This is a genomic window from Burkholderia sp. HI2714, assembly GCF_002223085.1.
Classification (GTDB): domain Bacteria; phylum Pseudomonadota; class Gammaproteobacteria; order Burkholderiales; family Burkholderiaceae; genus Burkholderia; species Burkholderia lata_D.
In genome coordinates this window covers 1-54,058 of the sequence record NZ_NKFM01000022.1, presented here as the reverse complement: position 1 = coordinate 54,058, position 54,058 = coordinate 1, and the positions used below count along the sequence as shown (strand labels likewise).

Genomic DNA, 54,058 nt, shown 5'->3' with positions numbered 1-54,058 from the left:
CGTGCTGCTCGAATCGGGCACGATGGGCCGCGCGGCGGTGCCGTCGGGCGCGTCCACCGGCTCGCGTGAAGCGATCGAACTGCGCGACGGCGAAGCCGGCCGCTACAACGGCAAGGGCGTGCTGAAGGCAGTCGAGCATATCAACACCGAAATCTCCGAAGCCATCATGGGCCTCGACGCGTCGGAACAGGCGTTCCTCGACAAGACGCTGCTCGAGCTGGACGGCACCGACAACAAGTCGCGCCTCGGCGCGAACGCGATGCTGGCCGTGTCGATGGCCGTCGCGAAGGCAGCCGCCGAAGAGGCCGGCCTGCCGCTGTACCGCTATTTCGGCGGTTCGGGTGCGATGCAGCTGCCGGTGCCGATGATGAACATCGTCAACGGCGGCGCGCACGCGAACAACAGCCTCGATATCCAGGAATTCATGATCGTCCCGGTGAGCCAGCCGACGTTCCGTGAAGCCCTGCGTTGCGGCGCGGAAGTGTTCCACGCACTGAAGAAGATCCTGAGCGATCGCGGCATGAGCACGGCAGTCGGCGACGAAGGCGGCTTCGCGCCGAACTTCGGCAGCAACGACGAGTGCCTGTCGACGATCCTGCAGGCGATCGAGAAGGCCGGCTACCGTGCCGGTGAAGACGTGCTGCTCGCGCTCGACTGCGCGGCATCCGAGTTCTACCATGACGGCAAGTACCAGCTCGCGGGCGAAGGCCTGCAACTGTCGTCGGCCGAATTCACCGACTACCTCGCGACGCTCGCCGACAAGTTCCCGATCGTGTCGATCGAGGACGGCATGCACGAAAGCGACTGGGAAGGCTGGAAGCTGCTGACCGACCGTCTCGGCAAGAAGGTGCAGCTGGTTGGCGACGACCTGTTCGTCACGAACACGCGCATCCTGAAGGAAGGCATCGAGAAGGGCATCGCGAACTCGATCCTCATCAAGATCAACCAGATCGGTACGCTGACCGAAACGTTCGCGGCAATCGAAATGGCGAAGCGTGCGGGCTACACGGCCGTGATCTCGCACCGCTCGGGCGAAACGGAAGATTCGACGATCGCGGACATCGCGGTCGGCCTGAACGCCGGTCAGATCAAGACGGGTTCGCTGTCGCGCAGCGACCGTATCTCGAAGTACAACCAGCTGCTGCGCATCGAGGAAGATCTCGGCGACATCGCAAGCTACCCGGGTAAATCGGCTTTCTATAACCTGCGCTAACGCGCTACTATCGGGTTCGTCATATCGACGCCGCTCTGTGCATGTGCGCGGAGCGGCGCTTCTTATATCTGCGGTTCTTACATGCGGCTTGTCACTGTCGTCCTGATTGCCTTGCTGGCGCTCATTCAGTACCCCCTGTGGTGGGGACACGGCGGCTGGCTGCGGGTGCATGAATTGCGTCAGCAGCTCGACGACCAGCTCCAGAAGAACGCGGACGAGAAGCTGCGCAACGAGCGCACCGCAGGTGAAGTGCAGGATCTGCAGGGCGGCACGGCGGCCATCGAGGAGCGCGCGCGTTACGAGATGGGCATGGTGAAGGACGGCGAGGTATTCGTGCAGTTCGTGTCGCCGAATGCGCCTGCTGTACCGCTGAACAACACGCCGTCGAATACGTCGACGCGCGGCGCCGTGTCCGCGGCACCGGTGCGTGTCGTGCCGAATCCGCAGTCGATCGCGAAGCCGTCGCGGCATCATGGCGGCGACAAGGGCAAGGCCGCGCATCACTGAGCACGGTAGCTCGAACCCATTGAAAAAGCGCGGGAAATGCCGCGCTTTTTTATTTCCTGCCGGTAGTCAATCGGCTGAGCGATGCATGCTCACCACCACCATCCCGGGTAGCCGTAGCTGATGCCCGAGCCCCAGCGATTGCCCCATCCGCCGTAATACCCGCCGTAGACCGTCACCGGCGGCGGCGAGTAATAGGCCCAGGCGCGCGCGGCGGCCTCGGCTGCCATCGCGCTGTTCTGTTCGCGCAGCACCTGCTGGTCGATCTCGTCATAGCGCTTGCGTTCGGCGCTCGACAGCACGGGCGGCTGGCCGCCCGATGCGCCGGGTTCGGGCAGGCGGCTCAGGATCGTGGAAGTCGGCGGCGGCATCGCGCAGCCGGCCAGCGCGAGCGTGCCGGCGGCAACGCTCGTCAGGACGATGATGCGGAACGGACGATGAAGCGGGCGATTCATGTGTTTCTCCTGCAGCGCGCCGACGACGGGATGCGGCTTGCGCCGAAGTGCGTGACTTCGGCGCGGGAGCCTTGCGTGCGACGCTCGTGCGTCCATTATGCGCCCGTGCCCGCACGGCGGCATCGGGCCACTGATCAGTGACGCTGCTCGGTCGCGGGCGCGATGCCCGTCTCGACGCCGGGTGCCGCGAACAGCTGCGCGACATCGACCGGATCGAATTCATAGCGCTGGTTGCAGAACTCGCAATGAATCTCGACATGGCCGCGCTCGACGATCACGCTGTCGACTTCTTCACGGCCGAGCATGCGCAGCATCGCGCCGACCTTCTCGCGCGAGCACGAGCACTGGAAACGCGTGCCGGCCGGTTCGAAGTGCTGCACGTTTTCCTGCCAGAACAGCCGGCGGAACACGACTTCCGGTTCGACTTCGAGCAGTTCCTGTGCGGACAGCGTGCCGCCGAGCGTGCAGACGCGCTCCCACGTATCGGTATCGGTTTCGGCGTTACGCGGCACGATGCCGCCGTCGCCCGGCAGCTTCTGCAGCAGCATGCCGACCGCGCGGTCGCGATCGGCCGCGAGCCACATCCGCGTGTCGAGCTGCTCCGAGTGATGCATGTAATGCTCGAGTACCTGCGAGACGGATTCGAGCGGGCCGTCGACGCCGTTCAACGGCACGATGCCCTGGTACGGCTGCTGGCCCGGCAGCTTGTCGGCCGGGTCGAGCGTGATCACGCAACGGCCGTGGCCGCTCGCATTGACGAGCGACGCGAAGCTGGTGTCGTCGCCGATCGTCTGGGCTGAGTCGCCGGCGAACTTCGCGGTGGCCCGCATCGACAGATCCGAACCGCACTGGACGACCAGCATCTGGACCGGCCCGTCGCCGAAGATCTGCATGATCAGGGTGCCGTTGAATTTCAGGTTCGCGGACAGCAGCGCGCACGCGGCCATCATCTCGCCGAGCACCGTGCGCACCGGGGCAGGGTAGTCGCGGCGGGAGAGCACTTCCTGCCACGTATTGCGCAGCGAAACGATCTCGCCGCGCACGGGCGCCGCATTGAACATGAATTTCTGTAACTGGTCGCTCACTCTTCTTCCTTGAAATCCGTGCGAATCACCCGATCCGCACGAGTTGCTCCTTGAAATGCGCACGCCGCTCGACGTACGTCTTCGCGTTCGTGCGCAGCAGCGCAATGTCTTCCGCCGACAGCTCGCGCACGACTTTCGCCGGTGCGCCGAGAATCAGCGAGTTGTCCGGGAACGTCTTGCCTTCCGTCACGACCGCGCCGGCACCAACCAGACAGTTGCGGCCGATGACCGCTCCATTCAAGACCACCGCCTGGATACCGATCAGTGAACCCTCACCGATCGTGCAGCCGTGCAGCATGGCCTGATGCCCGATCGTCACGTTTTCGGCAATCATCAGCGGAAAGCCGGGGTCCGTGTGCAAAACCGCGCCTTCCTGGACGTTGCTGCCTGCACCGACGGTGATCGTCTCGTTGTCGCCGCGAATCGTCGCGCCGAACCAGACGCTCGCGTTCTCCTCGAGCACGACCTTGCCGATGATGGCCGCCGTATCGGCGACGAATACGCTTTCGTGGATCGTCGGGGCCGTATCGCCCAGCTTGTAGATCGTCACGGAGTCTCCTTGTCTCTTCGATGAAGGGCGCCGGTAGAATGGCGCGTCTGGTTTGCCCGGCGCATGCGCCGCGGAACAATCGCCTATTGTAAACCGTCGCGTGCGTGCGCTCCCGCGATGCGCACGCAGGGTGTCCCCGTTTATGAGCATGGAGTCTTCTTCTTTCGGCAATGCGTCCGCCTGCGTGCGCCGCACCGCGCTTGCCGCGCTGCGTGACGCCGAACCCGCGGCCAAGGCCGCCCGGGTGCGCGCGCTCTACGACGCACTGCGGGCCGGGCAGGCGGCGATCGCGCCGTCGCTCGAATTGCCCGAACCGGCCGATCTGCCCGGCCGGCCGGCGCGTCCGCCGCTCGTCGAGCCGCGCCAGCTCGAGCGACGCAGCATGCGTTCGCCCGAAGGGCGCGCCGTGCTGCTGCACGCGCTTGCCCATATCGAGTTCAATGCGATCAACCTGGCGCTCGACGCGGTCTGGCGCTTCACGGGCCTGCCGGCCCCGTTCTACGCGGACTGGCTGAAGGTGGCGGCCGAGGAGGCCTATCACTTCACGCTGCTGTCCGACCGCCTGGCGGCTTTCGGGCATGCGTACGGCGATTTTCCCGCACACAACGGTCTGTGGGAGATGTGCGAGCGAACCAAGGGCGATGTGCTGGCGCGCATGGCGCTCGTACCTCGCACACTCGAGGCTCGCGGGCTCGATGCATCACCGCCGATCCGCGCGCGGCTCGTGCAGGCGGGCGACGATGCGTCGGCTGCGATCCTCGATGTGATCCTGCGTGACGAAATTGGCCATGTCGCGATCGGCAACCGCTGGTTCCGGCATCTGTGCGACGAAGCCGGCCGCGATCCGGTGCCGACCTACCGGCAGCTTGCCGAGCAATACCACGCGCCGCGGCTGCGCGGCCCGTTCAATTTCGATGCGCGCCGCGATGCCGGATTCGAGCAGGCCGAACTCGACGAACTGGCCGCGCAGGACGTGGCGGACAGCAACGCGCCACGCTAGCCGGCTCGCGTTCGGCCGCGCGTCGACTGCCGCCAGCCGACCCGGGTGCCCGGGACGGGGCGCGTCCCGGCGGCCGCTGGCTTATGCGCGCCGCTAGAGCGGCGCCTCGATTGCCGGACGCCGGAAAGAGGGCGTCGCCGCTATAATCGAACGATCATTCTTTTTTCTGGCGGCTGCAATGAGTGCCTCGAGTTCTGTTTCCGATTTCGTCACGGTGCGCGGCGTCCAGCTGCATGTCCGGCGCTGGGGCCGGCCCGATGCGCCCACGCTGTTCATGCTGCACGGCTGGATGGACGTCGCGGCGTCGTTCCAGTTCGTTGTCGATGCGCTCGCGGGCGACTGGCAGGTGATCGCGCCCGATGCGCGCGGTTTCGGGCTGTCCGACTGGCCGGTCGCGCGGCAGGGCGGCGGCCACTACTGGTTCCACGAGTATCTGGGCGACCTCGATGCACTCGTCGACCACTATGCGCCGACCGGCGAAGTCAACCTGGTCGGGCACAGCATGGGCGCGAACGTCGTGTGCCTGTATGCCGGCGCGCGGCCGGAGCGCGTGCGGCGCGTGGTCGATCTCGAGGGTTTCGGGCTGGCGCCCGCGCGGGCCGAACAGGCGCCGCGCCGGTTGCGCGGCTGGCTGGACGAGTTGCGTGAACCGCCCGTGCTGCGCCCTTACGCGTCCCTCGACCACGTGGCGGCGCGCCTGACCAAGACCAATCCGCGGCTCGACCCGCGCCGTGCGGCGTTCCTTGCCGCGCACTGGTCGAAGCGCGGCGACGACGGCCAATACCACCTGCTGGCCGACCCGGCGCACAAGATGCCGGGCCCGCTGCTGTACCGGCTCGACGAAGTGATGGCCACCTGGGCGCAGGTGCGCGCGAAGGTGCTGCACGTCGAAGCCGTCAATTCGCCGACGCTGTCCCACATCGCGGGCGACATCCCGCTGCCGGAATTCAAGGCGCGTTTCAACGCGTTCCCCGACTGGCGCGAAAAGCTCGTCGAGGATGCCGGCCACATGGTGCATCACGACCAGCCCGAGCAGATCGCGGCGCTGATCGAGGCGTTCTGCGCGTAAGCGCGCGGCGGCAGCGGCGGGGCACGCGGGCGGCGCATTGCCGCGTTGCAGTAGAATGAAGCCTTACCTGCCATGCCGACAATGAACGCCGATCTCCACTGCCATTCAAATGTTTCCGACGGGTTGCTGCCGCCTGCCGACGTCGCGCGCCGCGCCCATGCCGGCGGCGTGACCCTGTGGGCGCTGACCGACCACGACGAGATCGGCGGCCAGGCAGCGGCGCGCAGCGAAGCGGAAGCACTCGGCATGCGCTACCTGAGCGGCGTCGAGATTTCGGTCACGTGGGCGTCGCGCACCGTGCACATCGTCGGTCTGAATGTCGATCCCGCGAATCCGGTGCTGGTCGACGGCCTGTACCGCACGCGCCACGGCCGCGCGGCGCGCGCGGTGGCGATCGGCGAGCAGCTTGCCACGCTCGGCATTCCCGGTGCGTACGAAGGTGCGTTGAAGTATGTGTCGAATCCCGACCTGATCTCGCGCACGCACTTTGCCCGCTTCCTCGTTGAAAACGGCCACGCGACGTCGACGTCCGACGTGTTCGATCGGCTGCTCGGCGACGGCAAGCCCGGGTTCGTCCCGCACCGCTGGGCGACGCTGCCCGATGCCGTCGCGTGGATTCGGGCGGCCGGCGGCGAAGCCGTGGTCGCGCATCCGGGTCGTTACCGCTATACGCCCGTCGAATTCGACGCGTTCTTCGGCGAGTTCATCGATCTGGGCGGTCGCGCGATCGAGGTCGTCACGGGCAGCCACGCACCCGACCAGTACCGCGAATATGCGGACGTCGCACGCCGCTTCGGCTTCGAAGCGTCGCGAGGCTCGGATTTCCATGCGCCAGGCGAGGGCCGTGTCGAGCTCGGCAGCCTGCCGCCGCTGCCGCCGGACCTGACACCGGTCTGGGAACGCTGGCTCTGACACCGGGCGGCGGCCTGCCACCTGCGTTGCTGCCGGCCGCGCGCACCCGACTTCTCCCCCTTTACCACCCCCCATGTCCCAGTTCTTCAGGATTCACCCGGATAATCCGCAGCCGCGCCTGATCAAGCAGGCCGTGGAAATCGTCAGCAAGGGCGGCGTGATCGCGATGCCGACCGATTCGAGCTATGCGCTCGCGTGCCATCTCGACGACAAGGACGCGGTCGAGCGCGTGCGCCGGATTCGCGGCCTCGACGAGAAGCAGCACCTGTCGCTGCTCGTGCGCGACCTGTCGGAGCTCGCCAACTTCGCGATGGTCGACAACCGCCAGTACCGGCAGATCAAGTCGGTGACGCCGGGCCCGTACGTCTTCATCCTGCAGGCGACGAAGGAAGTGCCGCGCCGGCTGTCGCACCCGTCGCGCAAGACGATCGGGCTGCGCGTGCCTGATCATGCGATCACGCTCGCGTTGCTCGAATCGCTCGGCCAGCCGCTGCTCGGCACGACGCTGATCCTGCCGCCGGACGACGAGCCGCTCAACGATCCCGAAGAAATCCGCGAGCGGCTCGAGAAGCAGGTCGACCTCGTGATCGACGGCGGCGCATGCCCGCGCGAGCCGTCGACGGTGATCGACCTGACCGGCGACGAGCCCGAACTCGTGCGCGCGGGGCGCGGGGCGCTCGAACCATTCGGACTCTCGGCCGCGTAAGCGCGCCGTTCCAATTTTTGCGCGAGTGCGCTTGTTACAATAACGCGATATGGATGCTTCCCTGATACAGACCATCGCCGTCTATGCGCTGCCCGTGATCTTCGCGATCACGTTGCACGAGGCCGCGCATGGCTACGCCGCCCGCCTGCTCGGCGACAATACCGCCTACATGATGGGGCGCGTGTCGTTCAACCCGATGCGTCACATCGATCCGCTCGGCACGATCGCGATCCCGCTCGCGATGTATTTCCTGACGGGCGGCGCATTCCTGTTCGGCTATGCGAAGCCGGTGCCGGTGTCGTTCGGCAACCTGCGCGATCCGCGCTGGGGCAGCCTGTGGGTATCGCTCGCGGGCCCGGCCTGCAACTTCGTGCAGGCGCTGATCTGGGGTGTGCTGACCCTCGTGCTGCCCGCCGTCGGTGTCGACGAGCCATTCTTCACGCGGATGGCGTTTGCCGGCGTCAGCGCGAACCTCGTGCTCGGCGTGCTGAACCTGTTTCCGTTGCCGCCGCTCGACGGCGGCCGCATCCTGGCGGCGCTGCTGCCGACGAAGCAATCGATCGCGCTGTCGCGCATCGAGCCGTACGGTTTCATCATCGTCCTCGTGCTGGTCGCGACGGGCGTGCTGACGAACTTCTGGCTGCGCCCGCTTGTCAACGTCGGCTACGCCGTCCTGAGCGCCATCCTGTCCCCATTCGCCTCGCTTCTCTAACGACAATCATGTTCCCTGAACGTATTTTCTCCGGCATGCGACCCACCGGGTCGCTGCACCTCGGTCACTACCACGGCGTGCTGAAAAACTGGGTGAAGCTGCAGTCCGAGTACCCGTGCTTCTTCTGCGTCGTCGACTGGCATGCGCTGACGACGCACTACGAGACTCCCGAGGTCATCGAGAAGAACGTGTGGGACGTGCTGATCGACTGGCTCGCATCCGGCATCGATCCGGCGCAGGCCACGCTGTTCATTCAGAGCAAGGTGCCCGAGCACGCCGAACTCGCGCTGCTGCTCGGCATGAGCACGCCGCTCGGCTGGCTCGAACGCGTGCCGACCTACAAGGAGCAGATGGAGAAGCTGAAGGACAAGGACCTGTCGACCTACGGCTTCCTCGGCTACCCGGTGCTGATGGCGGCCGACATCCTGCTGTATCGCGGCTCGCTCGTGCCGGTCGGTGAAGACCAGGTGCCGCACGTCGAGATGACGCGCGAGATCGCGCGCCGCTTCAACTACCTGTACGGCCGCGAGCCGGGCTTCGAGGAGAAGGCGCTCGATGCCGCGAAGAAACTCGGCGGCAAGCGCGCGAAGCTCTATCACGAGCTGCGCAACGCCTATCAGCAGGAGGGCGACGACGAGGCGCTCGAACAGGCGCGCGCGATGCTGCAGGAATCGCAGAGCCTGTCGATGAGCGACCGCGAGCGCCTGTTCGGCTATCTCGAAGGCGCGCGCAAGATCATCCTCGTCGAACCGCAGGCGCTGCTGACCGAAGCGTCGCGGATGCCGGGCCTCGACGGGCAGAAGATGTCCAAGTCGTACGGCAACACGATCGGCCTGCGGGAAGACGCCGACACGATCACGAAGAAGGTCCGCACGATGCCGACCGATCCCGCGCGCGTGCGCCGCACCGATCCGGGCGACCCCGACAAGTGCCCGGTGTGGCAGCTGCATCAGGTCTATACCGACGAAGCGACGCACGACTGGGTGCAGAAGGGCTGCCGCTCGGCGGGCATCGGCTGCCTCGACTGCAAGCAGCCGGTCGTCGAAGGCATCCTGCGCGAACAGCAGCCGATGCTCGAGCGCGCGCAGAAGTACATGGACGACCCGTCGCTGCTGCGCGCGATCGTCGCGGACGGTTGCGACAAGGCGCGCAAGTACGCGACGGAAACGATGCGCGACGTGCGCGACGCGATGGGCCTGTCGTACAACTGATCGACCGCATGAGCGCATCCGTCATCGCCGCCGCGGGCGGCCACGTCGCCCAGGCCGAGCCGTCGCGCTGGGTCGCGCAATGGTCGCGGCTCGTGTCGCCAGGCAGCGTGGTGCTGGATGTCGCCGCGGGCGGCGGCCGCCATGCGCGCTGGTTCGCGGCGCACGGCCATCCGGTCGTCGCACTCGACCGCGACCCGGCCGCACTGGCCGCGTTGCGTTCGATTCCGGGCGTCGACGCCCGTGACGCCGATCTCGAAGGCGCGCCGTGGCCGTTGCCGGCCGGCGAGCAGTTTGCGGCGGTGGTCGTCACGAATTATCTGCATCGTCCACTCTGGCCCCATCTGCTCGATGCGGTGGCGCCGGGTGGCGTGCTCATCTACGAAACCTTCGCGCAAGGAAACGAAACGGTCGGGAAACCGTCCAACCCCGCGTTCCTGCTCGCCCCGGGCGAGCTGCTGGACGCCGTGCACGGCCGCCTGCGGGTGGTTGCGTACGAGGACGGGTTCGTCGCCGCGCCGCGCGAGGCGTTCGTCCAGCGTCTCTGCGCAGTGCGCGAGGGCGCGACCCCGAAGGCGGGGGCGGGAATTCCACGTTACGAACTGCCCGGCTAATCCGCTACAATCTCAATGTTTACCGGTACATAATCTCAATCGCGTTTCATGGCTAACGGCACCCAAGACGGCATTCAAATCCGCGGCAGCATCCCCGCGATCGTCACCCCGATGCTCGAAGACGGCAGTCTCGACCTGCCGGCGTTTCGCAAACTGATCGACTGGCACATCGCGGAAGGCACCGATGCGCTCGTCGTGGTCGGTACGAGCGGCGAGTCGGCAACGCTCAACGTCGAAGAGCACATCCTGATGATCCGCACGGCGGTCGAGCATGCGGCGAAACGCATCCCGATCATCGCGGGCGCGGGCGGCAACTCGACCGCCGAGGCGATCGAGCTGACGAAGCACGCGAAGGCTGTCGGCGCGGACGCGACGCTGCAGGTCGTGCCGTACTACAACAAGCCGACGCAGGAAGGCATGTACCGTCACTTCAAGACGATCGCCGAAGCGGTCGATCTGCCGGTGATCCTGTACAACGTGCCGGGCCGTACGGTCGCCGACATGGCGAACGAGACGATGCTGCGCCTCGCGGACGTGCCGGGCATCATCGGCGTGAAGGAGGCGACCGGCAACATCGATCGCGCCGCGCAGCTGATCAAGGCCGCGCCGAAGCATTTCGCGATCTACAGCGGCGACGATCCGACCGCGATCGCGCTGATGCTGCTCGGTGGCCACGGCAATATCTCGGTCACGGCGAACGTCGCACCGCGCGCGATGAGCGACCTGTGCCGCGCGGCGCTGGCCGGCGACGTACAGACGGCTCGCGCGCTGCACATGAAGCTGCTGTCGCTGCACAAGAACCTGTTCATCGAAGCGAACCCGATTCCGGTGAAGTGGGCGCTGCAGGCGATGGGCAAGATGCAGGGCGGCATCCGGCTGCCGCTCACGGCGCTCGACGAGCGCTGCCACGAAGCCGTGCGTTCGGCCCTCGTCGAGGCCGGCGTCCTCGCCTGATGCCGAGGCGGCCGCGTCCTGCGGCCGCCGGCTCGAACCCTGATCAACCCGCACCGGCCGGCTCCGTCCGGCGCCGCTCCTGACGAGCGTTCTAGCAAGACGAAGGATTTCATGAAACGTTTCGCCTTTTCCTCTCGCGCCATCCAGATGTCGGTGATGGCGCTGGCGCTGGGCGCGCTCGCTGGCTGCGATACGCTGAACGACTACCTGGCCCCCGACCGGGTCAACTACAAGAACACCGGCTCTGCGCCGCCGCTCGCGGTGCCGAGCGACCTGAAGCCGGTGCAGACGACGCAGCAGTTCGTCGCGCCGCCGACCAACGCCGGGCTCGGCACGCTGCCGCCGCGGGTCACGACGCAGGCTGGCAATGCGACTGACGGCATCCCGAGCGCGCAGGATCCGCTCGGCATGCACATCGAGCGCGACGGCGACCGCCGCTGGCTCGTCGTCGATGGCCGGACACCCGAGCAGCTGTGGCCGATCCTGAAGGAGTTCTGGCAGGAGAACGGCTTCTCGCTGAAGACCGATGCGCCGTCGACGGGCATCATGGCCACCGACTGGGCTGAAAACCGCGCGAACATCCCCGACGACTGGTTCCGCCGTACGATCGGCAAGGTCATCGATTTCGCGTACTCGTCCGGCACGCGCGACCGCTTCCGTACGCTCGTGAACCGCACGTCGGACGGCAACACCGATATCTCGATCACGCACAGCGCGATGGAAGAAATGATGGTCGGCCCGCAGGGCGGCACGTCGTCGCGCTGGGAAGAGCGTCCGCGCAACCCGGTGCTCGAAGCCGTATTCCTGTCGAAGCTGATGCAGAAGTTCGGCCTGACCGATGCGCAGGCGAAGCAGCTGCTGACCGATGCCCGTCCCGCGACGGCGCCGGCGCAGGTCAGCGACACCAGCAGCGGCGGGGCGACGCTCCAACTGGCCGAGTCGTTCGACCGCGCATGGCTGCGTGTGGGCCTGGCGCTCGACCGCACCAACTTCGCGGTCGACAATCGCGATCGCGAGAAGGGCGTGTACACCGTGCGCTATGCGAACACGATGGAAGAGCTCAAGCGCGACGGCCTGTTCGGCAAGCTGTTCTATGGTGGCCCGTCGGCCGCGAAGCCGGGCAAGGAGTACCTCGTCAACGTGCGCGCGCAGGGCAACGGCAGCACGCAGGTTGCGGTGGTCGGCGCAAACGGCCAGGTCGACAACTCGTCGGACGCACAGCGGATCATTTCGCTGCTCCACGCGCAGCTGAACTAAGCGCGTGCGATTCTCCAGCCTCGGAAGCGGCAGCGAAGGCAACGCGCTGGTCGTCGAGGCCTCGAGCGGCACGACGACCACCCGCGTGCTGCTCGACTGCGGCTTTTCTGCCAAGGAGGTCGAGCGCCGGCTCGGCCGACTGAATCTCTGCATCGGCGATCTCGATGCGATCCTCATTACCCACGAACACAGCGATCACGTCGGCAGTGCGCTGACGCTTGCCCGTCGCGGCTCGCTACCGCTCTACATGAGCTGGGGCACCGCGCGCGCGGTCGGCGCGGACGAGGCCGATGTCGATCTCCACGTGCTGTGGGGCGACGAGACGGCCGCGATCCGCGATCTGGCCGTGATGCCCTATACCGTCCCTCACGACGCGCGTGAGCCGCTCCAGTTCGTCTTTATGGACGGCGCCAGCCGGCTCGGCGTGCTGACGGACGTCGGGATGGCCACGCCGCACATCACGGCCGTGCTGAGCGGCTGTGACGCGCTGGTGCTCGAATCCAACCATGACACCGCGATGCTGGCCGCGAGCCGCTATCCGCAGTCGCTGAAGGCGCGCATCGGCGGCAACCATGGCCACCTGAGCAACGACGCGGCGGCGGACATTCTTGCGTCGCTTGAGCGCAGCCGCCTCCAGCACCTGGTCGCCGCGCACCTGAGCCAGCAGAACAACCTGCCGGAACTGGTCCGCCAGGCGTTTGGCGGTGTATTGGGGACGAGCGGGGACGACGTGGTCGTGGCCACGCAGGACGCTGGCTTCGACTGGCTGGCGCTCGGATGAGCGGGGCAGGGCCGCTGCGGCGGCCCGGTGCGACTGCCGTGCGATAGACGCAGAAACGACAGACGTAAAAAAACCGGCCCTCGGGCCGGTTTTTTTTTTCAGCTGACGCTGAGGCTTACTGGCTTGCGCCCGAAGCCGGAGCAGCCGTCGCTGCCGAAGCAGCCGACGCCACTGCAGCAGCAGCGTCGCTCGCAGCAGCCGTTGCCGACGAAGCAGCAGCCGAAGCGTCGCTCGCAGCACCAGCAACTGCCGAAGCAGCCGACGAAGCAGCAGCCGAAGCGTCGCTAGCAGCCGACGAAGCAGCTTGATCAGCGCTCTTGTTGCAAGCAGCCAGTGCAACAGCAGCCAACAGGGAAGCTACGAGGAGGGATTTCTTCATGATCACGTCCTTTTATGGTTAAAGGTAAGCAACAGCGCGAAACAATACCGGTAATGTGCTCCAACACCGACCTGGGCCGCTGGTGGAGATGCACTTCTAGAGCGTGAATCTTCCCTACGGCTTGGGCGGAAATTATATGCACTTTCCTATCGACCGTCGACAAATGCGGGGTCAATACGTTGTCTTTCCCATACAGAATTTGATCCGTACGGGCATACGGGGCGACTCACACTAAATCCGGTTTCCGACCCGTATCCAGCCCGCACGATACCACTCGTGCAACAAGGCTGTCATCGAGGGAACCCGGGATAGTGTTACAAACCGTTTCGCCTCCATCTGGCGTTGATTGGCCAATTCGGGCAGCCATTCGCTGGCCTGCTCGAGCGGTCCTTCTTCACCATTAATGAAGTACGAGCGCGCGTTATACATCAATGCGGCCCTTCTGTCGAGACACACGCCACGACGTGACGCTTGCGTGACGAACGCGGCCTCGGACAGCGGGCGCGCGGGCGGGTCGAAAACGACGTTCGGTTTGGGCTCGCTCAGGTAGCAGCCGAGGAATTCGGCGACGTCCCGCTTGCGCCAGCGGATCGCGTCCACGATCTCGGCAACACGCTCGACCATCGCCGGAGGCAGCTGGGCGGGCGTGTCGACGGCCGGCTGCTTCGGATCGCGGTAAAGATCATCGCCGCAACCGTCGCGCAGGCCGCCACGCTCCGCGAGATAGTACAGGAACTGGGCGCCCAGTTCGCCGGCGGACGGGGCCCGGAAGCCGATCGAGCAGGTCATGCATTCGCCTTCGGCGACGCCATCGTGCGCGATGTGCGGCGGCAGGTAGAGCATGTCGCCGGGTTCCAGCACCCATTCGTCGCTCGGCTCGAAATTTTCGAGGATCTTCAGCGGCACGTCCGGTTGCAGCGACAGGTCCTTCTGCGCACCGACGCGCCAGCGGCGCCGACCTTCGACTTGCAGCAGGAATACGTCATACGAATCGAAGTGCGGACCGACGCCGCCGCCATCCGTCGCATAGGAGATCATCAGGTCGTCCAGACGCGCATCGGGGATGAAGCGGAAGCGGTCGAGCAGTGCGCGCGCGGCATCGACGTGCAGGTCGAGCCCCTGCACGAGCAGGGTCCAGGCCTTGCGCGTGACGGCCGGCAGCGAGCCGGGCTCGAACGGGCCCTGCTCAAGTTGCCACTTGTTACGAAAATGGGTGATCAGTCGCGATTCCGCGTCATAGTCCGCTGCGAGCTCGAACAGCGCGTCGCGCGAGACCGGCGACGCGACGCCGGGGATTGCCTGGCGGATCAGGAGCGGCTTCTTCTGCCAGTAGCCGCGCATGAATTGCGCCGGCGTAAGACCGCCGAGCAGCGGTGTGGGAAGATCGGAAGGCGGCGCGCCGAGCGGGGCGGCAGCGGCATCCCGCGGTTCGGCTTGAGACCGGTTGCGCATCGTATAATGAGATTTGTATTTGGGAGAATTGGATGAAAATCGCAAAAAACACCGTCGTGTCGGTCGCTTACAAGCTGTCCGATGCACAGGGCAATCTGATCGAGGAAAGCGACGAGCCGATGGTCTATCTGCACGGCGGCTATGATGGCACGTTCCCCAAGATCGAGGAACAGCTCGACGGCCATGAGCCGGGCTACGAGGCGCAGGTTCAACTCGAGCCGCAGGACGCGTTCGGCGACTACGACCCCGAACTCGTGAAGATCGAGCCGCGCGATCGTTTTCCCGAGCCGCTCGAAGTGGGCATGCAGTTCGAAGGCACGCCGGAAGACGGCGACGAGGAAGTCGATTCACTGATCTACACGGTCACCGACGTCGCCGAAGACAAGGTCGTGCTCGACGGCAATCACCCGCTGGCCGGCATGGCGCTGCGTTTCGCACTCACCGTGAAGGACGTTCGCGAAGCCACCGAAGACGAAATCGAGCATGAGCACGCACATGGTGCGGAAGGGCTTGAGATCGTCGACGAGGACGAAGACGAAGACGGCGAAGCGCCGTCAGGGCGTACCCTGCACTGAGCTCGCAGGCAGGCCCGGTGCCGGCCCCGACGCAGGGGCGGGCGCCGGCCACGACGCGCCGCCCGGTGCGGCGCTGTCACCCTGCAATGGCGGCGCGACCGACGACGAGTCGGGCAGCGCCGGCAATGCAGGGATTTCCGGCATCTGCGGCAGCGGCACCTCGTCACGCGGCACGAGCGGCAGCGCGGGCGGCACGGGCAGGTTCTTCGGCACCTCCTGCAGGCTCACGTTGAAGATCGTCTGCCGTGCCGGCGACACGCTCACCTTGACCCACTGATTCGTCGGATGGTGCGGTCCGATCGCGACGCGCGTCACATTACCCACCAGTTCACCGTCGTCAGCACGCAGCGGGCGGTCGATCAGAAAACCGTTCGCAAGCGGCTCGCCGCTCGCGTGCATCACGAGTATCGGGCCGCGGAACGTCGCCGCCGCCTTCACCAGCGTTCGTTTCAACTCACGGAAGCCGTCGCGCACGCGCGGCCGGTTGAACCGCAGCCATGCAAAGCGTTCCGCGCGCTCGTAGCGTTCGAACTGCGGATCGCCTTCGAACATCACCACCATCGCGCGTGCCTCGCGCCGCTTCGCATATTCGGCCGCGTGGTCGATCCAGAAACCGTTCGCGATGATGCGGTCCTCGAATTCGCCGTTGCGGCCGCCGGCCGTCAGGTAGTGGTTGTTCGGCGCCGGCGCGTTGAGCGCGACGTAGACGATGTCGTCGCGCATCCAGCGGGCGTTTTCCCGATACGGGCGGAACCGTGCGACTTCGCTTTCACGCGTGATCTGCAGCGCGCCGGGGTCGGGGAGTGCCGAATCGGCGAGCAGCGTCTGCCGCAGGAAGTCGAGCCGCTCGACCGGATCGTAGCCGCCGCCGGCCGCGGTGTTGCACGTTACCCAGTCGTCGTGGCCGGGAATGAACACGAGCGGCACGCGGGCCGCATCCAGGATCGCGCCGCGCTGCGAATACAGTGCATCGCGGCACGCTTCCTTTGAACCCTTGAGATCGCCCGCGTAGACGACGAACGCGAGGTTGCGCTCGCGCGCGATCGCATCGAGCAACCGCTGGGCGGCCGGTTCGTCGCCAGGGACGTTGATCACACCCGACACGACGGCGAACGAGTAGGGCGTGGTGCTGCGTTTCGGCGGCGCGGCCAGCGCGGTGGCCTGCGCGAGCGCGAGCACCGCCGCGACGAGCATGGCGGCCGTGCGAGCCGGCAGGCCGCACAGGATGCGCTTACGCGTGTCCGTCGACATCGTGCGACCGGACCAGCGTGCGCAGTTCGTACAGCAGGTCGAGCGCCTCGCGCGGCTTGAGATCGTCGGGATCGATGTCGCGCAGCTTTTCGAGCGCCGGATGCGGTGTGTCGGGCAGCGCCGGCGCGTCCGCGCATTCGAGATCGTCGGCGGCCACCGGCGGCGCGCTGAACAGGTCGAGCTGCGGCGTGTGCTGCGACGCCGACTGCTGTTCGAGATACGCGAGGTGCTTGCGCGCGGCGCGGATCACGGGCGCCGGAACGCCTGCGAGCTGTGCGACCTGCAGGCCGTAGCTCTGGTTGGCCGGGCCTTCGTTGACCGCGTGCAGGAACACGATGCCGTGGCCGTGCTCGACGGCCGACAGGTGGACGTTGGCCGCCTGCGGGAATTCGGCCGGCAGTTGCGTCAGCTCGAAGTAGTGCGTCGCGAACAGCGTGTAGCACGCGTTGTGCGCCAGCAGGTGGCGCGCGATGGCCCACGCGAGCGCGAGGCCGTCGAACGTCGACGTGCCGCGGCCGATCTCGTCCATCAGCACCAGGCTTTGCGGCGTCGCGTCGTTGAGGATCGCTGCGGCTTCGGTCATCTCGACCATGAACGTCGAGCGGCCGCCCGCGAGATCGTCCGCCGCGCCGATCCGTGTGAAGATCCGGTCGATCGGGCCGAAGCATGCCGACTTGGCCGGCACGTAGCTGCCCACGTAGGCCATCAGCGCGATCAACGCGGTCTGCCGCATGAACGTCGACTTACCGCCCATGTTCGGGCCAGTGATCAGCAGCAGCTTGCGCTCGGTGCCGAAGCGGCAGTCGTTCGCGATGAACTGTTCGACCTGCGCTTCGACGACCGGGTGGCGGCCCTGTTCGATTTCGATGCCGATCTCGTCGGTGAAGGTCGGTGCGACCCAGTCGAGCGCGCGGGCGCGTTCGGCGAATGCGGCGAGCAGGTCGAGCTCGGCGAGCGCCGATGCGACACGCTGGCACTCGGGGATGAACGGCAGCAGCGCCTGCAGCACCGCGTCGTACAGCGCGCGCTCGCGGGCCAGTGCGCGTTCCTGCGCGGATAGCGCCTTGTCCTCGAAGGTCTTCAGTTCGGGCGTGATGTAGCGCTCGGCGTTCTTCAGCGTCTGGCGCCGGCGGTAATCATCGGGCACCTTGTCGGTCTGGCCGCGCGTGACCTCGATGTAGAAGCCGTGCACCTTGTTGTATTCGACGCGCAGGTTCGCGATGCCGGTGCGCGTACGCTCACGCGCTTCGAGATCGATCAGGAACTGCCCGCAGTTCTCCGAGATGTCGCGCAGCTCGTCGAGTTCGGCGTCGTAGCCGCGCGCGATGACACCACCGTCGCGCACCATCGCGGCCGGCTCGGGCGCAATCGCGCTGGTCAGCAGGTCGAGGCATTCGGCGGGCGGTGCGAGTGCTGCGTCGACGCGGGTGAGTGCGTCCGCGTTCGCGATGATCGCGCTGATACGCTCGCGCAGTGCCGGCAGCGCGGCGAACGTGTCGCGCAGGCTCGACAGGTCGCGCGGGCGCGCGGACAGCAGCGCGAGACGCCCGGTGATCCGCTCGACGTCGGCGATCTGGCGCAGCGCGCTGCGCAGCGCATCGAGGCTTGCGTTGGCCGGTGCATCGAGCAGTGCACCGATTGCCTGCTGCCGCGACTGCGCGGCGACCGACGCGCGCGGCGGGTGATGCAGCCAGTGACGCAGCAGGCGGCTGCCCATCGTCGTGCAGCAGGTGTCGAGCAGCGAATACAGCGTCGGCGACTCGGTGCCGCGCAACGTCTCGGTCAGTTCGAGGTTGCGGCGCGTGGCCGGATCGAGGCCGATGTACTCCGTTTCGTTCTCGACCTTCAGGCTGCGCACGTGCCGCAGTTGCTGGCCCTGCGTGGCGGCCGCATAGAGCAGCAGCGCGCCGGCCGCGCCGCACGCGCTCGTGAGTGAATGCGCACCGAAACCGTCGAGGCTTGCGACATCGAGCTGGTCGCACAGGCGCTGCGTGCCCGATGCGGTGTCGAAGTGCCACGCCGGCACGCGCTTGCTTGCGCCCGCGCCGGCCGGCACGGCGTCGGTCGTGCCATCCGGTGTCAGGATCTCGGCCGGCCGGATGCGCTCGAGCGCGGCAGCGAGCTGGTCGGGTTCGATTTCGGCGAGCCGCAGCGCGCCGCTGGCGAGGTTCAGCCACGCGAGGCCGATGTTCACCGCGACGCCACGCTTGTTGTGGCCCGTGCACATCGCGAGCAGGTAAACGTCGTTCTTGTCGGACAGCAGCGCGGCATCGGTCAGCGTGCCGGGCGTGACGACGCGCACGACCTTGCGCTCGACGGGGCCCTTCGACGTGGCGGGATCGCCGATCTGTTCGCAGATCGCGACCGATTCGCCCATTTTCACGAGCTTCGCAAGATACTGCTCGACCGCGTGATGCGGTACGCCGGCCATCTTGATCGGCGTGCCGGCGGAAGCACCGCGTTGCGTGAGGGTCAGGTCGAGCAGGCGTGCGGCTTTCTCCGCGTCTTCGAAGAACAGCTCGTAGAAGTCGCCCATCCGGTAGAAGACAAGCGTGTCGGGATGGTCGGCCTTGATGCGCAGGTACTGCTGCATCATCGGGGTGTGATTGTTAAAAGCCGCTTCTGTAAGCTGCTGTTTTCGTTCCGTAATTTTCTGCACGTCCTTATCCATCAAGGCTTTCCGTCAGTTTCTGGGGTTTCGACATCGAATTTCCCCGTGTCACGACATCTTGCTAAATTCTCGTTGTCAGCGTAGCTTTTCGCCTTTCGTGAAACCTACGCCTACGCCAGTGCTGTCCTGTGTGTGGCGGAAACCTACGCCGAGGATTGAATGAGGTTTGACGCACGTACTGCAAAGCAACTTTTGCCCGGTGCACATTTAAGTATCGACGGTTGTCCCGGTCTCCGGCTTGAGGCAACAGCGTCGCGTCGTAGCTGGATCTACCGGTACAAATCGCCCGTCGACGGGCGCATGCGACAAATCAAAATCGGCGAATGGCCCGCACTGTCTATCGCAGCTGCGGCCGTTGAATGGGAGCGCCTGAGGGACCAGCGCAACGCAGGCAACGACCCCGCACTGTCTAAGCGACAAGCGCTCGGCACTGTCGCCGTAATGGTACAGCAAGGGGATTCGCTGACAGTGGGCGACGTGTGTGCCGCGTACCTGAAAGGGCACGTGGAGCACAATCGAAAGCCGAAGGGAGCGGCCGAAGTCGCCCGGATGTTCAGGACCATGGTCGGCGATCTTGCAGAAACGCCGGCGGCCGGGCTGACCCGCGAGCGTGCCTTTACCAAGATCGATTCATTTCGCCACATCCCGGTGCAGGCATCGAAGCTCCGGCTTGAGCTAGGTGCTGCATGGGACTATGCGCTCGACGCCGGCAAACTGCCCGAATCCTCGCCGAACTGGTGGCGTCAGATTATGCGCGGTCGTTTACGTAGCAACGGCAAGCGCATTCAGGGGCAGCCGACCGGAACCGTGAAGCGATTTCTGAGCGACGAAGAGGCAGGGGCGGTAATTAACTGGCTGCCGAACTTCAGTCGCAACGTCGAAGACGCCCTGACGCTATATCTGTGGACGGCGACACGTGGCGCTGAGATTGGCGCTATGGAAGGGCGGGAGATTGCCGAAGAGTCGGACGGGCTTTGGTGGACGATACCGAAGGTCAAAACGAAAAACGCTCGCCACGAGAATGCAACGGACCTGCGGGTGCCGCTCATTGGTCGGGCTGAAGCAATTGTTCGTCGTCGGCTAGAGCGCTACGGGAAAGGGTGGTTATTCCCGGCCGAGAATGACGGTCCGATGCAACAGAAAGTGTTCGGTACGGCGGTGCACTACCATATGCCGTACAGTGAAACGAAGCCGAAGCGGGTCCGGCCGCGCCTGGCAGTGACCCATTGGGCACCTCACGATCTTCGTCGAACGGCTCGCACCATGTTGGCTGCGCTCGGATGTCCGTACGAGATCGGTGAGGCGATCATCGGGCACATGCTGCCGGGCGTTGGGGGTGTCTACAATCGTCACGACTATGACGCCGAGCGCCGGCAGTGGTTGTCGAAATTGAACGCGAAGCTGGAGGCGGTCAGTCAGGGACATGTGCGTTAGCCTTCCTTCGACCAGTCCCGCAGTTGGGTGGCGGCAAGAATTCTGACGGCGTTCGGGCCTCCGCCCATTCCTCGATCTCCCGTGTGAGCCATCCAACGCGACGACCTGACAGCGCGCGAGGCTTCGGAAACTCTTCTTGCCGGACGAGCTTGTGAATGACGGCCGGCGACAGGGAGATTGCGGCAGAGACCGATTCGATATCGAGGTAGATCGGTTTCATTGCAACGGTCATGCGGATGCTCCTCGATTCTTCGTTTCTTCATCGGCCCCACTTGGCAGTGCGCGAGCCAGTTGCATCAACCCGGTTTCGAGCGTGATGCTGGCGGTTGCGGCCCAAGTGCGCGCATCCTGCGCGGCTCTGTGGCGAGCGAACGATCCGATCTCGTCGTCCATCAAGTCCAGCAGCTCGACGTCGGCTGCGTGCGAGATATCGATGACCAGCGAGCGGATCTCGGTGCGAAGGGCGTCGAGCCGCGCGAGCCTGCCTTGGCGGGCATCCGCCAAGGCTTCGTTCATCTGGATTGCTTTTCGCCGCGTGAGCGGCGCATCGTTGTTCTGGATCGATGTTGCGGGCGTCAGCCCGCTGCCGTTCGACTGCATCGGAGTACCGTCGACGCTTGCCAGTGCGAGCGCAGGGCGCTTCTTCGCGTGTTCCCGCTTTCGCGGCAGCGGACGTGGGGTAGAAAGGGCCGGGCGAGGCATTACGAAACCTCCTTCGCGGCCGAATACTTGGCTGCCAGCTCAGGCGTCCATTCCGGATCAGGCATCGCATACAGCTTGTCAAGCCACGCATGGACGATCGGTGCTTCCTTCGACTTCGCATAACTGGACGACTGCATGACGCGCGTCATGTCTGACACCGCGCCACGGATTGCTTGCCCGCGTGTCGGGTACGTCTCCGTGAAGCTGTGCAGTGACGGCAGGCCAGTCATGCCGCCCGAACCAACCTCCAAGGTGAACGAGGAGATCCATACTCCCTGTTCAGCGTGAGCAAGGTGGATTGAGGCCGGATTCTTGCGAGTGCGCTTGCTTGCCGGGGACCTGATCGTCTCGCAGGCGTCGAATACGCCGTGCTTGTTCGGTACGTGAATCGGATGATCGGTTCGTGTCGACTCGACCGCGTCGAGTAGCGAGTCGGCTACGCCATGCAAGCCCATGCGCACTGCATGCATCGTGCCCGGCGAGAGCTGGTCGAAGGCGGGGTCGTGCAGGACCGAATGCACCGCTTGTAACAGCCACGATGCGCGCGTATCGCTGATCGTCGCCGGGGCACTTTGGCGCGGGGCTGACTGTGTCGGCGCCTGCGTCTTAACCGTGGCTTCCGCACCCCTCGATGAGGCGACAGGTTTGGCGCTGGTGGCGGCCGCGGATGTTGGCTGTTGTGCCGATGATGCCGGGTCCGGAAGCTCATCGAGCTGGGGCGTATCTTCGAGGTACTTCTTCGTCACCTTCGTCTTGCCGGCTTCTGCAGCTTTGGAGATCCCGACGATGATGCGTTCGAGCGCCTTGTCGCCGCCGTGCAGGCGGATCTGTTCTATCGCCAGTGTGCCGGTGCATTGGCCGCCCCGTACGAGCTGATGCAATTCGGCGGGTGCCCGTTCGAGCAGGCCGACATCGCGGATCGTTTGGTCGGTGACATTCAGACGCTTGCAGATTGCCGCCAGCGTCATGCCGTGCATGTCGCGCAGTTCTGCGACGGCAGCGGCCAGATCAAGCGGCGACGACGGTTTGCCGTTGTTGCTGAGATAGCCGTCGATCACCATTTCGGCGCGGTTGACGTTCTTCGCGTCGCGGACGACAACCGGGATCTTGCCCAGATCTTTCCCGGTGGCGATCACGTGTCCCGCTGCGAGATATCGGTGCTGCCCCTTGTAAACGTAGAGCAGATCCTTGCCGTCAACCTTCCGGGCGTAGCAATGGAGGGGGGAACCCTTGTCGTATCCGTTCTCCCGCATAAGCGCGGCGAGGTGTGCCACCCATTCGGTATCAACCGCTCGGATGTTGTCGGCCGGGTCGTAGCGCAACTGATCGTAGGGGACCATCCACAGGTCTGCCTTCGTTGCGCCGGCGGCTGCGGCGGCTGCCTTGATGTTCCCGGTCGGGATCGGCGCGGTCAGGTCGAGCTGTCGGGTGCGATCGTCCATTACGCAACCTCCGGTGCTGCGGTGGCACGCGGCTTGCCGGCGTTCTTCGCTTTATCGATCGCGTTCGATGCCGCCACGCCCGCCGCACGCTTTGCGTCTCGCAGGCGCTTGATTGCATCGGCGCAGTCACCTTCGCTCGGGATCGAGATCTGCTTGCCAGCGATCTCAGCGCCGTCGAGGATCAAATACTCCGTATGCACGCTGTCGGCCAAGGGGCGGCGACCGACGACGTATTTGCCGATCAGGATCGGGGTCGATGGACGGCGTGCGTTCCGGTCGTATCGCGTAATGGTGCGCAGTGGCAGCGTGTCGCGACGCTCGACGTCGACGAGGGGAAGGGTTCGGGCTTTGATTCGCGGCATGGTGGTCTCCATGACGCCGGGGGCGCACGCCCCGGCAGGGTCGGGGCGATTTAGACGGTGACGTGGTAGGCGGTCGTCGGCACGACGACCGGATCGTCTTGGAACACGTTCACGGCAACGAACAAGAGGGCGGCGACGACCGTCCAGCGGAAGATCGGCGACTTTTCAAAGTTGCTTTGGCGGGCAGGTTCGGACGGCGTGATGCGGGGCGTTTGTTCGTCGCGGAGCCAGTCGTGGCGGTTGTCGAGCTGGCGGTCGGGCAGGCAGCGGCGAGTGATGGGTTTCGACGATCGGAATTCAGGGAGTTCGCGCGTCATGGGTTCCTCACGGTAAGTTGAGACGTGAGGATGATAGATTTTCTATCCAACTAAATGCAAGAAAAACTATCTTGATGGGTAGAAAATCTATCTATTGGGCGATGAAAGCTGATAGTCAGGGGCCGAGGGGCAAAAAAAATCCCGCCTAAGCGGGATTGCGAGGAGCGAGTTAGCGCCTGCGGTATCGGCGGTGTTCAACCATCACGCCAATGATCCGAACGGGTTCATGCTCGCTGTTTATGGTCGGGTAGTCAGAATTGAGCGGCACCAATTCAAACACTTCTGCGCCTGTCGTGCTTACGCCTCGAAGTCTGTACTTCTTGAACGTGGCTTCTTCTTTGCCGTTCTTTGCGACGACATAGTCTCCCGGTCTTGGCGCAATGGCTGGCTCAACGATGATTCGATCTCCGGGCATAAACTCCGGCGCCATCGATTCCCCCTCTACCTCAAGCGCGAATGCGTGATCCGACAGGTCTAGATCGGTCAACAGGTACTCGAACGCTCCGCCAGGTGGAAACGGGGTAATCGCCTCGCTCATCAGGCCAGCCTGCACGCTACTGATCAGCGGTACACGACGCGTGCCGACATTCGCCGGGGCAACGTTGCCAATGGGTGAGTCCGCAACACCGGGGATGGGGATTGCGTGCTTTGTGATACGCGCGATCTCAAGAATCTGGCCAAAGCTTGGCTCGTGACGGCCGTTTTCCCACGCGGACACGTTGCCGCGCGTCTTGCCCAATCGCTCCGCGAGTTCGTCCTGCTTGAGGCCGGCAGCTTCGCGGCTCGCCTTTATCCATTCACCGATGTCCATGCGCTCAATGGTAAGAAAATCTTGCGCGCCGATGGCTATATTTTCTATCGAACGAATGTTAGAATTTCTATCATTGCGTTGGTGATGGAAGCTAATGGACAACATCGTGGAGCACCCCTTGGATCGGGCCGCCAAAGCGGCCGGGCTGACTATGCAGTCGCTTGCGGATCGCCTTGGCGTTACTCGAGCTGCGGTCCAGCAGTGGAAACAGGCCGGCCGGAGAGTACCGGCCGAACACTGTCCGCCCATTGAGCAGCTTTGCCGTGGTGCCGTGCGATGTGAAGAACTGAACGGCCGAGTCGATTGGGCCTTCGTCCGTCAATCCGGGCCATCGTCAAGCGCAACTCAAGTCTGCAACAGCTAACGGTGCGGTTTCGATCGCATATCTCGAATCCTAGTGACGTTTTATACGTCACGACAGGATGAAACTTTCCGATCTCAAACGTTATGACGTGCCGATACGACAGTACCGAATGGCTGGACGTGCTCTATACGTCCGTTCGCAACACGCCCGGCGGTGTCGCCGACGCGGCGAATCACCTCACGATCCGGCGCGGCAAGAACATCACGCCGGAATCGCTTCGTCTGCGCCTGCGTGGTGTCGGCGACAGTCGCTTGTCGATGGAGATGTTCGAGCTGCTGATCGAGTGGATGCAGGAAAAGGCAGAGGGCGAGGTGTACGCGCTCGACGCGCTGCATGCACTGAACTCGCGTTTTGGTCTGGTGGCCGAGCACGTCGACGACCACGCCGCTGACGACGTCAGCGAACCCGGCACGCTGCGTCTCGTTTCGACGGCCCTGCACCTGCAGGCGCATGTTGGTCTCGTCGCTGACGACGTGACGCGTGCGCTGGCGGATCAGCGGATCGACGATCAACACGCCGAGAAGATCATCGCGACCGGCCGCAAGGGCCAGCGTCTGTTCCAGCGTTTGATTCACGCTGCTCGCAACCTCGCCGCGCGTCGGCGTCGTCGTCATGGAGCGGTTTAAGCCCGGCATGGGGTGCTGTCGTCCCGACCGTGAGCATATCGGCCTTTGCTGCTCGCCCGAGCAGCAATTGGCATGCGCTGTCACGACGCTCGCATCCCGATTCGAATCTGCCCCCGCTGAAGCGGGGCGCTTGCTATCCGAACTGATCGCCACGTTTCCCGATTGCCTTGCTCCGCTTCTTGCGGAAGCGATCGAAGCGGGGCAGGTGCGCTTGTTCGTTGACCGAGCTGCGCGCGCATGTGCCGCGCTCGCAACCAAGGCGGAGCGTCACGCGTTCCGCGACCAGCTTACCGATCGACTCTGCGCGCTGGACCTTGCGGCGTTCGACGATTCCATGTCAGCCGAGTGGCGTCGACTGCGCGGCAAATAACCGGAGACCCCAGTGAACGTGAACGGAATCAGCAGCGCATTGCGACGCGGCGCATCGCAGTACAGCCGCTCGCCGAGCGGACGGCAGTCCTATGCGGCCGGGCGGGGAGCGTGGCGCAGCTTCTCTCACAAGGTCGCACGCGACCGCCGCCTCATCGAGCTGGATGCGGCTCGGCGTGCGAGCTAACAGGGCGCAGCTCAACGAATTGTGATTCGGCCGCGACATGCGGCCAAAGCGACTTTGACAGAGGAAATTATTGTATGGCGACACTGGACCAGATCATTCAGCAATTGCGCGCAGCGGGGCATCCCGATCTGCCCGCCGGCCATCCGGTTGTGGACGGCAAGCATCATCGGTACGGGCCGCGCAAGAAATACTGGTATCAGCTTCGCGAAGTCATCAGCAAGGGCGCGACGATCGGCTACGGCGGAACGTTCGGCCATTTCTCCGGGGACGATCCGGGCACCGAGCGATTCGAGTGGAGTGGTGCACCGTTGAGCGAGGAAGTGCTGGCGGAAACGCGTCGCCGGCAGGAAGCCGCTGACCGTGAGCAGGCCGACCGTGACGCACGTCAGGCGAAGCTCGCCGCGAACCGCGCGCGGGATCAGTGGAACCGTGCGGCAGAGGATGGCAAGTCCACCTATCTCGACCGCAAACACATCTCGGCCGAGGGCGTGCGTTTCGACGTGGACGGCACGATCTTCGTGCCGATGTATCAGTACGGCGACGACGCTCGTCTCGTCGGCCTGCAGAAGATCACGCCGGACGGCGCGAAGCGCTTCAACAAAGGCATGGAAAAGAAGGGCGCATCGTATCTGCTCGGCGAGGTCGGTGCAGACGACCAGATCGTGCTGGTCGCCGAAGGCTATGCAACCGCGCGTGCGATCCGTATGGCGATCGATGACGCGTTTGCTGTCGATATCTGCTTCGACGCGGGCGGCATCCTCCCGGCCGTGCGCTATCTGCGTGCGACGTATCCGGATGCGCACGTGCTGGTCTGCGCTGATGACGACTGGAAGATCGAGCAGCGCGTGCGCGACTGGCTTGCCGACGAGTTTGCTTTTCGAGGCGAGCTGGTGTTTGGTGCCGACCCGGTGCGGATCGAGGCGAAAAATACGTGGTACATGGTTGCCGTGTCTCGTCGTCGTGACGAAAACGGCGTGCCGTACGTCGAGGCGAGCTACGGCAACGACGTGATGCCGCTGCGCCGTAAGCGCTTCGAGAACACGGGCCTGAAGCGTGCGTATGAGGCGGCCGCGACCGTCGACGACGTCAGCGTCGTCTATCCGGTATTCGCCAATCGCGGCGAGCGCAAGCTGACCGATTTCAACGACCTGCACGTCGAAGAGGGCATCGAGGCAGTCGAGGCGCAGGTGCAAGCGGCAATCTTGCGCGTCATCGCGCCAGCGAACGAAGAGATCCGGCCGGCGACGGTCGCCATGTCGACCGCGGACGTCACGCAGACGAAGCCCGCCGCGACGTCCGCTGCCGCGAAACAGGCGGCATGGGACGGCCGTGAGGCTGAGAGCGGCGCACACACGTGGGAGCAGGATCTGTCGCGGTCGGACAAGGGCAGGCTGCTGCCGACGCTCGGGAACGTGCATCTGATCCTGTCGAACCACAAGGCGTGGCAGGGCGTGATCGAGCAGGACGACTTCGGTGGTCGTGTGATGAAGCGCAAGGCGCCGCCGTTCCCGCAGGGTGTCACGGGCGAGTGGACCGACATGGATGACCAGCGCACCGTTCTCTGGCTGTCTCAACGGTACGGCCTCGACACTCGCACCGATATCGTAATGAACGCGGTCCTCTTGGTGGCGGACGCGACCCACTTCCATGACGTGCGCGAATACCTCGAAGGGCTGAAGTGGGACGGCGTGTCGCGCGTGCGATCGATGCCGTCGACATACCTGCGCGTGGCCGACAGCGACTATGTGCAGCTCGCGTTCATGAAGTGGATGATCGCGGCCGTCGCGCGCGTGATGGAACCGGGCTGCAAGGTCGACAACGTCCTGATCCTCGAAGGCAAGCAGGGACATCGCAAATCGACGGCGCTGAAGGTGCTGGCCGGCGCACCGTGGTTCACCGATACGCCGATCCAGATCGGCAACAAAGACACATACGCGGTGCTGGCCGGGAAGTGGGTGATCGAGTTGGCGGAGCTGGACTCGTTGAACAAGGCCGACTCGTCGGCGGTAAAGAGCTTCTTCGCGACGGCCGTCGACCGGTTCCGCAACTTCTACGGCAAGCGGGCGACCGACGTCCCGCGTCAGTGCGTGTTCGCCGGCTCGGTCAACTTCGACACGTACCTGAAAGACGAATCAGGCAACCGGCGTTACTGGCCGCTGCGTGTCGGCGGTCTGGTCGACATCGACGGCATTGTGGCCGTTCGTGAGCAGCTCTGGGCGGAAGCCGTGCACCTGTATCGCTCGGGCGTCGTGTGGCACGTAGAAGAGCATGAGCGCCCGCTGTTCGAGATCGAACAGGCGGAGCGCTACGAGGGCGACGTGTACGAGGACAAGATCGCCAAGGCCCTGGAATTCGTGTCACGCACGACGATGGAAGAGATCCTCGCAGACATTCTGAAGCTCGACACGTCGAAGTGGACGCTGGCCGAGCAGCGCCGCATCGGCAAGGCGTTGAAGTCGCTCGGGTGGGTACGCAAGCGCGAGTCGACCGGATCGCGCGGTTGGTACTACGTGAAGGAAGAGCAAGCGCCGGAGGCAGAACGCGAACTGGTTGCAGCGGGTGATGACGACAGTCCGCTGTGATCGTGTGGCGCGCCATGGGATCAGTCACGGCCGGCCATTGGGTACGTCATGGCCGGCCGTGACGTCCCGTGTCCCAACGTCCCAAGGCGTTGCCTCGTGTGCGGGTGCGCAGCGCGACATGCGCGACGTGAGCGGCGCATGTCGCGCATGTCGCAGGCGCGCACCCCTGCAAGCCTTTTCCCTTGGGACATTGGGACATTAGGACGAATAGGAGAGAGTGATGATCGATTTGAAAGAGCGGGTGGGCGTTGCTATGAGCGTTCGTGGTCAGTTCACCGACCCGATTGCCGATCCTAAAGTTACTTTGGGCGCGCTCGCCTTTGCGAACGATCTCGGTAGCGCGCTGGCCCGAATCAAGGCCGGGCCGCTGCCGACGCCTGCGATGATTCGACGTGCAACGTTGCTGTTGGCGCAGATGATCCGGACGTCGGGTCGATTCAAGCGTGCGCGGTTCACGGGCCTCTCGCGCGACGAGCGTCGCGATCAACGTGCGGGGCACGCCGTCGAGCGATCGAAGGTCGACATCGTCGAGCGGTTCGCCCTGCGGCTGCTGGACGAGTGGGTGAACGATCAGTGTGTCGAGTGCGAGGGGCGCGGCGTCGTGCGTCGCGCGCGTCCCGTCGCGACGTCAACGCACGCATGTGACGTATGCGGGGGCAGCGGGAAGGTGTGTGTATCGGAGGAGCGTATCCCGTTCTTCGAAGGGCGTAACGGTCCGCTGGTCTTTCGGGAATACGAACCATGCGCCGACTGCGGCGGGATGGGGCGGATCGCTGCGTCGCCGGTTTCGGATGCGAAGGGCCGGCACATTTGCCCCAACTGTTCCGGTTCCGGCAAGCGGCAGGTCGACGACGCTGGCCGGGCGCACGCACTCGGCGTATCGCTTGACGAGTATCGGAAGAACTGGTCGTGGCGCTTTCACGACATGCTCGCGCTGTTGGATACAGTAGATGGATCGGTGTGCGACACATTGCGTCGACAATTGCGAGGATGAAACGTATTCCATTTCAAGAGCGGATCGCGTAAACTTTGCACATCCTTTACCGCGTCACTGGATACGTGAGCGACCGCACACTCGTGTCGCAACCTTCGCCCGACAGGCGTACTGAATCGCGGGAGCGCCGCGACCAACAACGATAACTGTCTGTCGGGATCCGTTGGGCGGGCGTTCGCCCTTACGAAATGAATATCGAAGCCCTGAGTGCGAAAGCCCTCAGGGCTTTTTGCATTGGAGCGCTGAAATGCGAACAAGCTCTGTAGATGGCTCGGCGGTCGCAATTGTTGGCGAGCAGATCGCGGCGGCCGTCGATGAGGCGGCTCGGAATGACCCGCATTCGTGCGGTTTTGCGGAAGGGGAAGAAGTAGACGCGCTTAGGGCGCTGTCGGCGGCACTGAGCGCGTCGGAAGATTTCAGCAGGACGGTGTCAGCCGTCTTGGGCGGCCCTCATTTGGGCGTGAAAGTCGTCGCCATCGCAATCGTCGATTGCACTTCATCGATGTAGGTTTCCCGCCATTCACGCCAGACCGGAAGGTTCTCTGCGGAGTTGGTCATTGCTTTTGCAATGCCGGCAAGGAATTCGTGTGAGTCGGGTCGTTGTGCTGCGACTGCTGATAGCAGAGTGGCGGTGAGACTCCGGTGGGCGACTAAGCGGCATTGCAGTTCGTCTAGCTTTTGCTTCGTATTCTCGTCTGTCATAGCGTGCTGGTGTTGGTTGGCCCGCAGGCATTGTCGCATAGCGTGCGGAACCGGCCGCCGGGCCGGGGCCGGGCAGGGGCGCGGCTCGATTTTGGTGCGATCTCACGGGTCTGCCTACTTTTTGAGCAGGCGGGGACCCTCCGGGCATCGCCATACGCGGGGGCTCGCACCCGCGTTTTTTCTCTACTGGCGAGTCTCCATAGGGGGTCATATTCATGCCGACTCAGCAGCAGATCGCTGACCATCTCGACCTTGACCAGTCGGCCGTTTCGAGGTTCGTCGACAAGGTCCGGCTCGATTACCGCGTGGCGTCGATCGACGAGATCCGCGTCGCGTACATCCGGCATTTGCGCGAGGTTGCGGCTGGCCGCTCCAGCGGTACGGGCATTGATCTCGTCGCCGAGCGCGCGAAGACCGAGATCGTCGATCGCGAGATCAAACTTCTGACGCTGGCGGAGAAGAAGGGGCAGCTCGTCAACGCGGCGCAGCTCGAACAGGCGTACGGCCTGATGGTCGGCGCATTTCAAACGGAGCTGCTGTCGCTGTCCGACAAGCTGGTGCAGGAGCTGCGCACGCTATACGGCGTCGAGGTGGACGTCGAATGGTTGAACGAGCACATATATGGATGCCTTGAGCAGCTTTCTGAATACGACCCAGACAGTCCACGCGGTGATTCGCCGGATCGCGACGATGCTGCGTCCGCCGGAGCGGATTGGGACGACGGACTGGGCACGCAAACATCGTCGGTTGAGCGCGAAGGGTTCGGCCAGCCCCGGCCGGTATAACCCGAACATCACGCCGTGGGTGTTCGGCATGCACGAAGCGCTGGACGATCCGACCGTGCAGAAGATCGTGTGCATGAAGTCAGCGCAGGTCGCGTGGACAGATGGCGTGCTGCTGAACTACATCGGCAAGCGGATCGACGTTGACCCGTGCCCGATGATCGTCATGTTCCCGAAAGAGAAGACGGCGAAGAAGTTCAACCTGGAGAAGTTCGAGCCGATGGTCGAGGTGACGCCTCGCCTCTCGGCGAAACTGCCGGTTCACGCGGCCCGCGACAAAAACAACTTGTGGGATCACAAGACGTTCGCGCGCGGCTTCCTGAAGTTCATCACGTCGAACGCGCCGGACGAAGTGAAGTCGACGCCTGCCCCGGTCGTTGCGGTCGAGGAGCCGGACGACGCGAATACGAACGTTCGCGAGCAGGGCGATTCGATCACGCTGCTGGAGGAACGGAACAAGAGCTATTCGGCCCGGCGACGCAAGATGATCTTGGGTGGCACGCCGACCATCGACGGCCTGTCGCGTATCCAGCAGGCTTACGCGGCATCGGATCAGCGCGTGTATCTGGTGCCGTGCCCTGATTGTGACGAGGAGCATGAGCTGGCGTGGGAGAACGTCACGTGGAGCGAGGGCGCCGAAGTCGTACATGAGGTCTACGGCCGCGCACAACCGGAGACGGCCCGTTACACCTGCCCGCATTGCGGCTCGTTGTGGGACGACGCGACGCGTATTCGCGCTGTCCGTCGTGGGCGATGGGTTGCGACGGCACCGTTTCACGGCGTTGCCGGCTTCCGCATCAACGAGCTGGTGTCGCCGTTCCCCGGCTCGAACATGGCCGAGCTGGTCAAGAAGTGGCTGACGGCCGATAAGGCGCTGCGCGAGGGCGACGATACGAAGATGCGTTCGTTCGTGAACAACTCGCAGGGTCGGGCGTACAAGTACAAGACGGATCTGCCGGAGCTGGACGTGCTCGCGCAACGTGCGCTGCCGTACGCGGAGCTGACGGTGCCGCTCGGCGGTCTGCTGTTGACGCTCGGCGTCGACGTGCAGCACGACCGGCTCGCGATCGTCGTGCGTGCATGGGGGCGCGGCGAGGAAAGCTGGCTCGTCTTGTGGGGCGAGATCTACGGCAACGTGACGGAGCAGCAGCAAGACCCGATGGCGGGCGGCGTATGGGGCGCGTTGACGATGTTGCTTTCGCACGCATACCGGCATGAGAACGGCTGGTTGCTGCGTGTACGTGCAACGTCGATCGATTCGTCGGACGGTGCGACGTCGGACGCGGTTTACAAGTATGTGCGCGCTGCGCAGAACGCCGGGTACAACGTCATGGCCGTCAAGGGAAGCAGCAACGTCGATGCGGAGATCTTCAGCGTGCCGAAGGCGTCGATCGACTCGACGCGCAACAACAGCAAGGCTGCGAAGTACGGGCTGCGGCCGTACATGGTCGGCGTGAGCCGCGCGAAGGATCTGATCCTCGAAAACCGACTGAAGCTCGAGGGCGACGGGCCGGGCCGGATGCACTGGTATAGCGGCGTGCGCGGCGACTACCTCCCGCAGCTCACGGCGGAGGTCAAGGTGCCGGGGCCGCGTGGCGGTAAGCGCGTGTGGAAGAAGATCAGCCCGCGCAACGAGGCATTGGACTGCGAAGGCTACGCGCTGCACGCGGCTCGTAGCGTGAAAGTGCATCTGATGACCGAGGCGCACTGGCAGGTCGAGCAGCATCGTGCATCGCAGGTCTCCCTGTTCGATGCGGTTCCGGTGCTGGAGGCGTTACCGTCGGCGCTGCCGGCTGAGGTGCTGCCCGATCCGCCGGTCGAAGAGACCGTTACAGAGACTCCGCGGCCGTCGCCGCAGGTAGCGAAACCCACCGAAACCCCGCCCCCGAGCGGGGTTTCGCGCATTCAGGGGCGTCGTGTTGGTCGCTCGACGTACCTGAAGCGGCGCTAAACGAGGGAATGGCATGGCATACACAAAACAGGACCTGCAGAACATCCAGTCTGCAATCGCGAAGGGCGAGCTGGAAGTCCAGTATGCCGACAGGCGCGTGAAATATCGCTCGATCGGCGAGCTGCGCGAGGCCCGCACCGAGATCATTCGCGACCTGAACGGCGCGGCTGGGCGTTCGTCGATCGTCCGGATTCGCCACGCCGGCAAGGGGGTGCGATGAAGGGGGGCTTTCCGTCACTTGCGCGGCGCGGATTCGTGGTGCCGACGCGGCTGAAGGCGGCGGCCTACGAGTCGGCGAGCACGACGGGCGCACGCGCGAAGTCGTGGCGTGCGTCCAGCGCGGGACCGAACGCGGCGGCGGCGCAAAACCTGCCCCTGCTGCGGTCGCGCGCTCGGGACGCGATCCGCAACGACCCATGGGCGAAGACGGCGATCGCGCGGCTCGTATCGAACACGATCGGGAATGGCATCCAAGCGCACCCGCAGCATCCGATCGATGCGGTGCGCAAGATGCAAAAGCAACTTTGGGAAGATAGCTGCGAGGAGATCGACGCGGACGATCTGTTCGACATGGCGGGCGTGCAGACGCTCGCCGCACGTGCCTTCTTCAGCGACGGCGAGGTACTGGTGCGTCGCCAGCTGCGCAGCCCGAGCGAGGGCTTGGCGGTCCCGATGCAGATCCGCCTTCTCGAAGGCGATCTGCTGCCGATGGAGAAGAACGAGATCGTTCCGGGCGGGGGCGAGATTGTCAACGGCGTTGAGTTCAACACGGACGGTCGACGCGTTGCGTATCACCTTCTGCAGCGTCATCCCGGCGAATACGGGCGCGCGTCGACGGCCAACATGCAGACCGTTCGCGTGCCGGCCGAGGAGATTGCGCACGTGTTCCTCGCGCTGCGGCCCGGCCAGGTGCGTGGTGTCCCCGAACTGTCGACCGTGCTGCTTCGGCTCAAATCGCTGGACAACTTCGATGACGCCGTACTGTTCCGGCAGGAGGTCAGCAACCTCTTTGCCGGCTTTGTCACGAAGCCGCCCGCCGAGCCGGGCCTCATGGGCGATCCGGTGACCGGCGGCGAAATGCAGTACGACGTCGACGGCTTTTCTCCGGTCGTATCGCTCGAACCGGGGAGCATGCAGGAGCTGGCCCCCGGCGAGGACGTCAAGTTCGCCGAGCCGCCGGGCGCAGGAACCGACTACGGCCCTTTCATGCGTCAGCAACTGATGGCCGCTGCGGCATCGGTCGGCATGCCGTACGAAGTAATGACTGGCGATTTGCGCGACGTGAGCGACCGAGTGCTACGCGTGATCTTGAACGAGTTCCGGCGGTCGATCGAGCAGATCCAGTGGGACGTGTTCATTCACCAGTTTTGCCGGAAGGTCTGGCGCTGGTGGGTCGACGCGTGCGCATTGTCCGGCGCGATGCCGATGCCGGACTACTACCGACGCCGTCGCGACTATCTGCGGGTGCGGTGGGTGCCGCAGGGCTGGCCGTATATCCACCCGGTGCAGGACGTCACGGCGAAGCGGATGGAGATCCGCTCCGGGCTGGCGAGCAGGACAGGTGCGGTGCTTTCGCGTGGTGATGATCCGGAGCAGGTCGACCGGGAGAACGCGGACGATCTCGCGCGTGAGCGCCGGCTCGGGATTCGATATGACACGCTCGATCCGGTCGACGGGGCGGGCGATCTTTCTAATGGGGATGGCGAATGAAAGGGAAGAAGCGGTGGTGGGACATCCGTGCGCAGGCGAACGCGGACGGCGGCAAGGCGGTCGAGATCCAGATCTATGGCGACATCGGATTCTGGGGCACCGACGCTGATCTGTTTGCCGCGAAGCTCGACGAGGTCGCGGCAACCGCGACATCGATCGTCGTTGCGATCAACTCGATGGGCGGCGACGTGTTCGACGCGTTCACGATCTACAACGCGCTGCGTCGGCATGGCGGCAAGGTGACGGGGCGTGTCGATGGCGTTGCCGCGTCGGCAGCGTCGCTGATCCTGATGGCATGCGACACGATCGAGATGCCGTCGAACGCGATGCTGATGATCCACAACCCGCATACGGTCGCGGCCGGCGAGGCTGGGGATCTGCGCAAGCTCGCGGATCTGCTCGATAGCACGTCCGACAACATGCTGGCAGCCTATGTCGAGCGCAGCGGCCGGACCGAGGATGAGGTCCGCGCGATCATGGATGCGGAGACCTGGCTCACGGCCGCACAAGCGAAAGAGCAAGGATTCTGCGACGCGATTGCCGATCCGATCCGCATCGCCGCATACGCGGGCGCTGCGCGGCTCGCTGCACGCTTCACAGCCGTGCCGGCCGAGATCCGCGCGGTGCTGGAGGACGACGGCGAGGTGCCGCCGTCCAATCCGCAACCGAATCCGCCGGCCGATCCCGCGCCGCAGCCGCCGGTCGCGCCGGACGTCACGGCGCTGGCGTCGCACGTGTTCGCGGCATGTCGTGATGCGCGTATCGAGCACTGCGCCGAAGGCATTGTGCTGGCGACCGGCCTGCGGGATCGCGCGAGCGTCGACGCCGCGATCCGCAACGCGCAGGACATCGCCGGTATCTGTCTGGCCGCGAGCCTGACCGAGCTGACGGCCGGTTTCGTCTCGGATGGCCTGTCGCCCGATCAGGTGCGCGCGCGGCTGTTCGAGCGCGTGACGGCGTCGCAGAAACCGATCAACCATCGTGCTGCCCCGGTTGCGTCGCAAGACGTGCCCGTGGTCGCGAATGCGCCGCGTGCGGCGTCCATCTACGCGGCTCGCAAGAGCGGCAAGTAACTTTGACGTAACCCGAGGAGGGGAAACACATGTCGAACTGGAAGGTACAGGCAAATCTCCCGGCCGAATTTCTCGTGTCGGAGGGTAACGGGCAGATCTCGCGTGAGCGGATCGTCGTGAAGGCCGGTGCGGCGTTGCCGTCTGGCCAAGTGCTCGGTGTGACGAGTACCGGCGAATATGCGCCGTACGACAACAAGGCGAACGACGGTTCCGAAGTCGCGGCCGCAGTGCTCTATGCGCCGCTGGCCGCGTCCGAAGCGCCGCGTCCGGCGACGGGGATCGTCCGGCTCGCGGAGGTCGCTGGCGGGCTGCTCACGGGACTCGATGCAGCGGGGCGCGGGGATCTCGGCGAGCGACACGTTATCGTACGCTGATCGCATCACACGCCATTCAAGGCCACGCAGACCGCGTGGCCTTTTTTGTATCCATTTTCATGTCGGAGGTTGTATGGCGGATATCGCCCTGTTTCAAGACGACGCGTTCTCGCTGTCGTCCCTGAGTGCTGCGATCAACGAGCAGCCGTATGTTCCCGGCCGGATCGGCTCCCTCGGTCTGTTCGAAGAGGACGGCATCACGACGACGACGATCCAGATCGAGCGCGACGGCGACACGCTCGCACTCGTTGCGGCGGGTGAGCGCGGCTCGCCGGCCGCCGTTGTCGGTGGCAGCAAACGCAGCATGATCCCGATCAACGCGGTTCACCTGCCGCAGCGTGCAGTGATCAAGGCGGACGAGATCCAGAATCTGCGCGCGTTCGGTTCGGAGACCGAGCTGGAAGCGCTGCAGACCGTCGTGAATCGCCGCCTCGCGAAGATGCGCCGCCAGCTCGACGCGACACACGAATTCCATCGTATCGGCGCGATCAAGGGCGCGGTGCTGGATGCGGATGGCAAGCGCGTGCTGATCGACCTGTGGAAGTACTTCGACATCGAACAGACGGTGATTCCGTTCGAGCTGGCTAAGGCCGATACGGAGCTTCGCACGAAGTGTATCGAGGTGCAGGACGCGATCGAAGATGCGCTTGGCGCGACGACGTACACGGGCGTGCGCGTGCTCTGCGGCCGCGCATTCTGGAACAAGCTGATCAGCGCGAAATCGGTCAAGGAGACGTATCTGGCGTCCGTGATGGCGGCGCAGTTGCGTGGCGACGCGCGCGAGGCGTTCGACTTCGGCGGGTGCACGTTTGAGCGTTATCGCGGCCGCGTCGGCGACATCGGCTATGTGGCCGACGACGAGGCGCATGCGATCCCGGAGGGTGTTCCGGACCTGTTCATCTCGCGCTTTGCGCCGGCCGACTATGTCGAGTCGGTCAACACGACCGGCATCCCGTACTACGCGAAACAGGAGCTGATGGACTTCGGCAAGGGCGTCGAGATCGAGGCGCAGTCGAACCCGATCCACCTGTGCACGCGCCCGAAGGCGCTGATCAAGCTGAAGGCGTGACATGGCGTTTCGGGATCTGATGTCCGATGTCGACACGGCCGTGAAGCGCGATCTGTCGGACGAGGTGAAGATCGACGGCAAACCGCTGCAGGGCATGTTCAAGGCGCCGTGGCTCGGCCCGGATCTCGGAACGCAACGCACGCAGCTCGTTGCGCCGATCCTCGATATCACCGACGACGATGCGGCCCGGGTGCGCGAAGGCAGCATCGTCGAAGCGGGTGGCGAGCGTTTCCGTGTGTTCGAGATGCACCCGACAGGCACAGGCTGGACGATCCTGATTCTGAGGTGACGATGGATCTGCTGAGAATCGAGATCGACGTGAAGAATGCGCTCGAAGCGCTCGCGGGCCTGCCGCCTGCAGCAATGCAGGCGGCATGGCGTCGGACGCTGCGCAAGACGGGGGCGTGGATCAGGAGCCAGACCGCGAAGGAGGTCGGCACCGCGACGGGCATCCAGCAGAAGCTGCTGCGGCAGCGCATGTACTTCTTCATGCGGTCGGCCGATACCGGGAAGGTGTGGCTTGGATTGAATCCAATCGAGGCGCACCGGCTCGGTGCGATCCGGCGCACGAAGAAGGGCATCCGCGCTGGCAAATCGCTGTTCGAGGGTGCGTGGCGCAAGACTACGCGCCAGCCGGACGGGCCGATCTACCGCCGGACCGGGAAGGCGCGAACGCCGTTCGAGGTCGTGACGGTCGAGTGGTCACAGACGGGTGATCCTGCGTTTCGACGTGCTGCCCGCGCATGCGAAGCGCGACTGATGACGGTGCTGCGGCAAGAGGTCAACTATGAACTGCAAAAGGCGATGAACCGTGCTCGATAACCTCAAACAACTGCACGACGGCATCGAGGCCGGCCTGCGCGAGCGGCTGCCGGATCTGGAACGTATCCACGCGTATCCGAAGATCGGTAAGGCGATCGACACACCGTTCGTTGCGATCGAGCTGTCGGAGCTGGAGCCGGGGCACGATGACGGCACGGGGCGTGTGCCGCTGGTTGCGCGTATGCAGGCCCGCGTGATCGTCGACCCGTTGGTCGAGGATGCCGACGTCCAGGTGCGCGAGCTGTCCGCGCGCGTGCTGCAAAAAGTGCACGGGGCAACGTGGGGGTTGCCCGTCACGCCCGGCAAGCAGGTCGGGTCTGCCGGTGAAGATCCGTTTCGGCCAGAGCTGGACACGTATCTCGTCTGGGTCGTCGAGTGGGTGCACGAATTCGACCTGGGCGACGCGTACGAGCCGCCGACGAAGGGCCGCGCGGTGTTGTGGGGTGTCGATCCGGAGACAGGGCCGGGGCACGAAGGCCGCTACTGGAATCCGGCGGATCACAGTGGAGGATGACGTGTGAGCGACTTCGAGCTTGGCGAAATGGATCGCCGCATGGCGTGCCTGACGCAATCGGCCATCGTCGAGGCGGTCACGTACGATCCGCCGCGCGTGAAGGTCCGCATTGGCGATTGGGTGAGCGACTGGCTGAAGTGGCAGGCCGGTGCTGCTGGCAAGGTTCGGCAGTGGCGTCCGCCGTCCGTCGACGAAGAGGTTGCGCTATGGGCACCTTCCGGGGATCTGGCGGGCGCGTTTGTTGCGCCCGGTTACTACACGGCGCAGCACGGCGGGGCCGGTCGGTCGAGTCCAGACGAGACCGCGACCGACTTCCCGGATGGCGCATTCGAGCAGTACAACCATGCGAGCCATGAATACGTGCTGTCGGTACCGGCCGGCGGTCGGATCGTGTTTCGCATCGGCGGCACTGAGTTCGAGCTGAAGGCGGACGGTGCGACGCTGCGCAGCGCGAAGCTACTGGCGGACATTCCGGACTCGACGTTCACGGGCAACACGACGACCGAGCAACTGCTGACGTTCAACGGTGGCATGCGGGGCAAGGCGGGCGAGGGCGGAGGTGTCGCGATGAAGATCGCGGGCGGTGCTGAATATCGCGACGACGTCGTCGCGGGCGGAAAGTCGCTCATCAAGCATCAGCACCGCGAGCAAGGCGACGGCGAGCTGGTCAGCTCGCCAGTGTGAACCTATCAAAGTAACTTTGGACCCCGCCCTGTGCGGGGTTTTTCGTTTGTGGGGGTGTTTATGACGAAAGACGCACAGCAAGGCGGGGCAGCAGCACCCGTGACATTCATCGATACCGAGTTTCGCAGTCGCGTGATCGTGTTTCCGGACGGTTCGTACGTTGCCGTGCTGGCCGGCAAAACGGAGGTAACCGAGCCTGAGCATATCGCGTATCTCGAATCGCGCGAGTGCTTCAAGCGCATCCCGACGAAGGCGCAGTGATGGTCGCGCTGGTCGGTATGTGTCGCCGTACGGGCCGACTGATCGGCGGACTCGATCATCTCGTGCAGAGCATCGCGGACATTCTCAGCACGCGCAAGGGAACCCGCCGCGAGCGGCCCGACTACGGTTCCGATCTCCCGGCGATGGTCGACCTACCCGTGACGCGCGGGTGGATATCGGCCGCACAGGCCGAAGCCGCGCGCGCGATCGGGCGATGGGAGCCGCGTATCGCGCTGGATCGTGTGAACGCGCTGTCTGTCGTGGACGGCAAAGTAACTTTTCGAATCGTCGGCCGCTACAGCGGCGATGACGTTGTATTCGAGGTGACGATATGACAGTGATCGATCTGTCGACGCTTGATCCGCCGGATCTCGTCGAAACGCTCGACTTCGAAGAGCTGTACCAGCGCAAGCTGGAGCACTTCAAGCGCATCTATCCGGATTGGACGGCCGCGCTTGAATCCGATCCGGTCGTCAAGCTGCTGGAGCTGGCCGCGTATGAGGACGTCCGGTTTCGCGCTCGCGTGAACGATGCGGGGCGTGCCGTGCTGCTGGCGTACGCGACGGGGGCGGATCTCGAACACCTTGCGGCGCTCTGGAACCTAAAGAAGGAGATCGTGGACCCCGGCGATCCGGAGGCGCATCCGCCGATTCCGGTCACGTACGAGCGCGACGAGCGGCTGCGGTTGCGCACGCAGATGGGGATCGAGCGCGCGTCGACGGCCGGTCCGTTTGGCGCGTATCGGTCGCTCGCGATGGACGCGTCGGCGGATGTCGCCGACGTGCGTGTCGATCGGCCGGAGCCGGGCGTGGTGCGCGTCGTGGTGAAGTCGTCGACGAACGGCGGTGTTGCGAGCGCTGCGTTACTCGACACGGTCCGCCGAGCGCTGTCCCCGGAAGATCGTCGGCCGCTCAACGACAGTCTGCTTGTTGTGCCGGGCCGGCCGGTCGAGTACGCGATCGTCGCGGACGTGTATATCGGGCGCGGACCCGATCCGGGCGTCGTGCTTGCCGCGCGACGGCAGGATCTCGATATCGCGATTGCAGCCGGTGAAGCGCTGCGGGTCGGCATGCCCCGGTCGGCCGTAACAGGGGCGCTGCATCCGAAAGCGTCGGGTGTTGTGCGCGTTGATCTGAAGTCCCCTGCGGCTGATGTCGTATGCGCGATCGACGAGTTCGCGCGGTGCACATCGATCGTGCTGAATCCGAAGGTGAACGATGACGACTGAAGCGCTGTTGCCGACGAACCAGACGAGTTTAGAGGCGGCGCTCGCGCAGGTAATGCGGCCAACAGTTGACCCTGATGTGATTCGTACGCTGTGGGATGCGGATCGCTGTCCCGCCGCATTTCTGCCGTGGTTGGCGTGGTCGCTCGCGGTCGACGGGTGGGAGCTGGCTGAATCTGAAGACGCCCGACGCGAGCTGATCAAGTCGTCGCTGGCGATCTATCAGAAGAAGGGCACGCCGTGGGCGATCCGCGAGATCGTTCGCCGCCTCGGGTTTGGCGAGATCGACATTCAGGAGGGGCGGCAGATCAAGCGGCGCGACGGCTCGGCGAAGCGCGACGGTCGACATCTGCGTGGTGGGTCGACTGCGTGGGCCGAGTACATCGTGAAGTTACGGCGACCGGTGACGCGAGATCAGGGCGAAAACCTGAAGCGGGCGATTGAGCGTTACGCGCCGGCTCGTAGCCGGCTCGCTTGGCTCGATTTTTCTGAGGTTGCGATCCGACACAACGGCGTCGCGACGCGCAATGGTCAATTTACGCGAGGGGTGATCGGCACATGGCCAATCTGAAAGAAGAAAGTAAGTGGGAGGACGGGGTCTACCAGTTCGAGACGTCGGACCCCGTGCAGGGCGGTCCCGATGGGATCGACAACGTGCCGACAAAGCAACTTGCTAACCGGACGCGCTATCTGAAAGACCGAGCTGATGCAGCGGACAAGCGCGTCGATGTCATAGGTAACGACAAGATTGCGAAGACCGGTGACACGATGAAGGGGAAGCTTCTCGGCAAACCGGGCGAGATCACACCGAATAACGCGAACAACGCTGGTTTCGCGTTCGATGGTGATCCGGACAGCGGCATGTTCTCCCCGGCTGATGGCGTCGTACAGGTCGGCGCAAATGGCGTTGCCGCGATCGAAGTGAGGGCTGGTAGCGCGGTCGTGGTTAAGCGGTCAGCGACGGTCGACGGTAACCTTGACGTGAACGGTATGCTGTCGGTCAATCGCGGCGTCGACGAAGGACGACTGGGTCTCGGAAAAAACAACGGCTACTTCTACGCGAATGTAAAGGCGTGGGGCTTCTATTCTCCTGACTCGGGTCATGTCGAGTTCGCGTTTGCTGATCGTGTGCTTCGAATTGACGGTAAAGCAGTATGGCATGCAGGTAATGTTGATCCGCTCGACAGATCGCGCGGTGGCCGAGTCGATGCAGACATCAGCGCGAAGTCGCTCACGATTGACGCGGGTGCGACCGCATTTGCGACGCTCTATTTTGGTGATGGCGGGAAGCGTCGCTGGACAATATATAAAGGCGATGGCGCAGCTGGAAATTTGATGGTGTCTGCTTGGAGCGATGACGGCGCAACGCAAACGACGGCGCTATCGCTCGATCGTGCGTCACGAATGCTGCGTCTTTTCGGGCGGATGGTGATCGGCAACGGCGCGGACGATGGCACAAGCGCGTTGCAGGTTGGAGGTGATATCGCGCTTACGGGTGGAACCGTAAAAATCGCAGGAGGCGTAGTTTGGCATTCGGTCAATTTGACGCCGCTCGATCTGAACAATGGCGGGACACTCAAAGGTCCATTGTGGCTGGCCCCGAGTGCCCGGATCTATCTGTCGGAGGGCACGCCGCAGAATCCGTCGCTGACGTTCGACAAAGACGGAGCGCCGGATACGGGTCTTTACCACATCACTGACGGCGCGTTCGGCGTCACCTGTAACGGGGTCGTGACGGCACGCTTCACGGCCGATAAAGGCACGATCTTCGATCGTCCGGTGCAAGTTCCGACGGTTGCCATTGGCGATCGATCGAATAACGCCGCATCGACGGCGTACGTCGTCGACGCGATCGCGTCGGCGTCGATTGGCCAGATCATTTTCGAAGTGCGGTCGAGCGTGCGCGCAGGCTGCCTGAAGCTCGACGGCACTCTGCTGAATCGAGCCGACTACCCCAGCTATGGGCATACGCGCAAGCGAGTGGAGCGCTCGCGACGGAAAAGGACTGGGCTGCAGGCTGGTGGGGATGCTTCTCTACCGGTGACGGAGCAACAACATTCCGCATTCCGGAGTTTCGCGGCGAAGGCATTCGATGTGCCGACGGCGGGCGAGGTGTGGATTCCGGTCGCGGCGTCGGTTCTTGGCAGGATAGCCAGAACCGATCGCACGGCCACAGCGCCACCGCCGGCGCAGTCGGTGACCATGTGCATTCGGCGTGGACAGATGCGCAAGGCACACACAGTCATCCGGTGAATGAACAGCCGCATTCGCACAACGCAAGCAATGGGTCGCTATTTCTTTCCGGCGGTGTTGGCACCGCTGCGCATCTCGCCGTTGATCAAAATGCCAATAACTGGATTTCTGGTCAGTCTACCAATGCCGTAAAAACGGGAGTCAGCGTCGGGGACAGCGGAGCGCACGGCCACAACGTTGGCATTGGAGGGGCCGGCGGTCACTCGCACCCGATCAGTGTGGCGGCCGACGGGGGAGCGGAAGCACGCATGCGCAATATCGCCGTGCTCGCCATGATCCGCGCATATTAATTCTTGAGGTAACGCATGCTCTGCAACCAGTACGACAGTTTGACCGGACAGTACATCGTGAGCTTTCTTGAGCAATGAATGACTTCTTTGCCCGGCTGGAAAAAGCCCGTCAGCAGAATCGCGGGAAGTCGGATGCGCGGATGACGGGGCGACTGTCGGATCTTGACGAAGCGACGTTCGATGCGTGGGCCGACTATCAGGTCGCGCTGGCGAACGTCGTCGAGTCACCGACGTTCCCGGCGCAGATTGTGTGGCCGGCCGAACCTTATTCGGCTGCGATTCTCGCGAAGGTCGAGGCGCAGCGAGCGGAGAAAGCGGCTCGCGAAGCTGAGGAGATCGCGCAACGCACGGCAGCAGAGAAGCAGGCCGAAGAGGATCGCGTCGCGGCCGAGGCCGAAATGCAGCGTCGAGCTGAAGGCTCGACCCCGTCCGACGCCGTCGTCGATTCGAAGGAGTCGAAGGTATCCGATAAGCCCGCCAAAAAGTAACTTTGCCGGCGCCGCATGTGTTGCCGGCGTCCTTTCGTTTCAAGCCGCTCCGATGAGCGGCTTTTTTTATCTCCGGAGATCCGCATGGCAGCGACTTCCTTTTTTCACGGCATCACGACGACCATCGTCGACAGCGGCCCCCGTACGATCGCGGTGCCGTCGTCGTCGGTGGTTGGTATGACCGACACCTACACGCCCGGTCCTGATCTGGCGCAGCCGAATGTGCCGGTGCAACTGACGAGCTACGGCGAGGCGGTGCGCGCGTTCGGTGAGAACAGCGCAATCGCGCGGGCGGCCCGTGCAATTTACGCGCAGAGCAGCGCAGTTGTGATCGCGGTGGGTGTGCCGGCAGCGGCCGACGCGGCGCAGCTCACGTCGGCGATCATCGGTGGCGTATCGGCCGGCGGTGCACGCACTGGTATGCAGGCGCTGCTCGACGCGAAGTCGCGCTTCAATGCGCAACCGCGGCTGCTGATCGCACCTGGGCACTCGTCGAAGCAACCTGTCGCGACGGCCGCCGACTCGCTTGCCGGCAAGCTGCGCGCGATGGCCGTGATCGACGGCCCGAACGTCGACGACGAGGCGGCGATCGCCTACGCGAAGAATTTCGGCAGCAAGCGTCTGTACATGGTCGACCCCGGCGCGAAGGCTTGGGACAACGCGACGAACGGCGAGATCGCTCTGCCGGCGTCGACGTACGCGGCCGGCCTGTTCTGTCAGACCGACGCGAAGATCGGCTTCTGGGCGTCGCCGTCGAACAAGGAGATCGTCGAGATCACGGGCACGGGCCGGCCGATCGAATACCTCGACGGCGACGAGACGTGTCGCGCGAACCTGCTCAACAACGCGAACATCACGACGATTATTCGTGACGGCGGGTTCCGCCTGTGGGGAAACCGCACGCTGTCGGCCGATCCGAAATGGAAGTTTGTCACGCGCGTGCGCACGCTCGACATCGTCATGGATGCCGTGCAGGCCGGCCACAAGTGGGCGGTCGATCGCGGCATCACGGCGACGTACGTCAGCGACGTGACCGAAGGGCTGCAGGCGTTCATGCGTGATCTGAAGCGTCAGGGCGCAGTGATCAACTTCGAGGTCTATCCGGACCCGCTGCTGAACACGGCGAGCCAGCTCGAAGACGGCAAGGTGTACTGGAACATCCGATTCACGGATGTCCCGCCGGCCGAAAACCCGATTTTCCGCTTCGAGGTCACGAACCAGTGGCTGACCGAAGTGCTCGACAACCAGATCTAAGGGGCCGCGATGATTCCGGAAACTCTGTACAACTGCAATACTTTCGTCGATGGCCGTAGTTACGCGGGGCGTGCGACGAGCATGACGCCGCCGAAGCTGAAGATCAAGACGGACGACCACCGTGCGGGCGGCATGGACGCTACGGTCAAGATCGATCAGGGGATGGAAGCGCTCGATGCGTCGTTCGCCATGTCGACGATGGAATACGAGGTGCTGCGCTTCTTCGGGCTGGTCGACGAGAACGCATTCAATGGTGTATTCCGCGCAGGCTTCAAGGATCGCAGCGGCAAGACGAAGGCGGTCGCCGTGTACATGCGCGGCATGCTGTATGAGGTCGATCCGGGCGACTGGAAGCCGGGTGATAAGGTCGACGCGAAGTTCAGCGTGTCGTGCGACTACTACAAGCTGGAAGTCGCTGGGGCAATCGTGCACGAGATCGATATTCTCGCGTGCAAGCGTGTGATCAACGGCGTTGATCAACTTGCCGAAGTTCGTAAGGGACTCGGCATGTAAGTGCCTCGCGTTCGTCATTCGACGGACATGCAGCAAAGCTACTTTGTTCAATCAATGGCGAGCCGACAGCTCGCCATTTCTCTTTTGAGGAACCGCAATGGAAAAGGTCACGATCAAGCTCGACTATCCGATCGATCTCAATGGCGTGCAATGCGACACGTTCACGATGCGCCGGCCGAAGGTACGCGACATGCGCGGTGCGCAAAAGCTCGCGCCGAACGATGCGGAGGAGCAGGAGCTGATCCTGTTCGCGTCGCTCGCCGAAGTCGCACCGAGCGATCTCGATGCGATGGATATGGCCGATTACGAGCGCGTGCAGGACGCCTACTACTCCTTTCGACCCGTACGCAAAGCTGGAACGCAAAACGCTAAAGGGGCTGGCGAATCGGCTGGTGCGTGAATACGGCATGTCGCCGACGTCAATCGACGAGATGACGATCGACGACATGCTCTGGTGGCTGACGGATTGAGGGGGCCGGGATGGCGAAAGACTTAGCGCTTGGCATCGTGATCGGCGGGGCCGTGTCGGCGACGTTCGGGAAGGCAATCACCGACACGTCGTCGAAGATCGACGCGATGAAGAAGCGGGCGAACGACTCGCGGCTCTGGCAGCGCCAGATCGGCGAGACGATGCGCCTGCAGGATGAGTTCCGCCGGCTGCACCTGGCGGGCGATAGCGCGGCGGATGGCATCCGCCGCAAGCTCGACAGCAATTTGAAATCGCTGCGAGATGCAGGCATCGAGGTCGCGCGGCTCGATCGCGCGTATGCGCAGCTTGGCCGGACGGCTCGGGGGCTGGATCTGAAGGCGTCCGGCCATGAGCGGCTGGCAGCCGGGCAAGAGGCCGGGCGTGGCGTGATCGGGGACGCGATGAAGCTGACGGCAGCGGTCGCGGTGCCGGCGACGATCTCGGCGAACTATCAGGCGATCATTCGCGACATCGCGATCAAGGCCGGTATCGCGCGCACGCAGGAAGAGGCCGCGATGAGCGCGCGTATTCGGCGCGACGCCGGGGCGAACGGCATCGGTCGCAACGAGCTGGCGGACGCCGTGAACCAGATGGTTGCGGGCGGCATGGATCTGGACCGGGCGCTCAACTTCGCGCCGCTGGTCGCGAAGTTCTCGATCGGCCAAGGGGCGACGACGGTCGAGACCGCGAAGATGATCCAGGCGCTGCAGCAAAACGCGGAGATCGTCGACCCGCGCCAGATGGCGAAGGCGCTCGAAGCAATCGCGTATCTCGGCAAGGAAGGGTCGTTCGAGTCCGTCGACATGGCGCGGTGGTTCCCGGTGCTGCTCGCGGAGATGAAGAAGATCGGCATCACGGGGCAGGACTCGGTGACGCAGCTCGGGGCGATGCTCCAGGTGCAGATGAAGACGGCGGGCAGCTCGGACGAGGCGGCGAACAACCTCAAAAGCTGGTTCTCGAAGATCGGCTCAGGCGAGACCGAACGCAACTATGCGAAAGCCGGCGTCGACTATCAGGCCAAGATGCGCGAGGCGATCGGCAAGGGCTGGTCGACGCTGGAGGCGTCATTCGTGCTTGCCCGCGCGTACATCGAGCGTGTCGACCCGGCCAAGGCGAAGCAACTCGCGGCAGCGGCGAAGCAGTTCAATTCGGAGATGGACCCGGCCAAGCGTCAGACGCAGATGGCCGCGTTCGCCGAGACGATGAAGACCGGCGATCTGTTCAACGACATGCAGGTCAAGGCGGCGCTGACGGCCTATATGCAGAACGCCGAGCTGTATTCGAGCCTGAAACGAAACGCGCAGCAGGCGAGCGGCGAAATCCAGAAGGATCTGGAGGCGCGTCGCGAGACATCCAAACAGGTCTGGAGCGAGGTCGGGCAGCAATGGGACGACGCGATGCGCAGTATCGGCGACGCGCTGCGTCCGATCACGGATCGCGTTGGCGAGGCGGCGAAGGGGGCCGGGAGCAGTATCCAGTCCGCAGCGGATAGCGCTCCGAAGGCGACGGCTGCTGTCGTCGGCATTGCCGGCACGGTGCTCGCGGTGCGCGGAGCAAAGGCACTTTGGGGCATCGGGCGCGGCTTGTTCGATATCGCGCGCGGCACGCTGCTGGCGCGTGGTGGCCGAGGGGCGGCAGGACGCAAGGGGGCTGCGGGTGGGGCTGTTGGGCGTGCGTTGGACGCGCTCGGCGGGGCCGCCGGTGCAGCCGGTGGCGTGCAGCGCGTGTTCGTCGTGAACATGCCCGGCGGTGGCGTCGATGGTGGTGGGCTTGGTGATCTTGCTGGTGGTGGGCGTGCCGGTCGAGCCGCGCGTCGTGCCGCAGCTCGGGCGGGGCGAATCGGAAGGATCGGGCGGATCTTCAACGCGGGACGTGCTTTGTTCGGTCGAGTTGCGCCGTGGGCGGGGAAGCTGGCCGTGGCGGGGACCGTGCTGAAGTTTGGTCTGGCGGCTCGCGAAGCGTACGCCGTCGCGTCGAGCACGGATACGAACGAGAAAAAGGCGACTCGCTTTGCGGGTATCGCCGGCAGTCTCGCGGGTGGCGTGATCGGCGCGAAGGTTGGGGCAACGATCGGGGCGCTCGGCGGGCCGATCGGATCGGCCGTCGTCGGCGTGCTTGGCGGGGCACTCGGGACGTTCGTCGGCGACAAGGCATTGAGCGCCCTCGCGAGCAAGTTCCTGAACCACAAGCCTGACGAGACGCCCGCGAGCGCCGAAGCGGTCGCCAATGCAGCGAAGGCCGCAGAGACTCCGGCGGCAGATGCTCGCTTCGGGCCGCGTATCGATCAGCAGAACACGTTCGCGCCGGTGTTCAACGTGAAGATCGAAGCGAACGATACCGAGATGGCCAACAAATTCCTCACGCAGGTCAGTCCGCAGTTGACGCGGATGATGGAGGCGCAGCAGCGCAAGGCGAACAGTCGGACGGCGATGTTCGACGCGCCGCATCTGTAAGGGAGGTGCTATGGACGTGATTCGACAGATCACGGGGGCGGCGACGCAGGCGGGGATCGCGACGGAGCGCGTGCGGCAGATGGTCCGCATATTCGATCGGAACCGCGCGGCGAGCATGGCGACCATCGACGTGCTGCAGCGTCTTGCGACCGGCAACCTGAGCAGCGCAGCCGAGCTGCTGACGGGCGCGACGAGCGCGCTGTCGGTGGCGTCGGATCTGTTTCCACAGGTCGGTGCTGTCCTGCGCAGCTTCAACGCGACGCAGGCGTCGATCGGCTCGATTCTGAAGGCCGTCGACGGCTCGAATTTCCCCCTTGTGCGGGCTGCCGCCGACAGCGTCAAGTCTGCATTGGGCGGGGCATGGAATCAGTTCAACGCGGCAGTCGGCCTGAAGGATTCGGCGGTGCTCGACGTGATCAAGTCGACCGGTGTCGGTTCGATGCTGTCGGGGCTGGTCGACGGTGCGTCGTCGAGCACGCCGCACCTGATGACGATGACGACCGATGCCGGCGACGCGTTCCACTTCAACCTGTCGACGGCCGCTCACGACAAGCTGCGGCGGGCGACGCGGTATCGCGTCGCGTCGCAGGAACGCCTGAATCGCCAGGAAGCGCTGCAGCCCGTCAGCGAAGGGGGCGAGACGATCACGCTGTCGGGTGTCGTATTTCCGGCGCTCGGGGCCGGCACGAAGCAGATCACTCGGCTGCGAGCGATCGGCGGCCGGATGAAGCCCGTGCAGCTCACGACCGGCGATGGCGAAGTGCTCGGTCGCTGGCTGTTGCAGGCGATCGAGGAGGAGCAGGACGCGTTGCTCGCCGATGGCATGCCGCGCAAACAAACATTCTCGGTGGAGTTCGGCCGCTATGGCGAAGACTTTAAGAACGTCTGACGGTGACGTGCTCGACACGCTCTGTTACCGCTTCTACGGAACGCTGCAGGGTACCGTAGAGGCTGTCTACGACGCGAATCCGGGGCTGGCGAGTCGACCGCAGCCATTCCCGTCCGGCGTCGAGATCCTGATGCCGGATCTCGATGCGCCGCGTGTTGAATCGGTCCAGCTCTGGACATAGTGAGGTGCGATGGAAGCGATCTTTCAGGTCGTCGCGAACGGCTCGGACGTGACGAAGGTCATTCAGGATCGCGTGCTCGAGATCCGGGCGATCGACAAACCCGGCCTGGACGCGGATGAATGCACGATCACGCTCGACGATCGCGACGGCCGCATCGAGTTTCCGCCGAAGGGCGCGACGTTGAAGGTGTCGATCGGATGGGAGGGGCAGGGGCTGTCGATGCTTGGTGAGTATGCCGTCGATGAGGTCGGGGTGCGCGGGCCGCCGGCCAGCGTCGTAATCAAGGGCAAGCCGGCGAACATGCGCACGACGTCGAAAACGCAGCGATACGGGAGCTGGTCGAACGCGAAGCTGGCCGACATCGTCGGCGACATCGCGCGTCGTAACAAGTGGTCGGCCGCGTGCGACGTCGACGTCGTCGTGCCGCGTATCGACCAGTTCGGCGAGAGCGATCTGCACTTCATCACGCGCGTGGCTCGCCAGTACGGTGCGACGGCAACTGTCAAGGCCGGCAAGCTGATCGTGCTGCCTCGGGGCGCTGGCAAGAGCGCGAGCGGCAAGCCGCTGCCGATCGTGACGCTCACGCCCGGCGATCTGCTCGACTATGACATCAACTTCCCGGACCGCGCGAGCTTTGCGGCCGTTCGCACGAAGGTGCACGACCGCAAGACGGGGAAGAAGATCGACCTGACGATCCCGAACCCTGATGCCCCGCCAGGTGCATCCGCGGTGCATACCGAGCGCCATACGTTCGCCAGTCCGGAAGCCGCGAAGGCCGGTGCGACGTCGCGATTGGCGACGCTCAACCGGCACACGTCGAGGAGCCGGCTGACGATGCGCGGCCGCGCAGATCTGTCGGCGGAAAAGACGATCGCGCTGAAGGGGTTCAAGACGGGTGTAGACGGCGAATTTCTGATCGAGTCGGTCGAACACACGTTCGCGTCGCGCGGGTGGATCACGGTCGTCTCATTGAACGGAGGGAACAAGGGGAAAGCGAAGGTCGGACACGGGAAGAAACCGGGCAAGAAAATCAATCTGGTAGTGCCGGCGCCGCAGTAACGCGTCACGCACTGTATTTGCAGGCCGCTCACGGGCAACCGTGGCGGCCTTTCTTTTTATCGGGCAAGGGGAACCGATGCAAGACCACGAAAAGACGATTCTGGAGCTGATCATGATGGGCGGACTGATTGGCATTGCGAAGGTGTTGGTGGGCGGTGAACAACTGACGTTTCGGCTGGTGGCCGGGCGAGCGATGTTGGGATCCGCCACGTCGATGGTGGCCGGCATCGCGCTGTTGCAGATCCCCGATCTGCCACCGATCGCGCTGCTAGGTCTCGGTAGTGCGCTCGGCATTGTGGGATCGCAGTCCCTCGAAGCGCTGCTGCGCCGTCATGCAAAACGGCTGTTTGGGGAGAAATGAGATGAAGACAATGTCGAAAATTGAGGCGTTGATCGGGCGCGAAGGCGGGTTCTCGGACGATCCGAACGATCGTGGGAACTGGTATCTCGGCAAGTGCGAGGGAACCATGTGGGGCGTGACGGCGGCGCAGGCGCGCGCGAGCGGCTATACGGGGCCGATGCAGGCGTTGCCGCGGGCGATGGCCGTAGCGATCTACGAGGCGCGCTACTGGCGAGGGCCGAGGTTTGACGAGCTCGAGGCCATCTCATCGAGGCTGGCCGAGAAGCTGTTCGACATCGGTGTGAATGCGGGGCCCGTGACGGGCGTGAAGTTCCTGCAGCGTGCGCTGAACGTGCTGAATCAGAACGAAAAGACGTTCCCGGACATCTCGACTGATGGCCGCGTTGGCCCGATGACGATCGCAGCGTTGAAGGCGTTCCTGCAGGTGCGCGGCGCAGAGGGGCATGGCGTGCTGCTGGGGATGATTGCCGCGCAGCAGTCAGTGTTCTACATCGAGCTGGCCGAGCGGCGGCCGGAGAACGAGACGTTCGAGTATGGCTGGCAGCTCAATCGAGCGTTGGGAGTATGAACTGCGGCTCCCGAAAACGCTCACCGATCTTCTTGGGACCAGGCCGATTGACAGTCGGGAAGCACGCGATAGCGGCGCCCAAAAACGTCTCTGCGATGCGGAAGCGGAATGCGACTCGTACGCGAATGAAAGACTGTTGTTTGGGTTTTGCATGGTGCTACAGGAAGGAGGGGCGCATGTAAATCGGTAAAGATCTAGTTTGTGTTCTCTCAATCTTAATATATTTTGTTTTTATTGATTCCGGCTGCGGAATAATTGGTGCCAAGGATTCGTAATACTAAACAAAATCGAACATGAAAATCGGCTATGCTCGGGTATCAACAGAGGAACAGAGTCTGGATCTGCAGCTCTTGGCCCTACAGGCCGCGGGATGTGACAAGATCCTATCGGACCATGGGGCTTCCGGGTCGCGATTCGATCGAGCTGGGCTACATGAGGCGCTGAGTGGTGTGCAGGCGGGCGATACCCTGGTCGTATGGCGCCTTGATCGACTTGGACGATCGCTGGGTCATCTGGTGGAGGTGGTCGGCGGTTTAGGAAAGCGTAACGTCGAGTTTGTTTCGCTGACCGAGAGCATCGATACGCGATCGCCGACGGGCATGTTGATGTTTCACCTGATCGCGGCACTTGCTGAGTTCGAGCGCTCCCTGATTAGCGAGCGCACGCGTGCGGGGATGGCCGCGGCTCGTGTACGAGGCGCCAAAATCGGTCGTCCCAGAAGCGCAGCTTGACCAACGAAGGCGATCGCGTGACAGAACGTTTCATCCAGGCGAGCCACCAAAAAAACAGGGCAACCGAAGAGCACTTGATGCGATCGCGTACCGCCCGGTCGCCGTGTCACTCGCATGCAAGCGGCACGGCCAGGGCCCTGACCAAGGGGTTTGAGCATTCTATCCAAATATTTAAAAATGTATACATAAATATTACGAAATGCATTCAACTTGTTGCGATGCAAGCCAACACGGGAAGGGGCGGTCCCAGCGCCGAGCGGGGCACGGGGCGCGCCTCTCCTCTCTACCCGCCAACAGCGCAGCTTATTCATGTGCGCCAGGTTTCTCTATTACGCAGATCGGATAGCCATCGGGAAGTTGCCCTCCTCCCAGATCCAGGCATGCATCGTCATAGGCAAAGCGCTCAAGCGTCCTTCCCCCGCAAAACCCAAGCAGAACGCATGCGACCATAGTCAATACGGATAGGCTTCGTTTCATCAAATACCCGTTCAGAGCCTGAGAGGCCAGAGCATGGCAAGACGATCGAAGCTGAACATGGCGCGGCGCGCGGGATCGACGGTGCTCCGCGACAATCTTGAGCAGACAGACCGCGCCCTGTTCGCGCCTTGTCGTGTATGTCCAGTTGCAGACCAGCACTGGTCGTGCCGTCTCAGCAAAAAAACGCCGGACACATGTCCGGCGTCAACGAGGAGGAGACAGAGAGGTAGTTCAACAAACCACGACCCACGATCTACCGGGTCCTTTCACCCCGACCGATCGTTACTGTCAATGATAGGCAGGATCTGGTTGCATGAGGATCAACAATCGTCAGGTGCATTCGCAATCGCCAGGGCAATCGCACGAAGAGCCTTACCAGCCAAGGAGTTCGGTGCGGTAAGGGTCACTGGTGGCGGCCTTCAAGCGTCGAATCTTGATACTGGCCTTGATCGACGTATCGCGCCGCAACAGGTTCATGGTGATTCGACGCAGGATGGCGAAGTTCTGCGCCGCGTTGTCAACTCGCACCCGACACTGATCTTCGCCGAACGCGACATTGAGCACCTAGTGCATCGCATTCTCGATACGCCAATGCGAGCGCACGGCATGTGCGATGCGTGCCGCATCAGGCGGCAGGCTGCTCACGTAATAGCGGCGCTCGACCGACACGGTGTCGCCGATCGCGCGTGGACTCGAGCATCGCGATCGAGCGCATAGCCGCTCAGAGCGCGACGGGCCGCCATTTTCTCAGCAAGTCGCTGATCACGCAACGACGCGTTCCGATCCGGCCGTGATCCTTCTCGATCTCTCGACATGCGTTGGTGCAGAGGGCGCGATCTCCGCCAGCAAGCTTGGTTGATTTTCCTTGACCGCCAATACGTAGTCGACACCATCTTCGCCGATCTGTCGGGCGATCGCTTGCTAGCAGCCCATCACGTCGATCATGACGATTGCCTCCTTGAGCAGTAGCGCATCGAGCAATTGCGGGATGGCCGTGATCTCATGGATTTTGTCGGCCGTGCGTACCTGACCGAGCATCGCGCCGAGGCCGCTGCCGAACGCCGCAGCCAGGTGAATCGTTCGTTCCCCGTCGCGGTGAGCGTCGCGGACGGTCTTGCCATCGATCGCGAATACCCGGGTCGGCGGATTAGCGCTTGCGATTAAATAGTCGAATGAGCTGGTCGAGATTTAACAAATGTTGAGTGGCATTGGGAGGCACGCATTCCCGAGAATGCTGGTTATCGGAATGGGCGAGTTGCGCCCGAACAGTATTGGGGGAACGAAGCGATGAACCAGCAAGCGTACAAGATCAAGTTCAGCCGTCGGTTGGGCACGTGGGTGGCGGTGTCGGAGCTCACGCGCGGGGC

The 54,058-nt window shown here is 64.1% G+C and carries 64 protein-coding genes and 1 pseudogene (1 of these 65 cut by a window edge); 48 read left to right on the top strand and 17 right to left on the bottom strand.

Annotation, left to right across the window (positions count from 1 at the left end; all coding sequences use genetic code 11):
• Window positions 1-1,213, top strand: partial view of a phosphopyruvate hydratase gene (gene eno, locus CFB82_RS12000; RefSeq protein ID WP_011352544.1) — the 3' portion only. 71 nt of this gene lie to the left of the window's left edge; the window shows 1,213 of its 1,284 coding nt (coding positions 72-1,284); the start codon falls outside the window, past its left edge; it ends in the stop codon at window positions 1,211-1,213.
• A gap of 81 nt (window positions 1,214-1,294) precedes the next feature.
• A complete protein-coding gene (gene ftsB, locus CFB82_RS11995) occupies window positions 1,295-1,720 on the top strand; it encodes a cell division protein FtsB (protein ID WP_046546044.1) in 426 nt (141 codons plus the stop codon).
• Window positions 1,721-1,809: 89 nt separating this feature from the next.
• Here ftsB and CFB82_RS11990 read toward each other — a convergent pair whose 3' ends face one another.
• The 3 genes from CFB82_RS11990 to CFB82_RS11980 all read right to left on the bottom strand — a co-directional run bounded on the left by CFB82_RS11990 (window position 1,810) and on the right by CFB82_RS11980 (window position 3,807).
• A complete protein-coding gene (locus tag CFB82_RS11990; RefSeq protein WP_069249327.1) occupies window positions 1,810-2,172 on the bottom strand; it encodes a hypothetical protein in 363 nt (120 codons plus the stop codon).
• A gap of 134 nt (window positions 2,173-2,306) precedes the next feature.
• The gene (gene hslO, locus CFB82_RS11985) at window positions 2,307-3,257 is read right to left on the bottom strand and encodes an Hsp33 family molecular chaperone HslO (RefSeq protein ID WP_089445930.1); all 951 of its coding nucleotides are present in this window, start codon (window positions 3,255-3,257) and stop codon (window positions 2,307-2,309) included.
• Window positions 3,258-3,282: 25 nt separating this feature from the next.
• A complete protein-coding gene (locus CFB82_RS11980; RefSeq protein ID WP_089484239.1) occupies window positions 3,283-3,807 on the bottom strand; it encodes a gamma carbonic anhydrase family protein in 525 nt (174 codons plus the stop codon).
• 142 nt (window positions 3,808-3,949) lie between these two features.
• On the opposite strand from CFB82_RS11980, the gene CFB82_RS11975 reads away from it, so the two are divergent.
• The 11 genes from CFB82_RS11975 (at window position 3,950) to CFB82_RS43195 (ending at window position 13,308) form a co-directional block, all read left to right on the top strand.
• Window positions 3,950-4,807 carry a ferritin-like domain-containing protein gene (locus tag CFB82_RS11975; RefSeq protein ID WP_089484238.1) on the top strand — a complete coding sequence of 286 codons (858 nt, stop codon included), beginning with the start codon at window positions 3,950-3,952 and terminating at the stop codon, window positions 4,805-4,807.
• A gap of 178 nt (window positions 4,808-4,985) precedes the next feature.
• On the top strand, window positions 4,986-5,876 hold the full coding sequence (locus CFB82_RS11970) for an alpha/beta fold hydrolase (RefSeq protein WP_089484237.1): 891 nt from the start codon (window positions 4,986-4,988) through the stop codon (window positions 5,874-5,876).
• An 81-nt stretch (window positions 5,877-5,957) separates the two neighbouring features.
• Window positions 5,958-6,788 (top strand): 3',5'-nucleoside bisphosphate phosphatase, encoded by an 831-nt coding sequence (locus CFB82_RS11965; protein ID WP_069249326.1) that lies wholly within the window; start codon window positions 5,958-5,960, stop codon window positions 6,786-6,788.
• Window positions 6,789-6,861: 73 nt separating this feature from the next.
• Window positions 6,862-7,494, top strand: coding sequence for an L-threonylcarbamoyladenylate synthase (locus CFB82_RS11960; protein ID WP_039364722.1), 633 nt, complete (start codon window positions 6,862-6,864; stop codon window positions 7,492-7,494).
• A gap of 49 nt (window positions 7,495-7,543) precedes the next feature.
• Window positions 7,544-8,206, top strand: a complete 663-nt coding sequence (locus tag CFB82_RS11955) for a site-2 protease family protein (protein WP_069248339.1) — start codon at window positions 7,544-7,546, stop codon at window positions 8,204-8,206.
• An 8-nt stretch (window positions 8,207-8,214) separates the two neighbouring features.
• On the top strand, window positions 8,215-9,417 hold the full coding sequence (locus CFB82_RS11950; RefSeq protein WP_089484235.1) for a tryptophan--tRNA ligase: 1,203 nt from the start codon (window positions 8,215-8,217) through the stop codon (window positions 9,415-9,417).
• An 8-nt stretch (window positions 9,418-9,425) separates the two neighbouring features.
• Window positions 9,426-10,028, top strand: coding sequence for a class I SAM-dependent methyltransferase (locus tag CFB82_RS11945; RefSeq protein WP_089484234.1), 603 nt, complete (start codon window positions 9,426-9,428; stop codon window positions 10,026-10,028).
• Window positions 10,029-10,076: 48 nt separating this feature from the next.
• A complete protein-coding gene (gene dapA / locus CFB82_RS11940; protein WP_069248336.1) occupies window positions 10,077-10,982 on the top strand; it encodes a 4-hydroxy-tetrahydrodipicolinate synthase in 906 nt (301 codons plus the stop codon).
• A gap of 111 nt (window positions 10,983-11,093) precedes the next feature.
• Window positions 11,094-12,239 (top strand): outer membrane protein assembly factor BamC, encoded by a 1,146-nt coding sequence (gene bamC, locus CFB82_RS11935; RefSeq protein ID WP_069248335.1) that lies wholly within the window; start codon window positions 11,094-11,096, stop codon window positions 12,237-12,239.
• Window positions 12,240-12,243: 4 nt separating this feature from the next.
• Window positions 12,244-13,020 (top strand): MBL fold metallo-hydrolase, encoded by a 777-nt coding sequence (locus CFB82_RS11930; RefSeq protein ID WP_089445922.1) that lies wholly within the window; start codon window positions 12,244-12,246, stop codon window positions 13,018-13,020.
• Between the two features lie 123 nt (window positions 13,021-13,143).
• Window positions 13,144-13,308, top strand: a complete 165-nt coding sequence (locus CFB82_RS43195; protein ID WP_164725389.1) for a hypothetical protein — start codon at window positions 13,144-13,146, stop codon at window positions 13,306-13,308.
• A 20-nt stretch (window positions 13,309-13,328) separates the two neighbouring features.
• Here the strand turns inward: CFB82_RS43195 and CFB82_RS44440 are convergent, their stop codons facing one another.
• Window positions 13,329-13,574, bottom strand: coding sequence for a hypothetical protein (locus CFB82_RS44440; RefSeq protein ID WP_075122947.1), 246 nt, complete (start codon window positions 13,572-13,574; stop codon window positions 13,329-13,331).
• A 56-nt stretch (window positions 13,575-13,630) separates the two neighbouring features.
• Complete coding sequence (locus tag CFB82_RS11915) at window positions 13,631-14,851, bottom strand: cupin domain-containing protein (RefSeq protein WP_089445921.1); 1,221 nt, start codon at window positions 14,849-14,851, stop codon at window positions 13,631-13,633.
• A gap of 32 nt (window positions 14,852-14,883) precedes the next feature.
• Here CFB82_RS11915 and CFB82_RS11910 point away from each other — a divergent pair, with 32 nt between their 5' ends.
• Entirely contained in the window at window positions 14,884-15,426 is a 543-nt protein-coding gene (locus CFB82_RS11910) for an FKBP-type peptidyl-prolyl cis-trans isomerase (protein ID WP_069248332.1), read from the top strand.
• Here CFB82_RS11910 and CFB82_RS11905 read toward each other — a convergent pair.
• Both CFB82_RS11905 and mutS read right to left on the bottom strand, forming a co-directional pair.
• Window positions 15,406-16,677: a hypothetical protein gene (locus CFB82_RS11905; RefSeq protein WP_179255398.1), complete on the bottom strand. Its 1,272-nt coding sequence runs from the start codon at window positions 16,675-16,677 to the stop codon at window positions 15,406-15,408. The two genes, CFB82_RS11910 and CFB82_RS11905, sit on opposite strands and share 21 nt — an antisense overlap.
• Entirely contained in the window at window positions 16,658-19,348 is a 2,691-nt protein-coding gene (mutS, locus tag CFB82_RS11900) for a DNA mismatch repair protein MutS (protein WP_373558783.1), read from the bottom strand. The genes CFB82_RS11905 and mutS overlap by 20 nt, the downstream gene beginning before the upstream one ends.
• 159 nt (window positions 19,349-19,507) lie before the next feature.
• On the opposite strand from mutS, the gene CFB82_RS11895 reads away from it, so the two are divergent.
• Window positions 19,508-20,782 carry a tyrosine-type recombinase/integrase gene (locus CFB82_RS11895; RefSeq protein WP_089484232.1) on the top strand — a complete coding sequence of 425 codons (1,275 nt, stop codon included), beginning with the start codon at window positions 19,508-19,510 and terminating at the stop codon, window positions 20,780-20,782.
• On the opposite strand, the gene CFB82_RS11890 is transcribed toward CFB82_RS11895, so the two are convergent.
• The 6 genes from CFB82_RS11890 to CFB82_RS11865 form a co-directional block, all read right to left on the bottom strand.
• Complete coding sequence (locus CFB82_RS11890; RefSeq protein ID WP_089484281.1) at window positions 20,760-21,002, bottom strand: helix-turn-helix transcriptional regulator; 243 nt, start codon at window positions 21,000-21,002, stop codon at window positions 20,760-20,762. The genes CFB82_RS11895 and CFB82_RS11890 overlap by 23 nt on opposite strands.
• Before the next feature lie 8 nt (window positions 21,003-21,010).
• A complete protein-coding gene (locus CFB82_RS11885) occupies window positions 21,011-21,484 on the bottom strand; it encodes a hypothetical protein (protein ID WP_256990348.1) in 474 nt (157 codons plus the stop codon).
• Window positions 21,484-22,926: a ParB/RepB/Spo0J family partition protein gene (locus CFB82_RS11880; RefSeq protein WP_089484230.1), complete on the bottom strand. Its 1,443-nt coding sequence runs from the start codon at window positions 22,924-22,926 to the stop codon at window positions 21,484-21,486. Before CFB82_RS11880 ends, CFB82_RS11885 begins: the two co-directional genes overlap by 1 nt.
• On the bottom strand, window positions 22,926-23,288 hold the full coding sequence (locus CFB82_RS11875) for a beta-hexosaminidase (protein WP_089484229.1): 363 nt from the start codon (window positions 23,286-23,288) through the stop codon (window positions 22,926-22,928). The genes CFB82_RS11880 and CFB82_RS11875 overlap by 1 nt, the downstream gene beginning before the upstream one ends.
• 50 nt (window positions 23,289-23,338) lie before the next feature.
• Complete coding sequence (locus CFB82_RS11870; RefSeq protein WP_256990346.1) at window positions 23,339-23,605, bottom strand: hypothetical protein; 267 nt, start codon at window positions 23,603-23,605, stop codon at window positions 23,339-23,341.
• Window positions 23,606-23,774: 169 nt separating this feature from the next.
• Window positions 23,775-24,521 (bottom strand): LexA family protein, encoded by a 747-nt coding sequence (locus CFB82_RS11865; RefSeq protein WP_256990345.1) that lies wholly within the window; start codon window positions 24,519-24,521, stop codon window positions 23,775-23,777.
• On the opposite strand from CFB82_RS11865, the gene CFB82_RS11860 reads away from it, so the two are divergent.
• The 5 genes from CFB82_RS11860 to CFB82_RS11840 all read left to right on the top strand — a co-directional run bounded on the left by CFB82_RS11860 (window position 24,511) and on the right by CFB82_RS11840 (window position 29,538).
• On the top strand, window positions 24,511-24,780 hold the full coding sequence (locus CFB82_RS11860; RefSeq protein ID WP_089484227.1) for a transcriptional regulator: 270 nt from the start codon (window positions 24,511-24,513) through the stop codon (window positions 24,778-24,780). The genes CFB82_RS11865 and CFB82_RS11860 overlap by 11 nt on opposite strands.
• Window positions 24,781-24,863: 83 nt before the next feature.
• The gene (locus CFB82_RS11855) at window positions 24,864-25,406 is read left to right on the top strand and encodes a phage regulatory CII family protein (RefSeq protein WP_089484226.1); all 543 of its coding nucleotides are present in this window, start codon (window positions 24,864-24,866) and stop codon (window positions 25,404-25,406) included.
• On the top strand, window positions 25,393-25,776 hold the full coding sequence (locus CFB82_RS11850; protein WP_089484225.1) for a hypothetical protein: 384 nt from the start codon (window positions 25,393-25,395) through the stop codon (window positions 25,774-25,776). Before CFB82_RS11855 ends, CFB82_RS11850 begins: the two co-directional genes overlap by 14 nt.
• Before the next feature lie 260 nt (window positions 25,777-26,036).
• Complete coding sequence (locus CFB82_RS11845; RefSeq protein ID WP_089484224.1) at window positions 26,037-28,544, top strand: VapE domain-containing protein; 2,508 nt, start codon at window positions 26,037-26,039, stop codon at window positions 28,542-28,544.
• A 220-nt stretch (window positions 28,545-28,764) separates the two neighbouring features.
• Entirely contained in the window at window positions 28,765-29,538 is a 774-nt protein-coding gene (locus CFB82_RS11840) for a zinc finger-like domain-containing protein (protein WP_089484223.1), read from the top strand.
• A gap of 450 nt (window positions 29,539-29,988) precedes the next feature.
• On the opposite strand, the gene CFB82_RS42090 is transcribed toward CFB82_RS11840, so the two are convergent.
• Window positions 29,989-30,240, bottom strand: a complete 252-nt coding sequence (locus CFB82_RS42090) for a hypothetical protein (protein WP_143750899.1) — start codon at window positions 30,238-30,240, stop codon at window positions 29,989-29,991.
• A 215-nt stretch (window positions 30,241-30,455) separates the two neighbouring features.
• On the opposite strand from CFB82_RS42090, the gene CFB82_RS43190 reads away from it, so the two are divergent.
• From CFB82_RS43190 to CFB82_RS43185, 16 genes are all read left to right on the top strand, one after another.
• Window positions 30,456-31,025, top strand: a complete 570-nt coding sequence (locus CFB82_RS43190; protein WP_179255397.1) for a MarR family transcriptional regulator — start codon at window positions 30,456-30,458, stop codon at window positions 31,023-31,025.
• Window positions 30,988-32,973, top strand: a complete 1,986-nt coding sequence (locus CFB82_RS11830) for a phage terminase large subunit family protein (RefSeq protein ID WP_179255396.1) — start codon at window positions 30,988-30,990, stop codon at window positions 32,971-32,973. The genes CFB82_RS43190 and CFB82_RS11830 overlap by 38 nt, the downstream gene beginning before the upstream one ends.
• A gap of 13 nt (window positions 32,974-32,986) precedes the next feature.
• Complete coding sequence (locus CFB82_RS11825; RefSeq protein ID WP_006497114.1) at window positions 32,987-33,193, top strand: phage head-tail joining protein; 207 nt, start codon at window positions 32,987-32,989, stop codon at window positions 33,191-33,193.
• Complete coding sequence (locus CFB82_RS11820; RefSeq protein ID WP_089484220.1) at window positions 33,190-34,683, top strand: phage portal protein; 1,494 nt, start codon at window positions 33,190-33,192, stop codon at window positions 34,681-34,683. Before CFB82_RS11825 ends, CFB82_RS11820 begins: the two co-directional genes overlap by 4 nt.
• Complete coding sequence (locus CFB82_RS11815; RefSeq protein WP_089484219.1) at window positions 34,680-35,756, top strand: head maturation protease, ClpP-related; 1,077 nt, start codon at window positions 34,680-34,682, stop codon at window positions 35,754-35,756. Before CFB82_RS11820 ends, CFB82_RS11815 begins: the two co-directional genes overlap by 4 nt.
• Window positions 35,757-35,785: 29 nt before the next feature.
• Window positions 35,786-36,130, top strand: coding sequence for a head decoration protein (locus CFB82_RS11810; RefSeq protein WP_089484218.1), 345 nt, complete (start codon window positions 35,786-35,788; stop codon window positions 36,128-36,130).
• Between the two features lie 73 nt (window positions 36,131-36,203).
• Window positions 36,204-37,199 carry a major capsid protein gene (locus CFB82_RS11805; RefSeq protein ID WP_089484217.1) on the top strand — a complete coding sequence of 332 codons (996 nt, stop codon included), beginning with the start codon at window positions 36,204-36,206 and terminating at the stop codon, window positions 37,197-37,199.
• A 1-nt stretch (window position 37,200) separates the two neighbouring features.
• The gene (locus CFB82_RS11800; RefSeq protein WP_089484216.1) at window positions 37,201-37,488 is read left to right on the top strand and encodes a head-tail joining protein; all 288 of its coding nucleotides are present in this window, start codon (window positions 37,201-37,203) and stop codon (window positions 37,486-37,488) included.
• Between the two features lie 2 nt (window positions 37,489-37,490).
• Entirely contained in the window at window positions 37,491-38,021 is a 531-nt protein-coding gene (locus CFB82_RS11795) for a phage tail protein (protein ID WP_089484215.1), read from the top strand.
• The gene (locus tag CFB82_RS11790; RefSeq protein WP_089484214.1) at window positions 38,011-38,535 is read left to right on the top strand and encodes a hypothetical protein; all 525 of its coding nucleotides are present in this window, start codon (window positions 38,011-38,013) and stop codon (window positions 38,533-38,535) included. The genes CFB82_RS11795 and CFB82_RS11790 overlap by 11 nt, the downstream gene beginning before the upstream one ends.
• A 3-nt stretch (window positions 38,536-38,538) precedes the next feature.
• Entirely contained in the window at window positions 38,539-39,219 is a 681-nt protein-coding gene (locus CFB82_RS11785; protein WP_089484213.1) for a phage baseplate assembly protein V, read from the top strand.
• 99 nt (window positions 39,220-39,318) lie between these two features.
• Window positions 39,319-39,480, top strand: coding sequence for a hypothetical protein (locus tag CFB82_RS11780; protein WP_256990344.1), 162 nt, complete (start codon window positions 39,319-39,321; stop codon window positions 39,478-39,480).
• Entirely contained in the window at window positions 39,480-39,815 is a 336-nt protein-coding gene (locus CFB82_RS11775; protein WP_089484211.1) for a GPW/gp25 family protein, read from the top strand. Before CFB82_RS11780 ends, CFB82_RS11775 begins: the two co-directional genes overlap by 1 nt.
• Complete coding sequence (locus CFB82_RS11770) at window positions 39,812-40,708, top strand: baseplate assembly protein (RefSeq protein ID WP_089484210.1); 897 nt, start codon at window positions 39,812-39,814, stop codon at window positions 40,706-40,708. Before CFB82_RS11775 ends, CFB82_RS11770 begins: the two co-directional genes overlap by 4 nt.
• Window positions 40,698-41,276 (top strand): phage tail protein I, encoded by a 579-nt coding sequence (locus CFB82_RS11765; protein WP_089484209.1) that lies wholly within the window; start codon window positions 40,698-40,700, stop codon window positions 41,274-41,276. Before CFB82_RS11770 ends, CFB82_RS11765 begins: the two co-directional genes overlap by 11 nt.
• Window positions 41,264-42,958: a hypothetical protein gene (locus CFB82_RS43185; RefSeq protein WP_179255394.1), complete on the top strand. Its 1,695-nt coding sequence runs from the start codon at window positions 41,264-41,266 to the stop codon at window positions 42,956-42,958. Before CFB82_RS11765 ends, CFB82_RS43185 begins: the two co-directional genes overlap by 13 nt.
• Before the next feature lie 38 nt (window positions 42,959-42,996).
• On the opposite strand, the gene CFB82_RS43180 is transcribed toward CFB82_RS43185, so the two are convergent.
• A complete protein-coding gene (locus tag CFB82_RS43180; protein WP_179255395.1) occupies window positions 42,997-43,323 on the bottom strand; it encodes a hypothetical protein in 327 nt (108 codons plus the stop codon).
• A 65-nt stretch (window positions 43,324-43,388) separates the two neighbouring features.
• Between CFB82_RS43180 and CFB82_RS11755 the strand changes: the two genes are divergently transcribed.
• From CFB82_RS11755 to CFB82_RS11705, 11 genes and pseudogenes are all read left to right on the top strand, one after another.
• On the top strand, window positions 43,389-43,736 hold the full coding sequence (locus CFB82_RS11755; RefSeq protein ID WP_256990343.1) for a phage tail assembly chaperone: 348 nt from the start codon (window positions 43,389-43,391) through the stop codon (window positions 43,734-43,736).
• A gap of 84 nt (window positions 43,737-43,820) precedes the next feature.
• Window positions 43,821-44,990, top strand: coding sequence for a phage tail sheath subtilisin-like domain-containing protein (locus CFB82_RS11750; protein WP_089484208.1), 1,170 nt, complete (start codon window positions 43,821-43,823; stop codon window positions 44,988-44,990).
• Between the two features lie 9 nt (window positions 44,991-44,999).
• The gene (locus tag CFB82_RS11745; protein WP_089484207.1) at window positions 45,000-45,503 is read left to right on the top strand and encodes a phage major tail tube protein; all 504 of its coding nucleotides are present in this window, start codon (window positions 45,000-45,002) and stop codon (window positions 45,501-45,503) included.
• Between the two features lie 97 nt (window positions 45,504-45,600).
• Entirely contained in the window at window positions 45,601-45,903 is a 303-nt protein-coding gene (locus tag CFB82_RS11740; RefSeq protein ID WP_089484206.1) for a phage tail assembly protein, read from the top strand.
• An 80-nt stretch (window positions 45,904-45,983) separates the two neighbouring features.
• Window positions 45,984-48,425 carry a phage tail tape measure protein gene (locus CFB82_RS11735; protein WP_089484205.1) on the top strand — a complete coding sequence of 814 codons (2,442 nt, stop codon included), beginning with the start codon at window positions 45,984-45,986 and terminating at the stop codon, window positions 48,423-48,425.
• A 10-nt stretch (window positions 48,426-48,435) separates the two neighbouring features.
• Window positions 48,436-49,314: a phage tail protein gene (locus tag CFB82_RS11730; protein WP_089484204.1), complete on the top strand. Its 879-nt coding sequence runs from the start codon at window positions 48,436-48,438 to the stop codon at window positions 49,312-49,314.
• The gene (locus CFB82_RS11725) at window positions 49,289-49,495 is read left to right on the top strand and encodes a tail protein X (RefSeq protein WP_089484203.1); all 207 of its coding nucleotides are present in this window, start codon (window positions 49,289-49,291) and stop codon (window positions 49,493-49,495) included. The genes CFB82_RS11730 and CFB82_RS11725 overlap by 26 nt, the downstream gene beginning before the upstream one ends.
• A gap of 9 nt (window positions 49,496-49,504) precedes the next feature.
• On the top strand, window positions 49,505-50,554 hold the full coding sequence (locus tag CFB82_RS11720; protein WP_089484202.1) for a phage late control D family protein: 1,050 nt from the start codon (window positions 49,505-49,507) through the stop codon (window positions 50,552-50,554).
• 76 nt (window positions 50,555-50,630) lie between these two features.
• Entirely contained in the window at window positions 50,631-50,915 is a 285-nt protein-coding gene (locus CFB82_RS11715; RefSeq protein WP_089484279.1) for a phage holin family protein, read from the top strand.
• Window positions 50,887-51,483: a glycoside hydrolase family 108 protein gene (locus tag CFB82_RS11710; protein WP_256990342.1), complete on the top strand. Its 597-nt coding sequence runs from the start codon at window positions 50,887-50,889 to the stop codon at window positions 51,481-51,483. The genes CFB82_RS11715 and CFB82_RS11710 overlap by 29 nt, the downstream gene beginning before the upstream one ends.
• Before the next feature lie 293 nt (window positions 51,484-51,776).
• Window positions 51,777-52,205, top strand: a pseudogene (locus CFB82_RS11705) (recombinase family protein); the annotation flags it as partial.
• An 858-nt stretch (window positions 52,206-53,063) separates the two neighbouring features.
• Here the strand turns inward: CFB82_RS11705 and CFB82_RS43960 are convergent.
• Window positions 53,064-53,255, bottom strand: coding sequence for a hypothetical protein (locus tag CFB82_RS43960; RefSeq protein ID WP_089484199.1), 192 nt, complete (start codon window positions 53,253-53,255; stop codon window positions 53,064-53,066).
• Window positions 53,256-53,612: 357 nt separating this feature from the next.
• Window positions 53,613-53,852, bottom strand: a complete 240-nt coding sequence (locus CFB82_RS43955) for a transposase (protein ID WP_256990352.1) — start codon at window positions 53,850-53,852, stop codon at window positions 53,613-53,615.
• A 126-nt stretch (window positions 53,853-53,978) separates the two neighbouring features.
• On the opposite strand from CFB82_RS43955, the gene CFB82_RS44535 reads away from it, so the two are divergent.
• Window positions 53,979-54,058: ESPR-type extended signal peptide-containing protein (locus CFB82_RS44535; RefSeq protein ID WP_218829065.1), on the top strand; the 80-nt coding region annotated here is incomplete at its 3' end.

What these genes read in the sequence shown, in the direction of transcription:
- ftsB (WP_046546044.1), top strand. Translation starts at nt 1,295, where the DNA reads ATGCGGCTTGTCACTGTCGTCCTGATTGCCTTGCTGGCGCTCATTCAG.
- CFB82_RS11990 (WP_069249327.1), bottom strand. Translation starts at nt 2,172, where the DNA reads ATGAATCGCCCGCTTCATCGTCCGTTCCGCATCATCGTCCTGACGAGC.
- CFB82_RS11975 (WP_089484238.1), top strand. Translation starts at nt 3,950, where the DNA reads ATGAGCATGGAGTCTTCTTCTTTCGGCAATGCGTCCGCCTGCGTGCGC.
- CFB82_RS11970 (WP_089484237.1), top strand. Translation starts at nt 4,986, where the DNA reads ATGAGTGCCTCGAGTTCTGTTTCCGATTTCGTCACGGTGCGCGGCGTC.
- CFB82_RS11965 (WP_069249326.1), top strand. Translation starts at nt 5,958, where the DNA reads ATGAACGCCGATCTCCACTGCCATTCAAATGTTTCCGACGGGTTGCTG.
- CFB82_RS11960 (WP_039364722.1), top strand. Translation starts at nt 6,862, where the DNA reads ATGTCCCAGTTCTTCAGGATTCACCCGGATAATCCGCAGCCGCGCCTG.
- CFB82_RS11955 (WP_069248339.1), top strand. Translation starts at nt 7,544, where the DNA reads ATGGATGCTTCCCTGATACAGACCATCGCCGTCTATGCGCTGCCCGTG.
- CFB82_RS11950 (WP_089484235.1), top strand. Translation starts at nt 8,215, where the DNA reads ATGTTCCCTGAACGTATTTTCTCCGGCATGCGACCCACCGGGTCGCTG.
- CFB82_RS11945 (WP_089484234.1), top strand. Translation starts at nt 9,426, where the DNA reads ATGAGCGCATCCGTCATCGCCGCCGCGGGCGGCCACGTCGCCCAGGCC.
- dapA (WP_069248336.1), top strand. Translation starts at nt 10,077, where the DNA reads ATGGCTAACGGCACCCAAGACGGCATTCAAATCCGCGGCAGCATCCCC.
- bamC (WP_069248335.1), top strand. Translation starts at nt 11,094, where the DNA reads ATGAAACGTTTCGCCTTTTCCTCTCGCGCCATCCAGATGTCGGTGATG.
- CFB82_RS11915 (WP_089445921.1), bottom strand. Translation starts at nt 14,851, where the DNA reads ATGCGCAACCGGTCTCAAGCCGAACCGCGGGATGCCGCTGCCGCCCCG.
- CFB82_RS11910 (WP_069248332.1), top strand. Translation starts at nt 14,884, where the DNA reads ATGAAAATCGCAAAAAACACCGTCGTGTCGGTCGCTTACAAGCTGTCC.
- CFB82_RS11905 (WP_179255398.1), bottom strand. Translation starts at nt 16,677, where the DNA reads ATGTCGACGGACACGCGTAAGCGCATCCTGTGCGGCCTGCCGGCTCGC.
- mutS (WP_373558783.1), bottom strand. Translation starts at nt 19,348, where the DNA reads ATGGATAAGGACGTGCAGAAAATTACGGAACGAAAACAGCAGCTTACA.
- CFB82_RS11895 (WP_089484232.1), top strand. Translation starts at nt 19,508, where the DNA reads ATGAGGTTTGACGCACGTACTGCAAAGCAACTTTTGCCCGGTGCACAT.
- CFB82_RS11890 (WP_089484281.1), bottom strand. Translation starts at nt 21,002, where the DNA reads ATGAAACCGATCTACCTCGATATCGAATCGGTCTCTGCCGCAATCTCC.
- CFB82_RS11885 (WP_256990348.1), bottom strand. Translation starts at nt 21,484, where the DNA reads ATGCCTCGCCCGGCCCTTTCTACCCCACGTCCGCTGCCGCGAAAGCGG.
- CFB82_RS11880 (WP_089484230.1), bottom strand. Translation starts at nt 22,926, where the DNA reads ATGGACGATCGCACCCGACAGCTCGACCTGACCGCGCCGATCCCGACC.
- CFB82_RS11875 (WP_089484229.1), bottom strand. Translation starts at nt 23,288, where the DNA reads ATGCCGCGAATCAAAGCCCGAACCCTTCCCCTCGTCGACGTCGAGCGT.
- CFB82_RS11870 (WP_256990346.1), bottom strand. Translation starts at nt 23,605, where the DNA reads ATGACGCGCGAACTCCCTGAATTCCGATCGTCGAAACCCATCACTCGC.
- CFB82_RS11860 (WP_089484227.1), top strand. Translation starts at nt 24,511, where the DNA reads ATGGACAACATCGTGGAGCACCCCTTGGATCGGGCCGCCAAAGCGGCC.
- CFB82_RS11865 (WP_256990345.1), bottom strand. Translation starts at nt 24,521, where the DNA reads ATGTTGTCCATTAGCTTCCATCACCAACGCAATGATAGAAATTCTAAC.
- CFB82_RS11855 (WP_089484226.1), top strand. Translation starts at nt 24,864, where the DNA reads ATGACGTGCCGATACGACAGTACCGAATGGCTGGACGTGCTCTATACG.
- CFB82_RS11850 (WP_089484225.1), top strand. Translation starts at nt 25,393, where the DNA reads ATGGAGCGGTTTAAGCCCGGCATGGGGTGCTGTCGTCCCGACCGTGAG.
- CFB82_RS11845 (WP_089484224.1), top strand. Translation starts at nt 26,037, where the DNA reads ATGGCGACACTGGACCAGATCATTCAGCAATTGCGCGCAGCGGGGCAT.
- CFB82_RS11840 (WP_089484223.1), top strand. Translation starts at nt 28,765, where the DNA reads ATGATCGATTTGAAAGAGCGGGTGGGCGTTGCTATGAGCGTTCGTGGT.
- CFB82_RS42090 (WP_143750899.1), bottom strand. Translation starts at nt 30,240, where the DNA reads ATGACAGACGAGAATACGAAGCAAAAGCTAGACGAACTGCAATGCCGC.
- CFB82_RS43190 (WP_179255397.1), top strand. Translation starts at nt 30,456, where the DNA reads ATGCCGACTCAGCAGCAGATCGCTGACCATCTCGACCTTGACCAGTCG.
- CFB82_RS11825 (WP_006497114.1), top strand. Translation starts at nt 32,987, where the DNA reads ATGGCATACACAAAACAGGACCTGCAGAACATCCAGTCTGCAATCGCG.
- CFB82_RS11820 (WP_089484220.1), top strand. Translation starts at nt 33,190, where the DNA reads ATGAAGGGGGGCTTTCCGTCACTTGCGCGGCGCGGATTCGTGGTGCCG.
- CFB82_RS11815 (WP_089484219.1), top strand. Translation starts at nt 34,680, where the DNA reads ATGAAAGGGAAGAAGCGGTGGTGGGACATCCGTGCGCAGGCGAACGCG.
- CFB82_RS11810 (WP_089484218.1), top strand. Translation starts at nt 35,786, where the DNA reads ATGTCGAACTGGAAGGTACAGGCAAATCTCCCGGCCGAATTTCTCGTG.
- CFB82_RS11805 (WP_089484217.1), top strand. Translation starts at nt 36,204, where the DNA reads ATGGCGGATATCGCCCTGTTTCAAGACGACGCGTTCTCGCTGTCGTCC.
- CFB82_RS11800 (WP_089484216.1), top strand. Translation starts at nt 37,201, where the DNA reads ATGGCGTTTCGGGATCTGATGTCCGATGTCGACACGGCCGTGAAGCGC.
- CFB82_RS11795 (WP_089484215.1), top strand. Translation starts at nt 37,491, where the DNA reads ATGGATCTGCTGAGAATCGAGATCGACGTGAAGAATGCGCTCGAAGCG.
- CFB82_RS11775 (WP_089484211.1), top strand. Translation starts at nt 39,480, where the DNA reads ATGGTCGCGCTGGTCGGTATGTGTCGCCGTACGGGCCGACTGATCGGC.
- CFB82_RS11770 (WP_089484210.1), top strand. Translation starts at nt 39,812, where the DNA reads ATGACAGTGATCGATCTGTCGACGCTTGATCCGCCGGATCTCGTCGAA.
- CFB82_RS11765 (WP_089484209.1), top strand. Translation starts at nt 40,698, where the DNA reads ATGACGACTGAAGCGCTGTTGCCGACGAACCAGACGAGTTTAGAGGCG.
- CFB82_RS43185 (WP_179255394.1), top strand. Translation starts at nt 41,264, where the DNA reads ATGGCCAATCTGAAAGAAGAAAGTAAGTGGGAGGACGGGGTCTACCAG.
- CFB82_RS11755 (WP_256990343.1), top strand. Translation starts at nt 43,389, where the DNA reads ATGACGGGGCGACTGTCGGATCTTGACGAAGCGACGTTCGATGCGTGG.
- CFB82_RS11750 (WP_089484208.1), top strand. Translation starts at nt 43,821, where the DNA reads ATGGCAGCGACTTCCTTTTTTCACGGCATCACGACGACCATCGTCGAC.
- CFB82_RS11745 (WP_089484207.1), top strand. Translation starts at nt 45,000, where the DNA reads ATGATTCCGGAAACTCTGTACAACTGCAATACTTTCGTCGATGGCCGT.
- CFB82_RS11740 (WP_089484206.1), top strand. Translation starts at nt 45,601, where the DNA reads ATGGAAAAGGTCACGATCAAGCTCGACTATCCGATCGATCTCAATGGC.
- CFB82_RS11735 (WP_089484205.1), top strand. Translation starts at nt 45,984, where the DNA reads ATGGCGAAAGACTTAGCGCTTGGCATCGTGATCGGCGGGGCCGTGTCG.
- CFB82_RS11730 (WP_089484204.1), top strand. Translation starts at nt 48,436, where the DNA reads ATGGACGTGATTCGACAGATCACGGGGGCGGCGACGCAGGCGGGGATC.
- CFB82_RS11725 (WP_089484203.1), top strand. Translation starts at nt 49,289, where the DNA reads ATGGCGAAGACTTTAAGAACGTCTGACGGTGACGTGCTCGACACGCTC.
- CFB82_RS11720 (WP_089484202.1), top strand. Translation starts at nt 49,505, where the DNA reads ATGGAAGCGATCTTTCAGGTCGTCGCGAACGGCTCGGACGTGACGAAG.
- CFB82_RS11715 (WP_089484279.1), top strand. Translation starts at nt 50,631, where the DNA reads ATGCAAGACCACGAAAAGACGATTCTGGAGCTGATCATGATGGGCGGA.
- CFB82_RS11710 (WP_256990342.1), top strand. Translation starts at nt 50,887, where the DNA reads ATGCAAAACGGCTGTTTGGGGAGAAATGAGATGAAGACAATGTCGAAA.